Source organism: Haliscomenobacter sp. (genome assembly GCF_041740695.1).
Taxonomy (GTDB): domain Bacteria; phylum Bacteroidota; class Bacteroidia; order Chitinophagales; family Saprospiraceae; genus Haliscomenobacter.
The window spans coordinates 1-49,309 of sequence record NZ_JBGSLK010000115.1 but is presented as its reverse complement, the minus strand read 5'-3'; the positions used below and the strand labels follow the sequence as shown (position 1 = coordinate 49,309).

Genomic DNA, 49,309 nt, shown 5'->3' with positions numbered 1-49,309 from the left:
CTGGATGTACTATATTTTTTTGCCGCTTTCATCCAGCAAAAAAATACATTTTTGTTTTGCTTACATTACATTACCTCAATGAACTTCTTGGTTCTTTAACCACAATTCCTGATTTGTCGGTTTTGTGGGTAATTGACAGGTCTAAGGTGGTGAAAGGTACCCCTGCCCTGCTCAGCAGGGCTTTTTTTCTTTTTCACCACCTCAGGCACTTAAGAGCACCTTAGTGCGTCACCTTAGAAAGTTAAACAGGATAGTTTAAATTAGTAAAAAATTGCCAGCGTCGTCACGGGCTACCCTACCCTGCTCCAGACTAGGGTCATGTTCAAAATACAAATCAAAAGCGCCATCGGCAGCTTCCTCTAACAAACGCGCCTTCTCTTTCATGGTCTCCAATGGCCGCACATCGTAAGCCATGATGTATGGCATCCGCACATGCCAACGCGAAGGAATCAAATCGGCACAATACACCACCGTACCTTTCGGCGTATCAATGATCGGCAACATCATCGCTTCGGTATGGCCATACACAAAGCGCAGGCGAATTCCGGGCAACCATTCCACATCTTTGTCGCTGGGGTCAATCAGCTCCAGCATGCCCCAATCACGCAGGGGTAGGATGTTTTCTTTGAGGAAAGAGGCGGCTTCCCGGGCATTGGGGTTTAGTGCCCAAGCGAGGTGAACAGGATTCGACCAATAACGCGCTGCGGGGAAAGTGGGTTCAGGGTTGCCTTTGGCATCCAGTTGAATGGCACCACCCACGTGGTCAAAATGCAAGTGGGTGAGCAAAACATCGGTGATGTCTTCGGGGCGATAACCTGCTGCGACCAGGTTTTGTAAAAAGGTTTCCTGCCCCCAGGGTGTGAAATGAGAGCGAAAGCGGGCATCCTGTTTGTCCCCAATCCCGGTGTCTACCAAAATTTTGCGCTCTCCCGTATCGATCAACAAACACCGCATGGCCCAGGTACAGAGGTTGTTTTCGTCGGGCTCGTTCATTTTTTGCCACATGCGTTTGGGCACTACGCCAAACATGGCGCCTCCATCAAGTTTTAAAAAGCCGGAATTGATCGGAATGAGTTTCATCTGGATTCGAATTGTATTTTCAAGGTGTAAATAAAAAGGGAATTATGGTACGCTTTACTGATTTTTATTCAAATTTGAGCCCAAAGCCACGCCATGCCCAAGATCAAGTTGCCTGTTTTTTTACCCCCTGCCATTTTGTTGCTTGCCTCTACGCTGTATAGCCTTTACGATCCTGCCGATTTTTTGGTCAAAGTTAAAGCGGCCAATGACTGGATTTTGTACCATTTTGGCTGGCTGTTTTCCAGTGGCACCTTGTTCTTTTTTTTGCTCTGCATCTGGATTTATTTTTCGCCTTTGGCCAAAGTAAAAATTGGGGGCAAAGACGCCGTGCCCATGCTCACGCGCTGGCAGTGGTTCAGCATTACCTTGTGTACCACCATTGCGATCGGCATCCTGTTTTGGGCGACAGCCGAACCCTTGTATCATTTGCATACTCCTCCGGGAGGAATTGGAGTAAAGGCCGAAAGCCCGGAAGCAGCGCGTTTTGCCCTCTCAACGATGTTCTTGCATTGGACTTTCACACCTTACAGCATTTACACGGTGGCTGGCTTGATGTTTGCCATTGCGTATTATAACCTGAAGCAACCCTTTAGTTTGGGTTCCATGCTTTATCCACTCATCGGCGCACGCAAGCCAGGGGCCTGGAGCCATACCATCGATGCGGTTTGTTTGTACAGTCTGGTGGCGGGTATGGCTGCGTCCCTAGGTGCGGGTATCCTGACGGTGGCGGGTGGTTTGGAGCGTTTTTTTGGCATTCAGCATAGCCCGGAATTGTTGTTTGTGATCGCACTCGTGATTGTATTTTCCTTCATCCTATCGGCCATTACTGGCCTGTTCAATGGGATTCGCATTTTGTCCAACATCAATACTTATGCGTTTTTTGTATTGGCTTTGTTTGTACTGTTTTTTGGGCCTACCCGGTTTTTGTTTTCCTATGGTGCGGAAAGTATGGCCGATTATGCTCAAACTTTTTTCCCGCGCAGTCTGAGTCTGGGGGTCGACAAATCCTGGGCGGATAGTTGGACGGTGTTTTATTGGGCCAACTGGTTGGCCTGGACGCCCGTTACCGCGCTGTTCCTGGGGCGGGTAGCAATCGGCTATACGGTGCGGGAGTTCATCAATTACAACCTGATTCTCCCCTCCTTGTTCTCCATCGTGTGGATGCTCATATTTAGTGGGAGTGCAGTGTACATGGACTTTGTGGGGCATACGGCCAACTTATACGGCACCCTACAAAAACAGGGCCCGGAGGGGGTAATTTACGCCGTGTTGGATCAATTGCCCCTGGCGCAACTCACGGGATTGGCCTTTTTGGGCACCGCCTTTTTATCCTATGTAGCCGGGGCAGATGCCAATACCTCGGCCATGAGCAGCTTATCGAGTACGGGCATCTCACCAGAAAGTCCGGAGGCACCCATTTGGATCAAAATTGTGTGGGGTAGCCTGGTCGGCCTGATCGCCTGGGTCATGGTAGCCAATGCGGGGATTGATGGGATAAAAATGGCTTCTACCTTGGGGGGATTTCCAGCGCTGTTTTTGGTATTGGCGGTGGGGCTGGGGCTGGTCAAGATTTTGTTGAAGCCGGGGAAGTATTTGGGGGAAAGTTAACTTGGTTTCAAATTCCTGCCACATTATTGCGTAAAATGGCCTATTTTTGAAAAAACAACTGATCACCAACCTAAGCAAATAACCACCTGCATCATGGATCAACGCATCATCAAACTTTACGACGAATACACCCACAAGCCGCTTACCCGCAAGGAATTCATGCAACAATTGGTGATGCTGACGGGTAGCACGGCGGCAGCCATGTCCATTTTGCCCTTCCTGGAGTCGGATTACCAAACGGCGAAGGTCACCACCGAAGGGGAACTTTTTACCGAATACATCACCTATCCTGGTGCACAGGGTCAAATGAAAGCCTATGTGGCCCGGCCGGAAAAGAAAAAAAAATACGCCGCCATCATCGTCATCCACGAAAACCGTGGACTCAATGCCCATATTGAAGACGTGGCCCGGCGGGCTGCGCTGGCGGGTTATTTGGCCATTGCGCCCAATGCCCTGGCGCCGCTTCTGACCAAACCCGAGATCACTGAAGACGAAGCCCGGCAACTTTTCACCACCCTCAAAGCCGAAGACAACCTCGAAAATTTCATGCGTTGCCTCGATTCCCTACCCTCACGTGAAGATTGGAATGGCAAAATTGGCTGCGTTGGATTTTGTTGGGGTGGGGCCATGGCGAATACCCTCGCGACCAAGGTACCCGCGCTGGGCGCAGCCGTCGCCTTTTATGGCCGTCAGCCCGAAGCCCCTGAAGTGCCCAAAATCAAGGCTGCGGTGCAATTGCACTATGGCGGTTTGGATGAAAGGGTGAATGCCGGGATGGCTGCTTATGAAGAAGCCCTAAAAGCCAATAAAATTGTATACGAACAATACGTGTATGAGGGCGCAAACCACGCTTTCCACAACGATACTTCTACTGCTCGCTACAATGCCGAGGCAGCTAAGTTGGCATGGAGCCGGACTTTGGCGTTTTTTGAGAAACATTTAAAGTAAATGAAATAACCAAACTTACTTAAGGCTAAAATTCATCAATCACTTAATAACTTACATTACGCAGTTAAATAGAATAAAACTATACACTTTAGCTGCACCTTATCAGAATCAAACTTGCGTAATGTGAGTTAATAATCAACTCGCCTCAAGTCCAATAAACAAAGTTATCCAATAAACCGTCTCTCAAAATAAAGTTCTTCGAGCGCTTTCCTTTCCTCCACTGACAAAAATCACTCCCACCCCTGACCCCTGTCATCCTGCCCAGGATTGACGGCTGCCTACCTTGCACGAACAAATTGACAAAGGTATGACAGTCATTTTTTTGCTCATTCTGATTAGCCTCATCCTAGCCCTGGGCTTTTTAGGCGCTTTTTTCTGGGCCGTCAAAGGTGGACAATACGATGACGATTATACTCCGTCGATTCGCATGCTTCTCGACGACGACAAACCAACTGACACAAAACTTTAAAAATCACTAACCTGATGGCACAAGTAGAGACATTTTACTACGACAATGCTATCGTGCGCAAATTTGCGTACGCGACCATGCTCTGGGCGGTTGTCGGGATGCTGGTGGGCCTTATTGCAGCTTTTGAACTGATCTGGCCTGAATTAAACCTTGGCATCCCGTATATCACCTTTGGTAGAATCCGCCCATTGCACACCAATGCAGCAATCTTTGCTTTTGTTGGGAACGGCATTTTCATGGGGGTTTATTATTCCCTGCAACGTTTGCTCAAAACCCGCATGTTCAGCAATGCGCTGAGTAACATCCACTTTTGGGGTTGGCAGTCCATCATCGTGATGGCTGCGGTAACCCTACCATTGGGGATTACCAGTTCCAAAGAATACGCTGAACTAGAATGGCCAATCGACATCGCGATTGCGCTGGTATGGGTAGTCTTTGGGATCAACATGTTTGGGACAATTATCAAACGCCGTGAAAACCACATGTACGTAGCCATCTGGTTTTACATTGCTACCTGGATTACGGTTACGGTGTTGCACATTGGCAACAACATCGAAATCCCGGTTTCAGCGACCAAGAGTTACGGCATCTTCGCAGGGGTGCAAGACGCTTTGGTGCAGTGGTGGTATGGCCACAACGCGGTGGCATTTTTCTTGACCACTCCCTACCTGGGTTTGATGTATTACTTCTTACCTAAAGCGGCCAACCGCCCGGTGTATTCGTATCGCTTGTCGATCATCCACTTCTGGGCACTGATCTTCATCTACATCTGGGCTGGTCCGCACCACTTGTTGTATACTTCTTTGCCCGATTGGGCACAGTCTTTGGGTACGGTATTCTCCATCATGCTGATTGCACCGTCCTGGGGCGGTATGCTGAATGGCTTGTTGACCTTGCGTGGTGCCTGGGACCGGGTACGCCAAGATCCGGTTTTGAAATTCATGGTCGTAGCCATTACGGCCTACGGTATGGCAACCTTTGAAGGGCCCATGCTGTCCATCAAGTCGGTCAACGCCATCAGCCACTTTACGGACTGGACGATTGGTCACGTACACATTGGCACCCTGGGCTGGAACGGCTTCCTGACCTTTGGTATCCTGTACTGGTTAATCCCACGTTTGTTCAATACGCAGATTTATTCTGGAAAATTGGCCAACGCTCACTTCTGGATTGGTACGCTGGGTATCGCTTTCTACGCCATCCCACTGTATTGGGCGGGTTGGGCACAAAGCCTGATGTGGAAAGAATTTACGCCCGATGGCTTCCTGAAATACGGCAACTTTCTCGAAACGGTAACCCAAATCATGCCGATGTACTACATCCGCGCTTTGGGTGGTACCTTATACTTCGCCGGTACGCTGGTGATGGTTTACAACCTGATTGCCACCATCCGCCAGGGATCATTCATTGGTGATGAAGCAGCCGAAGCTCCTGCCAGAGTAGCTACCGATGGCGCGCACAAAGGGGAACACTGGCACCGCTGGATTGAGCGTCGGCCTATGCAAATGCTGATTGGTAGTGCAATTGCGATTTTGATCGGTGGGATCATCGAGATTTCCCCAATGGTGATGATCGAGTCCAATGTACCCAAAATTGCTTCGGTAAAACCCTATACACCGCTGGAATTACACGGTCGCGATTTGTACATCCGCGAAGGCTGTGTAGGTTGTCACTCCCAGATGGTGCGCCCATTCCGCTCCGAAACTGAACGGTATGGGGAATATTCCAAATCGGGTGAGTTCATCTACGATCGGCCATTCCTCTGGGGTTCCAAACGGACTGGACCAGATTTGCACCGCGAAGGTGGGAAATATCCCGATAGTTGGCACTACAACCACATGGTGGATCCACAAAGTATGTCACCAGGTTCGATTATGCCTGCTTATCCCTGGTTGTTGCGCGATGAGATGGATTTGGGCACCCTGCCTAAAAAAATCAAGGTACTGACCATGTTGGGCACTCCTTATCCTGAAGGGTACGAAGATCAAGCAGTGGCTGATGTGAAAAAACAAGCCAGTGAAATAGCCAAACGACTGCGCGCTGATGGAGTAGAAGACGAAAAACTAGAAAAACGCGACATCGTGGCTATGATCGCCTACCTGCAACGATTGGGTACGGATATCAAACCAAAACCGCAGGCAACCAATTAACCAAAGTTGAAGAGTTTGGGGTTGAAATGTTGAAAAGAAGTTCAACAGTCAGTTGGTAGAATAGACTCTCCTGCTGCTACACTTTAAAACTTCATTTCAACTACAAACTCTTCAATATTTCAACTATTAGCCATGTACAAATACATCCTCGAAAGCGCTGGAAGCATCAACTGGATGGCCATCTCTGCCCTACTCACCTTTGTTACCGTTTTTTTGGTGAGTGCAATTATGGCTTTCCGTAGCCCCCTCGCATACCTCAATAAAATGTCGAATCTTCCTCTGGAGGATTCCATTCTTCAAACATCGGAAACTGACATTCGCCATGAAGAAAAATAAGCTCAAAAAACAATTGGTCATCACCCTCCTGGCTTTGCTTTCCTCCTCCCTGGTATTTGCACAAGGGGCAGGGGCAGCAGGGGCGGTTACTCCGGCCAGCAATGAGACCTTTAACTCACTTTTGGCCAACGGCTTGATCTTTTTTGCTGGCCTGACCATGTTGGGGGCAGTTTTGGCCCTGTTTCACCTGCTCAGCATGATGATCAAGGTGCAGCAGATCAAAATTTACCAGGAACAAGGTATCGAGTCCTATCTGGAAGAGGTTGAAAAAACCACCAAAGAACCTTTGTGGAAGCGCCAATACAAAGCCTGGACCAATGTGGTGCCCGTAGAAAAAGAAGACAGCGTAATGCTGGATCACAACTACGATGGCATCAAGGAATTGGACAATAGCCTTCCGCCTTGGTGGGTAGCCATGTTTTACATCACCATTATCCTCGGTGTGGTCTTCTTCACTTATTATCACCTATTGGGTGGCCAAAGCCAGACTGAAGAATACAATGCCGAAATGAAAGTGGCAGAACAAGCCAAAGCTGCTTTTGCTGCTACACAAGCCAATACCATTGATGAAGACAACCTGGAGGCCAGCGTTGATGCCAAAGATTTGTCCATTGGCAAAACCATTTTCAGCACCAACTGCGTGGCTTGTCACGGCGCAAATGGAGAAGGTGGAGTAGGTCCAAACCTGACCGACGAATTTTGGATCAACGGCGGAGGCATCACCAATGTATTCAAAACCGTAAAAAACGGGGTGCCTGAAAAAGGCATGATCGCCTGGAGTGCACAGCTCAAACCTACGGATATGCTGAAAGTGAGCAGTTATATTTTGTCCATTCAAGGTACAAATCCACCGAATGGCAAAGCTCCACAGGGCGACAAGTATGTTCCAGAAACGGAGGAAGCTGAAAATTAAAGAGCTTCTGGGTTCCAGCGTTCCAAGGTAATCGGTCACCGAGCGAAGTCGAGCTGCTCGATTACCTTGGAACTTTGGAACGCTGGAACCTTAGAACAATAAATTGTTTACCATGAGCGAAATCACCCCTTTTGAAGATTACGAAGAATACCGCGATCACCTTGCCACTGTGGATGATAAAGGCAAGCGGATCTGGGTATACCCCAAAAAACCGAAAGGAAAATTCACCTCAGCTCGTACCTATCTGAGCTGGGTCTTTTTGATCTTTTTATTTGGCGTTCCTTTTATCAAAGTGAACGGTGAACCTTTGATGCTTTTTAACATCCTCAAACGCCATTTCATCGTTTTTGGCATAAGTTTTGCTCCTCAGGATTTTCATTTGTTTGTATTGGCCATGTTGACCTTTGTGGTTTTCATCATCCTGTTTACCGTGATTTATGGCCGATTATTTTGTGGTTGGGTATGCCCCCAAACCGTGTTCATGGAAATGGTTTACCGCAAAATCGAATACCTCATTGAAGGCGACGCCAACGCCCAACGCCGCCTGAACAATAGCCCCTGGACGAGCGACAAAATCATCAAAAAACTAGGCAAGCAGGTGATCTTTTTCGCCATTGCCGTTTTGATCTCCAATACCTTCCTCGCCTACATCATCGGGATCGACGAGGTGTACCAAATTGCCACCGAACCCGTGTCCCAAAACCTGACAGGCTTCATTGCCATGTTGGTCTTTTCCTTCGCTTTTTATTTCGTTTTCGCCTGGATGCGGGAACAAATTTGTATTGCCATTTGTCCTTACGGCCGTTTGCAAGGGGTACTTTTGGACAAAAACTCGATTGTTGTTCACTACGACCAGGTAAGAGGCGAACCAAGGGGAAAAATCAAACGAGAAACGGGCAACAAACCCATTTCTCCCATTTCAAGCATCCAGGCTTCGGTATTACAAAGTGAAAAAGCGGTAGCCCTGGAAATGGTCGAAGCCCTTCCCCCTGCTGCCAACCCTATTGAGGCCGTACAAAAAAGCCTGGGCGATTGTATCGACTGCAAATTGTGCGTCCACGTTTGCCCTACTGGCATCGACATCCGCAACGGCACCCAACTCGAATGTGTAAACTGCACCGCCTGTATGGATGCCTGTGATGAGGTGATGGATAAGGTGAGTCGCCCTCGTGGGTTGATCCGCTACGCCAGCGCGACCAGCATTGAAACCAAGACCCAAAAGGTATTTACCACTCGGGTGAAGGCGTATAGCGTAGTTTTGGCCTTGATGGTCATTTTGAACATAGTACTGTTTTCGATGCGTACGGATGTGGAGGTTTTACTGTTGCGCACCCCTGGAATGCTGTTCCAGAAGGTGGGGGAAGACAAAATCAGCAACTTGTACAACTACGAAATCATCAACAAAACCAGGGATACGTTTCCCATTGAATTCCGTATGGTGAAGCCTCAGGGTGCCATCAAACTGGTGGGAAAAACACCTTTCACCAAAGCTTCTGAAGTCACTGAAGGTGCCCTGTTTGTTGAGATCGAGCGCAAAAACCTGGATAGCCGAAAAACCCGCATCGAAGTGGATGTATACTCCAATGGCAAAAAAATCGATCGAGTCAAGACCAACTTTTTAGGACCTATTTAATTTTTTCACCCTAAAATAACAACACCATGAAAATCAATTGGGGCAGTGGCATTGCCATTTTTTACAGCCTGTTTGTCATCACGATGGTGTACGCAGTAGTCCGCTCGACGCAGTTTGACAATAGCCTGGTTTCTGATCATTACTATGCTGATGACCTCAAGTACCAGGAAAAATTTGACAAACTGAGCAATGCACAAGGTTTGAAGCAAGACCTGGAAATTCAGACTACTGAATCTGGCTCGCAGGTAGAATTGTTTTTTCCCTCAGAACTTGGGAAAGTACACGGCGAAATTTACTTTTTCTGCCCTTCTGACCAGAGCCGGGACTTCAAGGTCAACATCGCCCCCAATCTCAATCACCGCCAGGTCATCTCCACCACTGGCCTAAAAACCGGTTTGTGGCGGGTAAAAGTGGACTGGAGCGACGGCAGCAAAGCGTATTACAAAGAAGAAGTTATTCAACTATAACATCATTCAACTATAACATCATTCAACTATAAGATCATGCTGTTCTCTGCTTTTTTGCTGGGTTTTTTGGGGAGTTTGCACTGCGTAGGCATGTGTGGCCCCATTGCACTGGCACTCCCCAAAGCCGCCCATGGCTGGGGTGCAGCAGCAGGCGCATTGCTTTACAACCTTGGCCGAATCCTCACCTATCTGTTTTTGGGACTAATCATCGGGGCATTTGGCCGAGGTTTGTTTTTGGCCGGGGTGCAGTCCTGGTTCTCCGTGCTCATTGGTGCTTTATTGATCCTTGTAGCACTCTTGTCTTTGAATGTAGAATCGTACATCAAACGATTTCCTGCAGTGCAAGTGCTGCAAAACTGGGTGTCTCGCAACATGGCGACATTACTGCGCCGCGAAGGTTTGTCGACTCATTTCCTGATTGGTGCACTCAATGGTTTGTTGCCTTGCGGGTTGGTTTATGTAGCCATCGCCGGGGCTGTGCTGAGCGATTCCTGGATACAAAGTGCCTTGTACATGGGGGGATTTGGGGCAGGTACACTACCACTAATGTTGGGTACGGCGCTGGCAGGTCAATTCATCAGTTTGAATTGGCGGCAACGGTTGCGGCATTTGAGTCCCATTTTGTTAGGCTTATTCGGGCTATATTTTATGGCCAGAGGCATCAATTTCCATTTACCGGAGACGATGCGGTTTTGGGAGATTGGGCAGGAGGTACCGATGTGTAATTGAGGGTCCTAAAAACTCTCAATTGGCTCAAAAAAATTGGAAAAGCAAAAGATTTGTGGTATATTTTATTCCCTCTAACTGTGATTTTTTTCTCTCCGCTGCGAATTATCTATCAAACCATTTCACACCAATCATTCGCAGCATGCACACACCCAAGTTTTTTCTAAGCATCTTTATCCTTCTTCTGGATGTGTTGAGCAATGTGCAACCACAGAGCCTGCTCAATTTTTGTAAAAATTATCCAGCGCTCATCCAGGATGAAGTACACCAATTGATTCGAACGCCAGTACTGAAAGCAATGGGCTTGCTGGCTGAGATTCGCGAGTTTAGAAGTGAAGATCTTGAGGAGGAATATGTTTGACGACGTAAATATTTAAGAGGGGCGATTTCGCCGCTCTTAAATATTTTATCAAAAACAATAAACGAAATTTATTTTATAAATAATTATTTATCAGATACTTAAATAAATTCTAAACTTTCATCTCAAAAAAAATCCACCTATATCCAATCCAATTTCCAACCCGCCTCGTAATTACTCTCGAACCTTTGTACCAACAACCAACACCAACATGAAACTATCATTACTCAGCACCCTTTTTCTACTTGTATTTAAACCAGCAGCCCACAATGGAACTATTGAAGGCATTGTAACCAGGTACTCCCCGTAACCTGAAGGTTTACTTCACCAACCAATTTTTGACAGTTATCAATGATCAGCGGACTTTTGAGCGCTTACTGTTTATTGACCATTGTTAACTGATCACTGATCATTGTCACCTGTTCCAGGGCACATGCACCCCATGCTGCTACTAGCCACTGCTTTGTCCAGGAAAATCGAATTAGAGTTTTTCATTTAATCATAACCTATTATGCGACGTTATTCCATTTTATCACTTCTATTCGTTTTGGCGTCGTGGTTCGCACAGGCTTCCAGCCACCGCGAAGCACCACTGATCGCCAACGATCCATTGGCCGATAACACGGATGTGTACGCTTTCCGGAGCCCGGACAAGCAAAATACCATCACGATTATCGCCAATTACATTCCGGCGGAATTGCCTCAAGGTGGTCCCAACTACAACACCTTTGGCGAAAACATCCGCTACGAAATCCACATTGACAACGACGCCTCCAAACCTGGCGACGAGATCGTGTACCGCTTTACCTTTAAGCGAGTGAATGAGGATCCCACTACCTTTTTCAACATTCGTTTGGGTAAACAAAACCTCAAAACCACCTATACGATGGAACGAAGCATCGACGGTGGGAAGACTTTCCAGGTAGTATTGAGTGACGGTTATGTGCCACCGAACAACATCGGCCCACGCTCCATTGGCAGCGGGGTTGGTTTGAACAGCAGTTACGCGGATTTGATGCGAAAAGGCATCATGAACAGCAGTTCAGGCGAAGCGGTTTTCTGTGGCCCCGTAGACGATCCGTTCTTCGTGGATTTGGGCGGCATTTTTGACTTGGGCAATTCGCCACGTCAAGGCGGCCAAAAAATCCGCGACGGCGTCGGCATGACCAATGTACACAGCATTGCGATCCAGATTCCAATTGCTATTTTGCTCAAGGCAGGTGCTCCTGCCCAGCCACGCAACATTCTAGATGCGGATTACGTGATTGGTGTTTGGGCTTCTGCAAGTCGCCGCACCCTGCGCACCCTGAAGGTAGATGGCTCTGCCCCTGCTGAAGATGGTGAATGGATTCAGGTATCTCGTTTAGGTATGCCGCTGACCAACGAAGCGGTGATTCCAATCGGCATGAAAGATTACTGGAACGCTTTGACTCCTTATGAAGAATTGGCTGATGTAACCCTGGATAATAACTTTTACAATCCAGAATTGGCCTTGTACATGGATGATTCTCGCTTTGGCGGAGCCGTTCCTGCTTTCAAAAAACTGCGCATACAACGCAAATCACTAGGCTCTTTTGACTTCGGATTTGGTCGCGATGGTCTTTTTGGCCTGAAAGGTAATGCAGCTCTTGCTGGTACTGCGCTTGATGATGCAGTGTTTGGTACCTTGTTGTTGCCTGGCCCAGGGAAAGCGCGCTCGGTCGACCTTTGGCCAATTTTTCACACAGGCGTACCTAACCTGGCGCCTTACCAATTGGCAACAGGTAAAAACGGCAATCCATTAGCTGTTGGTAAACCTTTCATTCACAACTTCCTGCCCAACGGTGGCGATATGTTGCGCTTGAACATGGCGGTACCAGTGACCAGCCGAAGCCTTGCTTCATTCAGCTCATTAGGCTTGGTACAAGCTGCGGTATTGGGTTTGACCGATCCTGAATACAATTCCAATACCGAGTTGCAGGTCATTCCCAACATGGACGGTTTCCCCAACGGTCGCCGCCTGGAAGATGACGTAACGCGCATCGAATTGCAAGCCGTTTCTGGGGTTGTACTTGCTGCCGTTGGTTTGTGGTACGACGATTTTAAAGCGGGTGGCAGTCCAGTAACTCCTCACTTGCTGAACGTACTGACTTACACCACTGGAGTGGAGAAAAACGATAAGGAATTCCAATCGGTATTCCCGTACCTAGCGGCTCCTTGGTCTGGCACCGAAGTAAATTAAGCAACCCATGGGAATCCCACGATTTAAATCGTGGGTTATATCCGTGGGAGGCAACACAAAGTCCCAACTCACGAATTCATTCGTGGGCATCATCATCATCATCAAGCTACAACCATGTAGCACAAAGCACAACCATGAAAAACTTTTTTAAATCCATACTTTGTCTAACCCTGCTGGCCTTCAGCGCATCGCTGTTTGCCTCCAGTCACCGGGAAGCGCCGCTGATTGCGGACGACCCCTTGGCGGACAATACCGATTTGTACGCCTTCCGCAGCCCGGACCAACCGGGGATGATCACCATCATCGCCAACTTCATTCCATTTCAATTGCCACAAGGTGGCCCCAACTATTACAACTTTGGTGAAAACATCCGCTACGAAATCCACATCGACAACGATGCCTCAAAACCTGGCGATGAAATCACTTTCCGTTTTACATTCAAACTGGTGAATGAAGATCCTACTACTTTCTTCAACATCCGTTTGGGCAAACAAAACCTGAAAGCCACTTACACCCTCGAGCGCAGCATCGATGGGGGCAAAAGCTTCCAGGCAATTATCACAAATGGTGTCGTACCACCTACCAATGTCGGTACCCGTTCGATTACCAGCGGAGTAGGTTTGGATACCCGCTATGCAGATTTGGTAAAAAATGCCATCACGACTTCTTCTACTGGTGAAAAGGTATTCTGCGGCCCTGCCGACGATCCTTTCTTTGTAGACTTGGGTGGTATTTTTGACCTGGGTGACTCGCCCCGCCAAGGTGGCAAAGCTCGTGATGGCGTCAAGTGTTTGAATGTAAGTACAATTGCCATTCAGGTGCCTATTCGCACTTTGTTGAAAAAAGGAGCATTCTATTTGCCCAAAACCATTTTGGACCCAGATTACGTGATTGGAGTATGGGCTTCTTCTAGCCGCCGTTCCATCCGTACTTTGTCCAAAGGCAAAGAAACCCACTCTGGCGATTGGGTTCAGGTATCTCGCTTGGGTATGCCACTGACCAACGAAGCCGTGATTCCAATCGGTTTCAAGGACTATTGGAACGCGCTCAGCCCTTATGCAGAAATCAGCGACACCATTTTGGACAACTTCTTCTACAATCCAGAATTGGCTCTGTACATGGATGATTCTCAATTTGGCGGAGCCGTTCCTGCTTTCAAGCAGTTGCGGATCCAGCGCAAGTCTTTGGGTTCATTCGACTTCGGTTATGGCAAAGACGGTCTGTTTCCACTTAAAGGGAATCCTGCGCTGAATGGAACGGCGCTTGATGATAAGGTGTTTGGTACATTACTGCTTCCTGGCCCAGGGAAGGCTCGCTCTGTAGATCTTTGGCCGATCTTTCACACGGGTGCCCCGAACCTTCCCCCTTACCAATTGGCAACGGGCAAAGGTGGAAATCCCCTGGCGCCAGGTAAGCCTTTCATCCACAACTTCCTCCCCAACGGTGGCGACATGTTGCGTTTGAACATGGCCGTACCTGTTACTCGCCGTAGCGATCCAAACTTCAGTTCACTGGGCTTGGTACAAGCAGCAGTATTGGGCTTGACAGGGACAAAGTACAAAGGCAACCGCAGTCTGGAGTTCATCCCGAATATGGATGGTTTCCCAAATGGTCGCCGCTTGGAAGATGACGTTACCCGGATCGAATTACAAGCAGTAGCTGGTGTAGTTTTGGCCGCCGTTGGGTTGTGGTATGACGATTTTGATGGTAAAAATCCAGTCAGCACTGACTTGATTGACGTATTGACTTACACCACTGGTGTAGAGAAAAACGACGCAAAATTTGGCCTGACCTTCCCTTATGTGGCTTTGGCTTGGGCTGGCGACGGCAAATGTGGCGGTGTAGAAGTGAGCAGCCCAGCTACGGCAGCTGTTGCTAATGCCGCAGCTGAAAGCAGCTTGTTGAAAGCGCCAAAAGTTGTTGCAGCCGTTTACCCAAACCCAGTACGGGATGAGGTCAACTTCAATGTACTGTCTCAAGGTGAAAACCAAATTCAGATCGACCTGTACGACTTGAATGGCCGCAAACTGAACAGCATCATTTCCACCACTGTATACGAAGGCGAAAACGCCATTCAGGCGAAACTTCCAGTAGGCCTGGCCAAAGGCAACTACTTCGCACGTATCATTGACAAAAATGGTGCCGTATTGCAGAATGTGAAAATTGTAAAAGTCAATTAAACGTAGTTGAGAAAGTTTAGGAAGGTTTAGGGAGGTTTAGTCTACCACAGCAACTCAGACGCAGCCCAGTCTCAACCTTCTCAACCTTCCTAAACTTTCTCAACCTACCTCAACTTCTCAACTAAAAATAGCCATGCACCGCATTTCCATCCTTATCCTTATCCTTGCTTTCACTTTTGCTTGTGCCAAGAAGCAAACTGAGTCAGCTACCCTGACGGTCAAAGAGATTCCATTGCTGCTTGACCGCAACGAAGCCATCCAAAACGGCCAGGAATGGTCGGACGTCCAAAGTTATTACGGTACTTCGCGCCAGGCGCTCCTGAACGACCCCAAAGACTACGAAGCAGCCCTCAAACTGGTATACGTGTTTGTCAACGAAGCCCGCATCACCGGAGAACATGGGCATTACTACCCTGCTGCACTCAAAATGAGCGATTACATTTTGCAAAAGCCCGAACTGGAGAAAGACCTCAAGTTCCGTGCCCTGGCGGCCAAAGCAGGGGTACAACTATCGCTGCACGACTTCAAAAACGCCCTCAAAACGGGCACTGAAGCCAAGAATCTCAATCCGTACAACGCCCAAAATTATGGGGTATTGGTAGACGCCAACGTTGAGCTGGGCAATTATGATGAGGCCGTCAAGATGGCGGATAAAATGGTTTCGATTCGCCCCGACTTGCGTTCTTACGCACGGGTATCCTACTTGCGTGAAATCCACGGAGATGTGGATGGTTCCATTGAAGCCATGAAAATGGCGGTAGACGCCGGTTTTCCTGGTCAGGAACAAACCTGCTGGGCCAGACTTACCCTCGGTAATTTGTACAAACAATACGGTAACCTCGATGCTGCCGAAGGCGAATACAACACCATTTTAAAAGAACGCCCTAAATATCCATTTGCGGTTGCCGCACTAGCTGAAATTGCGGTTGAACGCAAAAAATATGCAGAAGCTGAAAAGTTATTTAAAGATGCTGCCAACATCATTCCTGAAGTAGGATTTTATGAAGAACTGGCCAGATTGTACAAAACTCAAGGCAAAGAAGAGGCTTGTAAAAAAACCCTGGATGAAATTTGGCCCATGCTCGCCGACGACGAAGCACACGGCCACAACATGAACCTGGAATACTCCAGCATCTACGCCGACATCGTTGGTGACTTGAATAAAGCGCTGAAATACGCGCTCAAAGAATACGAAATTCGCCCTGAGAATATTGATGTTAACCGCAAATTGGCCCTGATCTATCAGGACATGGGCAATAGCTCCAAAGCACTTGAACACATGACCAAAGCGGTCAAAACCAATTCCAAACACCCGGAATTGAAACAATTGGCCATTAAAGGATAGCGTATGTTTTTTGAATGGTAAAAAGCAGTTGGGTGGTTTTCGCTCAACTGCTTTTTTTATTATCATCACAAAGGTTTACATTTGGGGCAATGGGGCGATAAAAAAATAAGTGTTCATTTTGCCCTACTACTACATGTAATACCCAGCAAATGGAATTGAACGATCTTGATTTTTTATTGGAAGCCGTAAAAGCTTCACCCGACAACCTGCCACTGCGCAAACTACTGGCTTCGGCGCTATTGAAAAATCGCCGTTTTGAAGAAGCGGAAGTAGAGTACAAAGCTGCCCTGCGCATGGCGCCGGAAGATTTGAACTTACAAATGGGTCTGGCCACCGCTTTTTTGGAACAAGGCAAAACTGCAATGGCCATGGTCATCATGGAAGACATCCTGTCGCAAGATATGCCGCCGCCGCAGGCTTGGATCATCCAAGCTCGGTTGTTGTTGACCGCCGGGCAAGCCCAACAAGCCCAGGAGGCCTACGAGAATGCCATCACCTTCGATCCCAATTTGGCCGATGCCTACCTCAACAATGAAATCAGCCAAAAACTGGACCAGTCACCCGAGCCCAGTAAAGTACGACTAGGCGGATTTGGCGAAGAAGAGGAGGAAGAACGTACCCTTGAGTTTGAGCGACCCAAAGTGAGTTTCAACGATGTAGGTGGCATGGAAAAAGTGAAGGAGGAAATTCGCATGAAAATCATCCACCCGCTGGAACATCCCGAAATTTACAAGGCTTATGGGAAAAAAATCGGTGGCGGAATCCTGCTTTACGGCCCTCCGGGTTGTGGAAAAACCCATTTAGCCCGGGCTACCGCTGGCCAGATCAAGAGCAATTTTATGGCGGTGGGCATCAACGAAATCCTGGACATGTGGCTGGGGCAAAGTGAAAAAAACCTGCACGCCATTTTTCAAAAAGCCCGGCAAATCAAACCTTGTGTGCTTTTTTTTGACGAAGTTGACGCCCTGGGTGCCAACCGCAGCGACATGCGCATGAGTGCAGGGCGGCACCTGATCAACCAATTCCTCAACGAACTAGACGGCATTGAACAGTCCAATGATGGAGTATTGGTTCTGGCCGCCACCAATGCGCCCTGGCACCTTGATCCGGCTTTTCGCCGCCCTGGTCGTTTTGACCGCATCATTTTTGTGCCACCACCAGACGAGGCAGGCCGAGCCGCCATTTTGGAAATTCACTTGCGCGACAAACCAATTTCAAGCATAGACTATGCCAAAATCGCCCAAAAAACCAATGGTTTCTCCGGGGCCGATTTGGAAGCGGTAATCGACATTGCCATTGAAAACAAGTTGGAGGAAAGTATGCGCAAAGGCATCCCCATTCCTCTTGATACCAATGACTTGCTCAAAGCCTTGAACCAGCACCGGGCGACCACCACCGAGTGGTTTAGCACCGCCAAAAATTACGCCCTGTTTTCGAATGAAAGTGGGCAGTACGATGAAATTTTGAAGTACCTGAATGTAAAAAAATAGTTGAAGAGTTTAGGAAGGTTGAGAAGGTTTAGGCTACCGCAGCGATTTTGACAATGTCCTTGTCCAAGCCGCTGCGGTAGCCTAAACCTTCCTAAACCTTCTCAACCTTCCTAAACCTTCCTCAACGCAACTTATCTCCATGTCACGCCACCTTGAACGCGCCCAACTCCTCATGGAACAAAGGCGCATCGCCGATGCTGAAAAAGAACTGGCGCTTGCGCTGCAAGAATCTCCAGACAATGGAGCCGCTTTTCGTTTGTTGGCATTGTGTAAAGTGATCAGCAGAAACTACCCTGCCGCATTGTCCCCTGCACAACAAGCGCTGGCACTCGAACCTGAAGATCCCGGCAATCACTACATTCTAGCTGTAGCCAATTTTTACAACAACCAAAATCAACAGGCCAAGGATTTGATCCGCAGTGGGTTGAACCTCAATCCCTACATGCCCTCCATGTTTGAATTGGCTGGAGAGATCGCCATGCACGAAGACCAGTGGGAAGAGGCGCTCTATCAGTCCGAAAAAGGATTGGAGATCGACCCTGAAGATACCGAATTGGTCAACCTGCGCGCTCGAGCATTGCTCAAACTCAATCGTACTGCCGAAGCCGAGGCTACGATGGATTATGCCCTGTATACTGACCCGCACAATTCCATGTCACATGCCAATCAGGGTTGGGTGGCTGTACATCAGAACAATTTTGAACCCGCCATTGCTGCCTTTAAAGAAGCACTACGCCTCAATCCTCAAAATGCGCATGCTCGGGCGGGCTTAAAGGAGGCCATCAAGGCCAAAAATCCCCTTTACCGCTGGATTTTGAATTATTTCCTGTGGATGAGCAAATTGCAAAGTGACAAACAGTGGTGGTTCATCATCGGCTTGTATTTTGTGTACCGCATCGTGTTGAGTTTGAACAAAAATTTTCCAGCTTTGAGCTTTTTGCTCACTCCACTGATTGTGCTGTATGTCCTTTTTGCTTATTCTACCTGGATTGGACAACCCGTTTCCAATTTTTTCCTGCGCTTTCATCCGCTAGGTAAACACGCCTTGAGTACGGATGAAAACCGCGCGGCCAATTGGGTGGGCATTCAATTGTTGGCGCTATTGGGGGTAGCTGTTTTGTATTGGCTGGCCCCGGAAGAGGGCTGGCTGGGCTGGACCAAAGATCGTTTGTTCTTTGCAGTATTGGTGGTAGGCACCATGCTGATTCCAGTGAGTGGTTCCTTTTTGGCCCCCGAGGGAAGTCAAGCCCGTAAACAATTGGCCTGGTATGCCATTATTTTAGGCGCCTTCGGCTTGGTTCCGGTATTTTTTCCAGTAGCATTTGTACTGATCTTTGTATATGGCATTGGGATTTTCTTGTATGCTTTTGTCGCAAATTACATCTTGCATCGTGCGGCCCGACGGTTTTAAGCCAACATTTTAACATTCTCATCCAGTCAAATAAAAAAGTAACTGAAGAAAATTTATCTTTGATCGTAAAGTTTGTTGACAATGAATAAAAAAGAAATTCGAAACCTCATTGGAGAGGGTCGCTTGAGTGAGGCCATTAAGGGCTTGTCCGACCTGCTCCCCTCCTACCAACACAACGATATTATCTTATTACAAAGCCGCTTAAACGGATTAGAAAGACAAGAACGATTAGGCACCATTGATAATGGAAGCGCCGGGGTTGAACGGGCAAGAATTCTCTCAGCGGTTTTGAGCTTATTAGGCAATGACCACGATTCATCGGGCAATAGCTCAAGTACTGCGTCGGATCACAATGGCGCAAGTTCAAGTCAATCGGAACAATTGAATAAAAACACTGCTAAAAGTATCCTTTTTGCTGCGGCCAATCCTACCACTTATGCGAGCTTACAAACCGATCTTGAGCACCGCACCATTCGGGAGGAGATGCAAAAAGGAGAACACCGCAGTGCTTTCCTATTTTTACCCATTCAAACTGCCGTAAGGATTACAGAATTGATGCGCGCCTTCAATAGCAAGCCCAAAATTGTGCACTTCTCCGGGCATGGGGAAGAGAAAGGAATTGTCATCAGCAATGATCAAAATGGGGCACTGGTGTTGAACGAAGCTACGCTCAAACGTTTGTTCAAACCATTGATCGGTAATACCGAACTGGTACTGCTCAACGCCTGTTACTCTGCACATCAAGCCGAGATGATTTCCAAGATGGGCATGATCGTCATTGGTCACAATTTGCCCGTTGGTGATGATGCAGCAATCAGTTTTGCCAAAGGATTTTACCTTGGTTTGAGCGAAGGCATGTCTTATGAAGACGCCTACAATGCTGGCTTGACCACCATTTTAGCAGAAAATGCGGAGTACGCCGAAGATGTCACGGCCTGGCAAAATGGGGTAAAAATGGATTGGTAGCAAGCACGGTTTTCCTCCTCATAAATGGGGAGATTTTACAAATCCCCCACAAGGATGAAGCATTAGAATCTAGAAACCCTGATCTTTGAGTCATTAATTTGATTGTTCACGCACAACACTCAAAACCATGAAGACGCACAAGATTATGGCACTTTTTACCGCAATGGCACTTCTTCAAACCCTCAGTGGGCAAAGCAGCAGCGAAGACCACTACGTGGGTACTTTCAGCAATAGCCAATCGGGCCTGGTTTTGTCGATGGATAAGGCCGCTAATGGCACTTATCAAGGCTTCTTCCAATTGCAGGAGCAAAAATACTCCTTCAGCAATGGGACCAAACTCCTGGGCATGATCAATGCCGAGTACCAGTACAATGGGCAGGCTTTTGCGTTCTCCCTCTCCCGTTTGTTGGGTGAATATTACGTAAGCAGCGAAGGGGTAAGTATACCTGTGGTGAAAACGGCGAATCAACCGGTGGCAGCCACTAAATCGAATAAAGAAACTGGTAATACTTCTAAAACCAGTACCGCTACCAGTCCAACTCCTTCCAACGGGGCGGGTGCCAAAGCGACTACTACCGCTCCTGTCGCCACAGGTGCCCGGATTGCTGATCCTACCAGTGGCTATTCCTTCCAAATGCCCAGTGCCTGGAAAAGCCAGGAACAAGGGGGTGGTTTTGTGTTGAATAAAGTGGGTAGCGAGGTGGCTATGAGTGTAAGTCCGCATGAATACAAGACCCTGGCTGAAATGCGCGCCCAAGTACTCGATGCCAACGACCCCGCCAGCAATACCTACCTCAAAGCACAAACCCAGGCTTATGGCAGCAATGGCCTATTGATCCGCTTTGATGGAACCGCGCAAGGCAAAGCAGTCGTAATCGAAATGATCAGTTTGTTGTCGCCAAACGGCGGCGGCGTGACCGTAGCAGCTACGGGTGCAAAAGATCAATACGGTGCAGAATATACTTCCCTGGTCAAATCCATTGCCAATAGTGTCCAATTCAGCAAGCCGCAAACTTCAAGTTTGGCGGAGCAATGGAAACAAAAGATCAAAGGAAAAAGACTGGATTATTACTACACGGGCAATGGAATGGCTGATCACTACATCATCCACGTTTGTTCGGAAGGTACCTTTGTGTATAAAAACGACAACTCGTATAGTTCCAATAATGCCTATACCGATTTTTCGTATGCAAGTGCAGGGGCGGATGCGGGCAAATGGCAGGTAGTGGCGAGAGGTATTCAGCCAACATTGATTCTACGCTTTAACGATGGGCGGGTATGGGAATTCCCAATGAGCCCGGGGAAGGCTGGGAATGAAATTTTGTTGAATGGGAAACGGTATTTTGTGCAGGCGGGGACGATGTGTCAGTAGGGCAATTGGTTTTTGAGTGACGAGTTAAGAGTACATGACTTACGAATTTAGAAGTGAGCTACCGCAGCGACTTAGACCAAGGCTATGTCTGAGTCGCTGCGGTAGCTCACTTCTAAACTCGTAAGTCATGTATTCGTCACTCTTAACTCAAAAAGCCTTATGTCAAAATTATTAGACATTATATCAATTGCTTGATAATCAACTTGCCTCAAGTCAAATAGAGGTCATTCCTCAAAAAAACAAATATTCCCCCCTACCCAATCAAAATTCTTATTAAAGCGTACCCCGATCATTTCCCCCTTACTCATGCGCGAAAGGTTGGTGATCAGGTTGGGCCGAGCTTCCCCTTGATGCCACACATACATCAAACGGATTTCCAATTTCACCCCACCCGTGGGAGATTCCACTACGGGTTCGTAGTTGACTTTGCGCTGCAAGAGGAAATTCTCTTTGTCGGAAATGGCATCGAGATCATCCACGGTAATGTGCAATTTCACGCCAGAACCTGCGAAGGAAAACAAGGGCTTCAGTACATAATTTTCCAAATCAGCTGGGTACTCTGGCAATTCGTGCAAGAAATAACTTTTGGGCACAAAAGGGCTATCCAACAATGGCAAGGTGAATTTGCTGGCGCGATAAAACCAGTTGGGATGGGCAATCCATTCCACGTCTACATCATCGGTGAGTTTGAATTCGGTTACCAGATCGGGGTAATTTTGTAAATCATCAAAAATTACCCGATTGTAAATACGCTGGATGTCGATGCGGCGGCCATCTTTTTCATAGTATAACTTCCGGCCATCCTTGCGTACTTTGGTCAGGCAAACGGGTTCGATGCCCAGGATGTCTTTGGTTACCGCAAAATCAATTCTGGTCTTTTGAATCTCGGGATAAATCTCCAACAAGATGGTATTTTCAGCATTGCCATCGCCAATGAATAAGCGGTGTAGCTCCGCAATGTACCCCTCCCGATCCAAACCGTGAAAGTATTCAGTGAATCCCTCCGGGCAATAAAAAAAACGTTTGTACAGGCCCCCGATGTACGCCTGATAGCCATACAAAGTCGCAAAACCCTGCATTTCAATCAATTGCGGTGTATATTCACCCTGATCATCCTTACAAACTGCAAAATCCAGGGTCAAGAGCGTACAAATATCCGGTTCGTTGGGCACCCGCTGATCGGCGGGGATGGCCCGTTCGGTTTTGGCTTTGAAATCGGGTTGGATCATCACATCGATGATGTCCTCTCCAGCCTGAACCAATTTTTGCGTCAACGCTTTAGGAATAAAAGCGGGGGTTTCCGCAACGCGAAATTCCAGGGTATTGGGAAAATCCTCATTGATTTGTGCTACAAAAGCCTGGTAGTTCGCTTCGGTAAAAGAGGCATTGTAACGTTGGCGTATTTCTGGTAACATAAGTCCATGATCAAGCCACCATCACTCCCTGGAGCTGTTCGGCAGCGTGGTGTAAAAATGAAGGAATGATCACCGCTTCGGTCAACAAGATTTTATCGGGATCATCAAGTCGATCAATCATTTCAAAGTATTTGGCTTCGCCGTGGGTTTCGATCACCCATTTGCGTTTGTCGTCCATCAGGTAGTAGCGCAGCATCCCCCTCGAATCGGCTTCAGGGTGAAACTGGGTGCCAAAAACTTCGGGTGAAAACCGAATCGCCATTACCGCACGTTCCAGGGGAATGTGGGGGCGTTCTTTTTCCAGACACAATGCCTGAGCCCCAAGTTCACGCATTTTGGCTTCATGTACTTGGGTGACCTGATAATCGCGTGAATCAACGGCGTAAAAGGGTTCGGGTAAACCACGAAACAGGAATTCAGCATAGCCATCACCCCTGCGGTGGATGGGCATTACCCCGAAGGAAGTAGACTGTCTTCTGGTCACTTCAGCCAATCCCAAATGGCGGCAAACCATTTGAAAAGAATGACAGATGAGGAACATAAACTTCTTGCGGGCATGACGGCGATTGTAGGCAAAAAGGGCATCTACAAAAGCAAAATAATCCGTTTCCCATTGGGTATTGGCCGCAAGAGGACTTCCTGGGCCACCGCTGGAAATAAAAATATCGAATGCTTCCAGATCGGGAATTTCATTGTTTGCCCGCACATTGAACACTTCAAAACTGCCCTCAATGCCATCCTGCTCAAGGAAGCGGGTTGCTATCTGTCGAATACAACGCATGCCTTCATTGGCCCAGTTGTCGTACATGTCCAGTATCGCAATCTTAATCGTTTCATCCGTTTTCATCACAGTAATAAATTATAGACCATGCTTTGATTAAAAAAGCATTAAAATTAGTCAATGTGGCCCAATTTACCAAAGTCCGTACGCAGTTTCACCAATGATAAAGTCTACAACGGCCTTGAAATCATTGGTTTCGTTGTACACTTTGAGTTGGCGGTCAGCGCCGGTACCGTTTTCCATCATTTTGATGATGAACTCTACTTCTTCACGGCTACCCAATTGATCTACTACATCATCAACAAAATCAAGCAGCTCTAAGATCAATGCTTTGGTGGGAACTTCTTCCTGTTTTCCGAAATCAATCAACTTTCCATCAATACCATAGCGGGCCGCCCGCCATTTATTTTCGTTGATGAGCGGTTTGCCGTACATCCGGAAACTCAGGTTGCTGCTCATCAATTTGTACAATTTGACCACAACAGCTTGCATCACCGCAGCGAGGGCGATGGTTTCTTCAGCCCGCATTTGTACATCACAAATCCTGAATTCTACAGTTTCAAAAAATGGATGCAGGCGCATGTCCCACCAGATTTTTTTGCCATTGTCGATACAACCTGTTTTGATCAACAAATCCAAGTATTGCTCGTATTCGATGGCACTGGTGAAGGATTCTGGTAATCCGGTGCGGGGAAATTTGTCAAAAACTTTGGTGCGGAAAGACTTGTACCCAGTATTGCGGCCTTCCCAAAAAGGAGAATTGGTTGAGAGGGCAAAAATATGGGGCAAAAAATAACGCGCGACATTGATGATTTGCACCCCAACTTCCCGACTGGGAATACCTACGTGTACATGCAAGCCAAAAATGAGGTTGGAGCGGGCAGCCTCCTGCAATTCTTCTACAATCTGGTCATAACGCGGATTAGGTGTAATTGCTTGATCGGCCCAATGCGAAAAAGGGTGGGTGCCCGATGAAGCAATTTTCAAATCAACCTTGTCCGCAATTTCCATCACGTACCTGCGCAAATTGATCACGTCCTCGCGCGCTTCGTGGATGTTTTTACAAATGACCGTGCCGACCTCCACCACTGCCTGGTGCATTTCGGCTTTTACTTGTTCCTGGAGCTTTACTTGCCCCTCATCTACTATCCGCGACATGTGCGAACGCAATTCCCGGGTTACGGGGTCAATGGTTTGAAACTCTTCTTCTATACCAAGGGTGAAACCAGAAAGATCCATAAGTTAAAGGTTTTTAGGATTCCAGGGTTCCAAAGTTCCAAGGTTCATCCATCCCGCCCTTCGACTTCGCTCAGTGACCGGATGGATGAACTTTGGAACTTTGGAACCCTGGAACCTTACTTGGTTTTCGTTGTCTTTTTCGCTGCTGGTTTTTTCGCTGCGACTCCCGTCAAGGCCGCCATGTTGTCATTCACACCAGCGCCGACAAAAGTTCCCCAAGTGAGGTTCGTTTGCCCTGGTTTGGCGGCTTTGGCGCGCTCGATGGCCATGTTAGCAGCGGCTTCTACGACCCAGTCGAAGTTTTCCTGACCCACCGAATTGACATCGGCATCGGGCGCGGGATTGCAGAAATCGATGGCGATGGGAATACCGTCACGTACTGCAAATTCAACGGTGTTGAAGTCGTAGCCAAGCGCCAGGTTCAAACGCATCACGTAATCGTGAATCGTCTCCAGCAGTTTTTTCGCCGCAGGGCCCTGTGCTTTGATTTGAGAATCATAACGCAGGTGATGCGGATTGCGGGGCTCATACGGCATGATCCGCACATCTTTTTGCCCAATACAATAGCAGCGGAAATAGTCGTCAAAGACAATTTCCTCTTGCAGCATCATCACCAATTGCTCGGTTTCAGCGTGTTTTTTCCACAAATCCTCTGCATCATCCACCCGATATACACTTTTCCAACCACCACCCGCGTGCGGTTTCATGTAAGCGGGAAACTTGATGTAGTCGAAAATGGCATTCCAATCCAGGGGCATTTTGAGGTTGCGAAAAGACTCGCCACTGGTATCTGTTGGCAATTCAAAGGAAGGAATCAGGGCCGTATTGGGCACGGGCACTCCAACTTGTAAAGCCAAACAGTTGTTGAAAAATTTCTCGTCTGCGCTCCACCAAAAGGGATTGTTGACCACTGCTGTGCCACAAAGGGCCGCGTTTTTCAGAAATGCCCGGTAAAAAGGGACATCCTGTGAAATGCGGTCGATGATGACCGCGTAGCCACTGTCGCCACCTTGGGTCACTTTGTCAATCGAAACAGGCTCGGCGATGATGTCCTTGCCTTCTTTTTGATTGACACGTTCGATGAATGCCCAAGGGAAAGTGTTCTCTTTTCCGAATAAAATACCGATTTTTTTCATATGTAAACGTTTTCTTGTTCGTGAATTGAATTAGATTTTAGACAAATAATCAGGGAACATTTCCCGCCAGATTGGCCAGTCGTGGTTGGCAAAAGGGCGGATGTCCAGCCAATGGTTGATGCCCTTGCGCTGTAAAATTTGCGACATCCACTCGTTTTCTCCCTTGCAAAAATCGTGTTCGGAAGTACCGAGTACAATCTTCATGTCGTAGAAATGATCATTCTGTGAATCGGGAATAAAATCCGGTGGATTGTTAAAAAACACGTTGTCGTCGTAGTAGCCACCCAAATGTTGTTTGATGTCAAAAGCGCCACCCATGCTGAACATATAGGCCACTTTATCGGGGTGTTTGAACGCAAAATTCAAAGCGTGGTACCCGCCAAAGCTGCAACCAGCTACTCCAATTTTGTCCACATTACACTCTTGTCGAATAGACGGAACCAATTCGTCATTCAACATCCGATCGTAGCAGGTGTGATTGTACAGGCGGGTGGCGGGGTGCAAATGTTTGGCGTACCAACTATCGCTGTCGATGCTATCGATGCAGTAGATTTTGATTTTTCCCGACTCAATGAACCCACGAGCAGATTCAATGAGTTTGAAATCCTTGTTTTCGTAGTACCGCCCCATGGAGGTGGGAAAAAGCAGGATTGGATAGCCCCAATTCCCAAAAGTCAACATTTCGATGTCTCTTCCCAAACTATGTGACCAGAATTTGTGGTAAGTCTCTTGCAAGTTTGTTTGGTTTTAGTGGATTGAATCAGAGCTTGTCTAAATTTTGGGGCTAAAATGGGCCGTTTGCAGCCCGATCCCAAAAATTTAGACAAGCGCTCAGGGTAATATCGCAAAATAATTACTTTTGCCTGCGACTAAAATAACAATATTCTTAAAATGCACAAAAAAGAACTCGTTTTATCCTCCATTCATTTGGGACGTAAAGTCAATGTGACGCTTATTTTGCCCCCACATTACGCATTTAGCTTTAGGCATTATCCCGTTTTGTACCTCAACGATGGCCAGGATTTACCGAGTTTGCGCATGGAAGAAACCTTGCATGCTTTGTTTACCGAACATCACCTTCGCCCTTTTATTGTAGTGGGCATTCATGCCAATGAGCAACGCATTCAGGAATACGGCACTGCAAATCAGGCGGATTATGCTGGCAGAGGCAGTAAGGCAAGGCACTTCACCCACTTTGTAATCGACGAACTCAAGCCCTACATCGAGCGGCATTACCGCGCCAAAATTCAAGCTCAATACAATTTTTATGCAGGATTTTCACTGGGCGGCTTATCTGCCCTAGACATCGTGTGGCACCATGCCGATGTTTTTTCCAAAGTGGGCGTTTTTTCTGGATCCTTTTGGTGGCGGTCCAAGGCATTGGATCAAGGCTACAACGAAGCAACCGACCGCATCATGCACGCCCTGGTGCGCGAAACGCCGGATAAACCCACTATCAAATTCTGGCTCCAAACGGGTGCCGAAGACGAAGTATCCGACCGAAACAACAATGGCATCATCGATTCCATCGACGATACCCTCGGCTTGATTGAAGAATTGAAACTAAAAGGCTATCGCCTCAATGAAGATATTGTGTACCGTGAAGTGGAAGGTGGCCGCCATGATCAGACGACCTGGGGAAAGGTGATGGGGGAGTTTTTGGAGTGGGCGTTTAAAGAGTGAAGAGTGAAGAGTGAAGAGTGAAAAGTGAAAAGTGAAAAAATATACCAAACGGTGAAATCCAGCTGGTATATTTGCTTTTCACTTTTCACTCTTCACTTTTCACTATTTTACCGCATTCTAATGTTCATCTGATTCGCTGGATTGGCTTTCTGGAAGCCTTTCATGGAATAGATGAAGCTAAACATGAAGTAACGCGCCAGAGAGTTCACATCCTGATCCTGGAAGTAGTTCAATTGAACAGTACGGCTGATGCCCTGGTTTTGATTCAATAAATCGTAAACCCCGAACTTCAACTGGCCTTTGTTGCCTTTGAGGAAGAAGGCGGAAACCGCTGCATTCCAGATAGGAATATCCTGATCAAATTCTTCACCCAAGCCACGGAATTGGCTGTAATCCAGATCGGTTTCGATGTTTAATTTATCCTTGAAGAAGAATTTTCTCAAGCCAGCTGAATACGTATAGGTGTTGTAATCCTGGTTGCGCTCGCTATTGAGGGAGTAAGCAGTGTTGGAATAATTCAGGGTGTAGCCCAGGTTCCAGTCCCACTTCTCTTTTTTCTGGTTTTCAAAAGTGATCCCTGCCGTTGGGTTTGTCGTATTCGTGAAGTTGCGCGCAGCGTTCACAAAGGTGATTCCACGGTTGTAATTGAAGCCCCCCGATAAGCTATACCGCATTTTTAAACCTTTAAAGCGACCGCCATAGTTCAAGCGGCTAATGAAACGGTAATCATCGGGTACGTTGATGGGCGTACGCTCGGTGACCAAGGTTTCTTCGTTGATGGTTTGTGCGGTTTGAATGCGGTTGTGGGTATACGTAAAGTTGGTGAAGGCAAAGAAGTTGGTAAAATTGAACTGGTTGAAGTGGTTGTAACGCATCGTGAAACGATTGCTATACTCTGGCTTCAGGTTCGGGTTACCAGTGTAAATGCTCAGGGGGTTGCTCAAGTCACGAACCGGTTGCAATTGGGTAATTGAAGGCTCGTTGATGTCTGTGCTGTAGTCAAAATTGAAGCTACGCATTTGGGTAAAATTGTAACGCAGGCGCAGACTTGGCAAATAATTTAAAAAATCCTGCCGAATCTTTTGTTCACTAGAGCGAATGTCACCCTCCAGCACTGCTTGTTGTACTGCCAGACCCGTAGAGAAGTTCAACTTAGGATTAGAAATCCGGAAATTGAAGCCCCCGTTGTGGAAGTTAAAATCGCTGAGGGTACGGTTGGTTAGTTGTGAGTTGAGTACCAGCTGTCCCGTTGGCAATACGTCATACACCTCGCGGTTGTTGTCGTTGCCCCGATGGTTGTAAGAGTAATTGAGTTCCAAAAACTTACCTCTTGACAATGGTTCAGTATAGGACAAACGAGCATTGTAGCTCATCCGGTCACTGAGGTTATTGGTCTGTTGATCGTAGTTTTGGGTATTGGTAATGGAACCGTCGGTGCCAAAAAATAAGTTTTGAGACAGGTTTGTTCCATCGGTATTGCCGCCCACATTGTTCAGCGTGAAGGTAGTGCTCAAACTACGGCCGCGGCGGCTGAAACGTTTGCGGTACAACAAAGTGGTATTCAAGTTGGCATTATCGCCATCCGAAGCAGTGGTTTGGCTGCTGGAGTTTCGCGGAACCAGCAATTCATTGGTTGAAAATGAATTGGACAAAGCATCGTTGCCATTGGCACTCAAAGACAAACGGCCTACCACCCGAATGGATTGGGTAGAATCCAGATTGTGATCCACGGTAAAATTCAGACGGTGGACATTGCTGCGTTCGTCTTGCTCGGAAGTATCACTTTTAATGAAAGCAGAATTTTGCAGGAAATTTTCCGTACGGCTCTTTTGGTCGGTTTCCTTTTTGAAACCACTGTACAGGTAACTTCCGTTAATCTTGGTTTTTTTACCAAAATCTTTGCTGAAGTTCAAACCCGAAGAATAGAAGGTAGTGAATCCGTAGTTGCGGCCAAAGTTGATCGGAATATCACCGCCACCGCCGCCGCCAAAACCACCGCCACCTCCACCAAAGCCGCCGCCACCGCCGCCGGAAAAGTCGAGGTATTCATTCATGGAGAAACCGTTGCGGTTGACGTTATTGGCCGAGCCGATGAAGGACAATTGGCCAGTTTTGGAAAAACGGTTGACGTTACCGCCCAGGTCAAATTGTTCTGGGCCACCACCGCCTACGCGGAAATTGCCAAAGACGCCGTTCTGCCGGTCTGGGCGCAAAGTCAAGTTGATGGTTTTTTCGCGTTGACCATCGTCTACACCGGTGAACTCAGCTACATCGGTCATTTTATCAAACACCTGTATCTTGTCAATTGCATCGGCAGGTAGGTTGCGGGTTGCGGTCTTGGGGTCACGGCCAAAAAACTCTTTGCCATTGACCAATACCCGGGTTACACTCTCCCCTTGGGCTTTGACGTTGCCATCTTTTTCTACTTCTACGCCAGGCAGGCGCTTAAGTAATTCTTCAACGGTAGCGTTGGGTTGTACCTTAAAGGCGGCAGCATTGAATTCCACCGTGTCCTTTTTGATGGTCATGGGGGATCTTTCCCCTTCCACCACGTACACATTCAACATTTCGGATTGCTCCTTCATGATGATTTTGCCCAGGTCTTTTTCTTTTTCACCACTCAGGGTAATTGGAATTTTTTTGACGCCGTAGCCCAAAAAGCTCAATTGTACGATGTAATCACCAGGTTTAACCCCGACAACTTCAAAGGCACCTTTGGGATCAACGAGTGCAAAACCACTTAAGAGTGAATCTTTAGCTTGCAAGACCATCACCGTTGCGCCAGTGAGCGTTTGCCCTGTCGTATCTGCGACGGTACCAAAAACTTTCGTTTGTGCTTGTGAACTTGCGTAGGTCAGGAAGAGCGCACATACGAGGGTAAAAATATGCTTCATAAAAAAAAATTGATCGGGTTATTTCTTGCTACAAAGATACCAGCGCATTTTTTGGAAAGAGGTTAATCTGTCTTGATATAAGGTTAAAAATTGTTAACAAAGCTATTTTAACACAAACGGGGCTCGCAGCAAACGCTCCGAGCCCCATTTTTTACTACAAATTTATCCTCTAATGCCCTGCCGACATCTGCGCAGGCGCCTCATCATTCCCTTTAACCTCCTTCACCAGGAAACAGGAAGCAGCAGCACAAAGCATACAAAAGCCAGCCAAAACCAGGGCATTGCGGGGGTCATCGCCCAGCAACGACTTGTAGTACAACGGCACTGTGAGCATCCCGATGAACTGTGGCACACAGATGAAACCGTTAAAAATGCCCATGTATACCCCCATCCGAGCCGATGAAACCGCATTGGCCAACATCAAATAAGGCATAGACATGATTGAGCCCCAGGCCAGGCCGATCAAGGTCATACCCCCAAAATAAATCCATTTATCATTGCTTAGGATGACACTAAAGAAGCCTAGCGCACCAATCGTCAAAAACAAGGCATGGGTGGCTCTACGGCTACCCATCCGTCTAGCAATGCCAGGCAAAAAGATCGAAATCACAAAGCAGGAAATGCTGAACATGGCAAAACACAAACTGCCCCAGTTTTTCCCAGCTTCAAACCCCGCTGGGTTGGCATCTGGACTTGGGGCATTGAAGGCGTACTTTGCAACAGCAAGAGAAAGGTATTGCCACATCAGGGGCAGACCGTACCAGGTGAAAAATTTCACCCACCACAACTGGCGCATGACCAGTGGCATTTCGGACAGCGAAGCCAAAATCTCTTTAAACACTGGCAACATCAACACCAAATATAAACCCACGGCAATTCCTCCTGCCCAGATCAGGCCACTGGTCAGCCCGCCCAAACGAATGGCAAACATTCCACCAATCAAGGCAGCCCCGATGGTTAAAGACAAATGCCAGAAGGAGATGTTTTTCTTTTGCTCCGCACTAAAAGTTGGTTTGATTTTATAATCTTCATTTTCAGGTGGATATTCTTTGGTGGTGTACATGGTCCAAAATACCGTCAGCAAGATGGCCGCTGCCCCTATGTAAAATGGTATACGCACCGAGTCTGGAATGCCGTTGCTGAAGTCGCCCCCAATGGCCATGGACATGCCGATGATGGGTAAAATGAGTGGCATTAAATTCGAAAGGGTTTGGCCAAATCCCACCATAAAGGATTGTACTGCAAACCCGGTTGGGCGTTGTTTGGGATTCAACAAATCGCCTACAAAGGCGCGGAATGGTTCCATTGAAGAATTCAAACCCGCATCCAGCAGCCACATCAAGCAAGCAGCCATGAATACTGACTTGGAATTGGGCATCAAAATCATCGCAATACTGCCCACAATAGCACCGATAAAGATGTATGGACGGCGACGACCCCAGGTGTTTGACCAACTGCGGTCGGACAAAGTACCAATGATCGGTTGCAACAACAGCCCCGTCAACGGCCCAGCCAACCAAAGCCCTGGAATGCTACTCTCCTCAGCCCCCAAATACCGATAAATTGGACTCATGTTGGCTTGTTGCAAACCAAAGCCATATTGTATCCCCAAAAATCCGAAACTCATGTTCCAGATTTGCCAAAAAGAAAGATCCGGTTTGTTCTTCACAGTAATCGTTTTGAACACCTGCTGGCGTTTCCCAAACAAGCGTTATTTGCTAATCTAAGTGGTTTAAAAAATTTTTGTAATGATATTTATTTTTTTCCGAAAGAAAAAAATAGTTTAGATAAGAGCTCGTACAACGGCTTATGGGCAACCGCAAGGGTTGCCCCAACAAAAAAAAAGAGCGCAAGCACCACTGCTCCGCTCTTGTAAGAAATCACCCGACTGTTATTATGAAGGATCTAAAAAGCAATCTGTAAGTCGTTAATAAAATTAACAACTTTGTTAAGGAAACCTTAAATCTGAGGGCAATATAGGGCAATTTATGAATACTCACAAAATTTTACTAAAAATTTTAACGAAAGGGTAATTTTTTTGTTCTGTCCCCTTTCCACCAATTATAATTTGGTATGTTTTAACACTTCAAGTTGCGCTGACAATTGTGCTGTGGAGCAATGATCTTTTTTATCCCCTACATTTCTTATCGAAGTTGTACTTTTCGTGCACAAAACACAATCAATATGATCGAGGCATTAACTGAAAATCCGATTCTTTTGCTTTTCATCGTCGCGGGCTTGGGCTACGGGGTGGGCAGCATCAGCATCAAAGGCAATAGTTTGGGTGTTGCTGCGGTATTGTTTGTGGGTTTGTTCATTGGCAGTTTTAGCCCTGAATTGCGCATTCCCGAAATCATTACCTTTCTGGGCTTGTCCATTTTTGTGTATACGGTGGGTCTTGGCAGTGGACCCAGTTTTTTCAGTACCTTCAAACGCAGGGGTTGGCAGGACTTGATCTTTGTTTTTGTGATGCTCAGTTTTTCGGCGAGTATCGCGGTTGGACTACATTACTTGCTTGGATTTCAAGGCAGCATCACGGCGGGTTTGTTTGTGGGCAGTACCACCAACACGCCTGCCTTGGCGGGTTTGTTGGATCTGATTCGCAACATGGGTTTGGATGAAAACATCAGCAAGCTAGATGCCGAAAACAGCGTCATTGGGTACTCCCTCTCCTACCCTATGGGGATTTTAGGCCCGATGTTGGCGGTCATTTTGATGCAAAAATTGCTCAAAATTGATTTCCAAAAAGAAGAACGGGAACTCCGCAAGGACTACCCCGTACGCCAGGACATCCTCACGCTCACTGTTGAAGTCAATCACAAGGAGGTCATCAATAAAACCATCCGCGATTTGCGCAAGGAAAGGGCCTGGACGGTTTTGTTTGGGCGCTATGAACGGGGCGAAAACATGCACCTCAGTTCCTGGGATACCGAATTTCAGTTGGGCGACAAAGTAGCCCTGGTCGGAGACCGGGAAGAAGTAGAGCAAGTAGCCCAGGAAATTGGCGCCATTCTCCCGCAGCAGCTCTCCTACGATCAAACCGAATATGAGACCCGTCGCGTTTTTGTGTCCAACTCCAAAGTAGCCGGACTAAAACTCGCGGCCTTGAATTTGAGTGAAAACTACGCCGTGCTGATCTCCCGCGTCCGCCGAGGTGACGTTGACATGATGGCCAATGCGGATACTGTCCTGGAACTAGGCGATCGGGTACGGGTAATCGGCAGAAGAAAAGACATGGGCGAGATTGCCAAATTTTTTGGCGATTCCTACGAAGAATTGAGTCAAATCGATTTGTTGTCCTTCGGTTTGGGCATGGCGATGGGCATGATTTTGGGCATGGTGACTTTCCAGTTGCCGGGCGGTATTGATTTTAAGTTGGGTTTTGCCGGAGGGCCGATTATTGTGGGTTTGATCTTGGGCGGTTTGCGCCGCAGTGGCCCAATCAACTGGTCTTTGCCTTATAGTGCGAATCTGATTTTGAGGCAAATTGGTTTGATTTTTTTGCTCGCCGGAGTGGGTGTCAACTCGGGGCACCAATTTGTAAAAACAATCACTGGCGGTGGTATCGGCCTATGGGTGTTTACCAGCAGTGCGCTGATCAGCATCCTTACGGTATGTGCTACTTTATTGGTGGGTTATAAAATTTTGAAAATACCCTTCAGCATTTTGATCGGGTTGGTTTCGAATCACCCGGCAATATTGGATTTCAACATCCGCCGGAGCAAGAATAAGCTACCGAATGTGGGGTATTCCTTGATGACGCCGATGTCGATTGTGGTGAAGATTGTGTATGCGCAGTTGTTGTATTTGTTGCTGAAATGACAAATGGCTCGAATTCCTAAAAACACTAAGCGACATTTTATTAGCACAAAGGAAAAAAGAGGACACCAAGGGCACAAAGTTAGACGTTGACAGTGTCTAACTTTGTGTCCTTGGTGTCCTCTTTTTTCCTTTGTGCTAATGATAATTTGTGTTGACGAACTGTTCGCCATCACGCTATTCAGCTATTAGCACGCACTTATTCTTCTTCCCGTTTTCCACCATAACATACCGTCCATGCAATAGGTCTCCGACAGATACCATTGCTTCATGGGTAGTGATTTTCTCCTTATTCACCGTAATCGCATTGTTCTGAATCGCCTTGCGCACTTCACTTTTAGATGCCAGAATCTGAGTATGTTGTGCCAAAAGATCCGCGATATTGATTCCTTCTTCAAACAAGTCCTTTTTCACCTGAAAGGTCGGAATCTCGTTCGCCACAGTTTCCAATTCCCCAGCGCTCAAACTCAACAACATCTCCCGATCCGCATTGCGGCCAAACAACAACTCCGATACTTTGAGCACACTCTGATAGGCCTCTTCGCCGTGAATCCGTTTGGTCAGCTCCTCGGCCAGTAGGCGTTTGAGTTCGCGTGGGTCGCTGGCAAATTCCAACTCGCGAGCTTCGATTTCTTCCTTGGAATGCAAGGTGAAATAACGCGTAAACTTGGGAATGTCCGCATCGTCTGCATTGATCCAGAACTGGTAAAACTTATATGGCGAGGTCATTTTGGCATCCAGCCAAATGTTGCCCGCGGTAGATTTGCCAAACTTGGTGCCATCTGCTTTGGTCAACAAAGGGGTAGTGATGGCATAAGCCTTCTCACCGAGGTTGCGCCGAATGAACTCCGTACCCGAAAGGATGTTGCCCCACTGATCAGAGCCCCCCATTTGCAGGATACAAGCATATTTATTGAACAAACACTGGTAGTCGTAACCTTGCAGCAATTGGTAGCTGAACTCGGTGAAGGAAATCCCCGCTTCCAGGCGGTTTTGCACCGAGTCTTTTTGCAGCATGTAGTTCACCGTCAAAGTTTTGCCTACCACGCGCAAAAATTCCAACACATTCATGTCCTGGTAAAAATCCAGGTTATTGACCATGATGGCGGCATTTTCGCCTTCATCAAAGTTCAACAAGTGTTTGAACTGAGTCGTTTGATGGGCCAGATTCTCGTCCAGCTCATCGGTGGTTTTGAGTTCACGCTCTTTGTCTTTGCCTGAAGGGTCACCAATACGCCCGGTTGCGCCACCCATCAGAACAATCGGTTGGTGGCCGCTGAGTTGAAACAATTTGAGCAACATGATTTGCACATAGTTGCCAATGGTTATAGAGGGTGCCGTGGGGTCAAAGCCTATGTAGCCGGCCACTTTACCAGTATTCAGTTTCTCTTCTATCCCGTCAATCTTGGAATGCAGCATGCCGCGCCATTCCAGTTCTTCCAAAAAGTTCTTCATCGTGTTGGATTAAATCGGCGCAAAAATAGACGCTAGTCGCGTAGTGTGCAAAAGAATTGTGTCCTGAATCAAAAAAACCTTGTATATTGCGAAAAATTTAGCTGGGTTTTTCCAACCTCATTGCTGAATTTTATGTCATATATTGTAGCGGATAACCCACAAATGAATGAGTAGGTTCCGTAAGCTAAATGTGTTCTATTTTTGTCCCTCATTTCCTTCAGGTTCAAATGTCCTCCCGCCCGGTATCAGGCCATTTAATTAATCAGTAACCTAATCGAGTTATGCTCAATTCGACCCAACCGTCATTGCGTAGACGGAAAACCATTGATTTTAAGTATTACCTGTTTTTGGCGCTCTGCCTGGGCCAAATGTCTTCACTAAACGCCCAGGGCTATATGCCAGGATGGTGGCCCAAAATGCCGCCACCCAAAGTCCACAACTACGACATTTGTTTTCCTGCGGATGTATCCAGCAATACTTGCAAAGCGCCAAGCAATATCCCCGGCGTACAAGTGATCGAGTTGGGAGACGATAAACTGGCGGTCAATATTACCGACAAAATTTACCGCACCGATGCGGATGCCTGCTACAAAATTTACCGCACCTACACGGTTATGAACTGGGAGTTGTACAACGAAAGATGTCAACTCGACCCTATGTCCAACCCCGTGGTCATCGATCGGGACGCGCCCGATTTTGACTGGGTGTACGGAGAAGGGGTATGTGTCCTGGTGCGCAACAATACGGCATACCTTAGCCACGATCGGGTGATTTCCTCCGACGACCGCAAAATTGAACTTAGTCCGATTTGCTTGGACAATGGAGGCTTTCACTACCGCGCTTTTATGTACACCCAGATCATCAAAGTGTACGACGATGTTCGGCCAGTGGTGACCGTGCCCATTTTACCTAAATTCCAGACGGATTTGAACTCCTGTAAAGGTGCCATCGATATTACCTTCAAGGCCAGCGACAACTGCTCTGAAACCGTAAGTCTGGAAACCCAGTCCATCATGATTGCCCCTTTCCAAAGCCTCAGCAACATGCGGATGCCCGTCAATTACGACACCCGCTGGACCTGGAAAGACAATAAAAATGGGACTTTTACCATCAAAATTGCCAACCTACCCGAAGGCAAACACGATCTGATCGTTGTAGTCCGGGATCAGTGTGGCACTTTGTCCCTGCCTACGCGCATACCCTTCGAGGTACGTGATCTCAGTGCCCCTGCTCCAACTTGTAAACAGGGTCTGGCTATGGCGCTCATGTCCGACGGTCAAGGTGGCGCAATGAACAGCGTGTGGGCCAGCGATTATGTGGCGAGTCCAGCTTATGACTGCAATGGTCAAGGGCCCGAAGTAGATAAAAATGGATTGAAAAAAATCACCCGTTACTCCATCAACCGGGTGGGGCAAACGGCACATATCGACAGTACTTCTTTAACTTTCACCTGCGCGGAAGCCGGTCAAAAAGTAGACATTGAATTGCACGCCTGGGACAATCTGGGCAACCACGGCTATTGTGTTACTTACCTTTTGGTGCAAGACAATCGGCGAATTTGTCCGGTTTTACCTGGCATTACGGGTACCATTGCTACAGCGCAAGGAACTCGTATCCGCAATATTCCACTGGATGCCCTCCAGGATTTTGTTGCGCATCAAACCAAAACGGATAAGGACGGTTTCTACCGTTTCCAGGAATTGCCAGAAGGCGAAAGTTATGTGGTGCGCCCCAAAATGAAGGCTGGTGATGCCAACGGGGTCAATACCCGCGACTTGAACGTAATGCTGGAAATGTTGCAAAACAAACTGGACAACTTCAGCCCCTACCAAATCCTAGCCGCCGATATTGACCAAAATGGGGAGATCAATACGGAAGATTTTGCCAAATTGCGGCAAATCATTTTTCAACGGGATTCTTTCCCGCAGGGCAATTGCTGGCGTTTTGTGGATGCGCGTTATGCCGTACCTCGCTCCTTAAAACCAGGTAAATACCCTGATTCGGTGGCCATCGACAAGCTGGATAGTGGCGTAATTGCCGATTTTGTGGCCATCAAATTGGGTGATCTTGATGGAAGTTATCTTCCTACGGCAGGTCAATTCCAGGAAGATGGCCAGTTGGCGAACCTCAGCAGTTTAAATCTCAGTGGTGATCAACAGCTGAAAGCTGGCTTGGCTCTAGAACAAAACCAGCCCAACCCCTTCCACGAGGAAACGATCATCAACTTCTCGCTGCCCGCAGCTGGCGCGATCACCCTTAGCGTTTGGGACCTACAAGGCAAATTGATTTATAAACATTCCGCTACTTTGGCGGAAGGCAGTCATCAAATTTCACTTGATGCACAAGCTCTGGGAAATGTGAAAGGTATGTTCTACTACACGCTACAGACGGCGAGTGGTAGAGAAACGAAGAAGATGTTGAGATTTTAGAGTGAAGAGTGAAGAGTGAAGAGTGAAGAGTGAAAAACATACCAAATGGTGTACCCTGCTTTTCACTCTTCACTCTTCACTCTTCACTACTTACCTTTCCTGCCAAATCCAACACAAACGCCCACTCCCGTGCCGTTTCTTTCAAACGGGCAAAACGCCCCGAGGCACCGCCGTGTCCGGCTTCCATATTGGTATGCAACAGCAAGGGATTTTGGTCCGTTTTGAGCAAGCGGAGTTTGGCAACCCACTTGGCGGGCTCCCAGTATTGCACCTGCGAATCGTGTAAGCCCGTGGTCACCAACATTGCGGGATAATCTTTGGCCTCCACATTGTCGTAAGGAGAGTAAGATTTCATGTAGTGGTAATACTCCTCCTCATTGGGATTGCCCCATTCATCGTATTCAAAAGTGGTGAGTGGAATGGTGTCGTCAAGCATGGTGGTCACCACATCGACAAAAGGAACTGAGGCCACAATTGCTTTCCACAGATCGGGCCGAAAATTGACTACGGCACCCATCAACAATCCTCCGGCGCTGCCGCCCATGGCGTACAGATTGCCTGAATAGGTATAATGGTTGGCAATCAGCCATTCCGCGCAGTCGATAAAATCGTGGAAGGTGTTCTTTTTTTCCAACAACTTGCCTGTGTCGTACCAGTGCCGCCCCATTTCTTCGCCACCCCGAATATGGGCAATGGCGTAGGCAAAACCCCGATCCAACAAGCTTAGCCGCGCTGAACTGAAGTATGGCTCCATGCTATACCCGTAAGAACCATATGCATAAAGCAACAGCGGTTGTTTGCCATCTTTGACAAAATCGCGGTGATAAACGATCGACATGGGTACCTGCGCGCCATCACGGGCAGTGACAAAAACCCGCTCGGAACGGTAATTTTCCTTATTAAATCCACCCAGCACTGGTTCCTCTTTTAACAGTGCAAACGTCTTGGTCTGCATGTTGTAGTCGAAGGTGGAATTGGGGGTCGTGAGGGATTGATAGCCAATGCGTAATAGTTCAGTATCCGACTCTGGATTGATGCCCACATAAGCCAGATAGGCCTCTTCCTCAAAGGGAATGTAGTGCTCGTTTTGCCCCGACCAGGTGCGAATCCAGAGTTGGGTAATGCCTGCCTTGCGTTCTGAAATCACGTAGTAGTCCTGGAAGAACTCCATGTTTTCGAACAACACATCAGCTCGGTGTGGGATCAACTCCTGCCAGTGCTCCTGGGTAGTTTGGTCTTCCCCACAGTACATCAGACGGAAGTTCTTGGCATCCAGATTGGTGCGAACGTAAAAACGATCGCCAAAATGGTCGATGTCGTATTCCAAACCACGCACGCGAGGTGCAAAGATTGTAAATGCCTCTTCTGGAGTAGCCGCATCCAGATACAGGTACTCGCCAGTAATGGTTTGCTGAGAAGCAATGACGATGAATTTTTTGGACTTGCTGATGCCCACGCCCACATCAAAGGTTTCATCGGCTTCGTGAAAAACTTCTATGTCGGCTTCGGCGGAGGTGCCGAGTTTGTGACGGAAAATTTTGTATCCCCGCAGGGTTTGAGGGTCTTTGGCCGTATAAAAAAAGTGCTGATTGTCTTTGGCCCAAATCGCCGCACCCGTGGTGTTCGGGATTTCATCGGCCAAGAACTCGCCCGTTTCCAAATCCCGCAGCTTAATGGTGTAAATGCGCCGACTCACCGTGTCTTCCCCAAAGGCCAGATAACGGTTGTCAAAACTGACACTTTTGCTGCCAATGGCAAAATAACTGTGTGGCTTGGCCATTTCAGGCACGTTGAGGATGATTTCCTCGGCGGCGTCCTGAGTGCCTTTTTTGCGGGTATGAAAGGGGTATTCGGCACCTTCTTCAAAACGGTTTTGGTACCAGTAGCCATTTTCAAAATAGGGCACCGATTGGTCGTCCTGTTTGAATCGAGCCACCATTTCGGTGTACAAGGTTTCCCGAAACTCCTTCGTGTTGGCCATAACCGCCTCGGTATAGGCATTTTCGGCGTTGAGGTACGCCAAAACCTCGGGATCTTCGCGCTCTTTGAGCCAAAAATAATCGTCGATGCGTTGGTCGCCGTGGGTGACCAGTATTTTGGGATCGCGCTTCGCAATTGGTGCGCTGATGTTGCTTGTCTGCATGAGGTAAAATATCTCTTGTGGGCGGTAAAAATACGGTAAGGGAATGGATAGGGGGAGAATAAGTTTAAAAATTTCTGCGCTTTTATTTCCAAATCAACTGCGAATTCTAATTCAAAGCTTCCGAATACTCTTTTACACCCGCCATTTATAAACAAGCATGCATCTTTAATGCGTTAATCTATTGTAATAATTCATCTATAAAATTAAGCTAATCATGAAGAAAAGAGCCTGTATTTTGATGTTCCTCTGCCTGTGTAGCTTCTTGAAAGCTCAACCCCCCTTTTCCTTTGAAGATCCTCAAATGGATGCCTATTTTGCCAATCCAGCGAATATCCCAGTCATCAAAGGGCGCTTATTGAATTGTACACCTGGCGATTTGGATACTTTGTCGATCCGTTATGTGCTGGTGGTTCCCAACGCTGAGCGGCAATCTATGCGCTATGCAGACCTTAAAAAAGATGGTTCATTTGAAATCAAGTTGGATTATGCACTTCGCTATCAACAGGTTTTTTTGATGTTGCCCTATAGTTTTATAGAAGTTATTGCCCACAAAGGTTTGTATGTAGAAGCAGACTTGATCGAGTTAAGAAAAGTTTATTTGAAGTATAAGGATATCCCGGAATCCATGTCGCAAAACCAAACAATTAATTTTGGTGGGCCCGATTCATCACTTACTCAATTAAAACACTTGTACAACAGGTTTGAACTGGAAGTAAAAGAACAATTTTACACCTTACAACGTGCCGCTACAAACTACAAACTACCAACCAGTGAAAACCTCAAATTGTGGAACCAGGCATTCGATTTGATTGCAGAACACCAAAATCGCTTTTTAGAAAAATTCCCCTCCAAAGATGCCTGGCTACTTGAAAATGAGCGCTTGTCTGAGTATTATTCTCACCATTTTGTATTCCACTGGAATAAACCCATCCCCAAAGACAGAAGTTTAGACGCCGCACTGCGCCACCAACCGTTGCTGGTGTCCAATGATGGTATAGCCTACTATCGTTACCTGCAAACCATGTTGTCAGTTGCCTACAAAGGTGATCCCCTGAAAGGTTTTGAAGAAATCATTTTGCCCCCCCGAAAAGCTGATTTAGTAAAAATCATGGGTGGTCCAGAAGGGCTGTTCGAGCGAGAGGAATACATGGAAAAAATCCTTCCAACCCTACAATCCTCGTGGTGTAAACAGCTCATCCAAGAAGAGTTAAGCAGCAAAAAGAAACAAACCGAGGAAATCAACAATAACCTCAAAAACATGCCACTCAGCACCACCAAAACTACCTTGGGCAAGTTTGTGGGTTCTTTGCCCCAAGGTGCCAATTTGTACAGTGCCGAAGATAAACACATCGACAGTTTGGTGCAACGCATTCGTGCCCTTTACCCCAATCAAGCCATCATCCTGGATGTATGGGCAACCTGGTGTGGTCCTTGCATCGACGACATGAAAAACAGCAAAGAGACCAAGGAGCAACTGAAAAAACTGTCAGTTAAAGTGGTGTACCTCTGCGTAAATAGTAGCTCTGATGAGGAAAAATGGAAAAAGAAGGTGGCAGAGTTAGGGGTGGATGGGGATCATATTTGGTTGACTGGCAATTTGTCGACAAAAATCATGGAGCGGTATGGTTTGGCCGGGTATCCCAGTTACATTTTTATTGACGCCAAAGGTGAATACCACCCAAAATTCATCCACAGCATTCAACATTTGGACATCGAAGCATTAAAGAAAAAATTGTAACCCTCGTAGGGGCAACCCTTGCGGTTGCCCTGTCATCATTTGTCCACGTTAGGGCAACCGCAAGGGTTGCCCGTACCCGTCCCCCCGCGAACAATGCAACAACCAATTGTTCCCGTACCGATCCGTCAGCCCCCCAAACAACGCCCCCCAAAACGTATGTTCAATCGGATGCGTCGCCTGCCCGCCGATCGACAATTGTTGGTAAATCTCCTGAATTTCACCCTCATGCTGGCATTCGATCAGAATTGAAACCGCGTTCCCTTTGACCAAACCCTGCTCCCCTATCATGTCTGTGCCCATCAGCAGCATGGGGCCGCTGCGCAAGGTGGAGTGTAGCACATAGTCCTTAATATCTTCCGGCATTCGCTCCGCCATCGGGGATTCTCCGATGGTTTGGAACTCCAGTTCACCGCCCAAACAGCTTTTGTAAAAACTCATGGCTTCGCGGCAATTGCCATTAAAAGTAAGGTAGGTGATGAGTTGGTTCATAACATGGATTATTTATTCACAAAGATGCAGGGTCTTTTTTGTCGAAAAAGGGTGCAAAAACGCCTATTTGGGGGGTTGATCACGCCAAATGTATTGTTTACATTTGTAGCATGAAAAAGGTATCTATACTCGTTCCTGAATCAGCCGTTATGGAGGCAGTAGCCGATCCGCGCTACCTATTCTCTGCCGCCAATCAGTTTTTGCAAGCCGCAGGCAAAGCTCCGCTTTTTGAAGTGGAGTTGGTAGGCCAGCAACGGGTGGTGCTGCTGCACGATGGGGTTTTTGCGGTCCATACCGACAAAATCCTGGAAGAGGTCCAACAAACTGACCTGATCGTGATCCCTGCTCTTTTTGGTGACATGCAACGAGCCGTAGCTAAAAATCAGGAATCGATACCCTGGATCATCAAACATCACCACCGTGGAGCGGAGGTAGCCTCGCTTTGTGTAGGCGCTTTTTTGTTCGCCTCCACTGGTCTGTTGAAAGGTAAAAAATGCTCCACCCACTGGGCATTTTACAATGAATTCCGGGAAACCTTCCCCGATGTGGAAGTGGCTGATGGGAGCATCATCACCGACGAGCAAGGCCTGTACTCCAGTGGTGGGGCCAACTCGTATTGGAACTTGCTCTTGTATTTATTGGAAAAATACACCGACCGGGATACCGCCATTTTAGCGGCCAAATATTTTGCCATCGACATTGATCGCAGCAATCAGTCGGCGTTTGCAATGTTTACGGGGCAAAAGGACCATAAAGACAAGGAAATCCTCAAAGCCCAGGAATTCATCGAAATCAATTACGCTGAAAAAATTAGCGTGGATCAATTGGCCGATTCAGTGGTGGTGAGCCGCCGCAGCTTTGAGCGTCGCTTCAAACAGGCCACCGGCAATACCGTGGTGGAATACCTGCAAAGGGTAAAAATCGAAGCGGCCAAACGCAGCTTTGAGTCCAGCCGCAAAAACATCAATGAAGTGATGTACGATGTGGGTTATACCGATACCAAGGCTTTTCGAACCGTATTCAAAAAAATCACCGGGCTAACACCGATTGAATACCGCAACAAGTACAATAAAGAGGCGGTGCTGGTGGACTAAGTGGCTTTTCAATACCCATACTTTTTTTTCCACAATCCCCGCAACCAGCCTCTCGTCTTCTCCTCTGTCGGATTAGCCGCTGGTTCAAACAGCTTCGTACCGCTCAATTTTTCTGGCAGGTACTCCTGATCCACAAAATTGCCCGGAAAATCATGGGAATACTGGTAAGCCTTGCCGTAGTCCAGTTTTTTCATCAATTGAGTTGGGGCATTGCGCAAATGCAGCGGTACGGGTTGGTTGCCCTGCTGGTGTACCAATTCCTGCGCTTTGGCGATGGCCAGGTAAGCTGAGTTGCTTTTGGGCGAAGTGGCCAGGTAGATTACTGCTTGTGACAAAATGATCCGCGCCTCGGGCAATCCTACCGCTTGCACTGCCTGAAACGCAGTAGTCGCCATCAAGAGCCCATTAGGGTTTGCCAATCCGATGTCCTCCGCCGCCGCAATGACCATCCGACGGGCGATGAATTTGACTTCCTCGCCCCCCTCAATCATCCGGGCCAGCCAGTACACCGCAGCATTGGGATCGCTGCCTCGAATAGACTTGATAAAAGCCGAAGCCACGTCGTAGTGCTGCTCGCCGCCCTTGTCGTAACTCGTGATGTGTTGTTGCAAAATATTGGTGACAATTGCGTCATCCACCACAATTTCCTCATCCACATCAGGCGCCTGGCTGGTCACCAACTCCAAAATATTGTACAACTTGCGGGCATCGCCACCAGAGTAATGCAAAAGTGCATCGTAGCTGTCAAAGCGGACTTTTTTATGTTTCAGGTATTCATCCTTTTGCAGCGCATCCTGAATCAGTTTCATCAATTGATCAGTCTCTAGCAGCTTCAAAACATACACCTGGCAACGCGACAAGAGAGCGGGGATCACTTCAAAGGAGGGATTTTCCGTGGTGGCCCCAATCAGGGTCACTACCCCTTTTTCGACGGCACCTAACAAGGCATCTTGTTGAGATTTGCTAAAGCGGTGGATTTCGTCGATGAACAAAAGTGGATTGGGTTTGCCAAAAAAACGCTGCTGCTCGGCTTTTTGGATGGTGTCTCGCACATCTTTGACCCCGGCAGAGATGGCACTCAGGCTATGAAAGGGGCGACCAGTCTCTTTGGCCAGAATATTAGCTAAAGTGGTTTTGCCTACTCCCGGAGGTCCCCAAAGAATGATGGAAGGTAAAAAACCCGCAGCCAGCGCTTGGCGCAGTACCGAGCCCTCCCCTACCAAATGTTCCTGCCCCAGGTAATCTGCGAGGCGTGCTGGGCGCATTCTTTCCGCTAATGGCTGCATCTTTTTAATTGTATGTTTAGTGTCAAAATCTCAAAACACTGGGAAAAATATCACAAAAAACAGGAATTATAACAACTTTTGTTGTACTTTAGCACTTGCAATTCAGTTTTATGGTTTTACCCTTGGTAATTCCTTGTTCGCGAGAGCGTCTACCTATCTAAAATATCTACCCTTTTTTGGTTTCATTTTGACGAACGGCAATCACCGCTGAGTATATTTTTTTTTGTTATACACAAAAATCACAACTGTACTCAATCTGCCCCCCATCGGTGTGTTGCACAAACTATGGAGAAAACTATGGCTGCTAACATCAGTCAACTAAAAGTGATGGGGCAAAGCGCTGCTTTGACAGATGATGCTGTTTTGCGTTGGTTACCCAAGCAACAATTGTGGATTGACCCAACCCGTTTCAACCAATTAAGTGGAGAAAACGGACTGAGGATCAATCTTTTACCAGGTTCTTTTTGTGACGCTCAAGGCCGAATCATTACCGAACGGATTGTCCTGGAGCTGGTGGAAATTGTGCACAAAGCCGGAATGTTGCTGGCCGCGATGCCTAGTACTTCTCGTGATGGGGTTTTTGAATCCGCAGGTATGTTTAGCCTGCAAGCCAAAAAAGACGATCAAACCTTACAACTGATCAAACCCATCCAAATTGCTTGGCCAATTAACAACTTGCATACTAAACCCACCTCTTTACAAATTGTCACCTTATCGATGGCTTGCACGCGCCCCTTTAGCGCAATAACTGAGCAAGACTGGATTCCTTTTTTCAATAAACCTACTCCTGTGCTCAAATTGCAGGGGCAACGTTGGTTAAAGTTTGAACTCAATCAATTGGGTTGGTTCAGTGCCCATTTGCCCTTGGCCAAAGAAGGGCTCAAATCCATGTTGAGCATCCGCTACCATGACCTGGGTTTTGAGCACAAACAAGCTTTTTTGATTTTCCGCAACCATCAGTCGGTGGTCAAACTTTTTCCTTACGATCAAAAATTTTGCGCCTTCAATATTCCTCGCCGTGCCCCGGCCTGTGTGGTTATGTTGGCTTGCAAAAACGAGCGTTATTTTCTGGGACATACTTGTTTTGATGGGCATTACGCCAACAATTTGATGCTGCAACTTGAGGAAATTGAAAAGGGTTTATTGCCTCAACATTTGTTTGCCATCATCAACCGTTAAAGGCTATAAGTGGGTGGCCAATAAACGGTGAAAATGATGAACGCAAGCTTCACGTTTGGGTGAAAAACGTCCCGTTTGGTAAAAGCGGGACTGTAGCCCTTTTTGTACATTTTCGACTACAAATTCATCTTCCCGTTCCACTTTATCCAAATCCGCACCAGCGCCTTGGTCGAGCTTGTTTTCATCGTATACGTAAAGGATGAAGCGAACTTTGCATTGCTTGATGGACAGCGGTTTGACAATGTTGATACTCAAACCCCATGGGTAAAAATTGAACATCATGTTTGGGAAAACCCAAAAATAGTAAGCGGCAATCCGCTTACCGTAATCGACATGCCCGGCAGGCAGATCAAAACATTCCGTCGCAGCATCAGCAATCCCCACTTGTAGATTACAATGGTCGAATAATTCGCTGTAATAGGCCCCATAGTCCAAAACCTGGTTGAGCCCTGCGTGTACAAAAGGAATATGGAAACCTTCCAAATAATTGTCGCAGTACAAAGCCCAATGGGCATTGACCAAATAATCCCGGCTCAATTCTGGAGCATATCGGAACTGGGACAGCGGCATAAACCCGATCCGCTCTTGCATCACATCCAAGACTGGCTGAAAATCGAAACCCGGATCGAGAGAAACAAAGGGAAACTGGGCCCAAGTTTGGCAGGGAACCTCCGTCAAATGGTCACAAGCGCGCGGGAAGCCCTGCGCTTCCACAAACTCGGGCATGAACTCCATTTGCCCCTGGAGGTCAAAACGGCGACCGTGGTAATTGCAAGTTAGTTTTTTGTACTGCCCGGGGTTGTGTACCAGAATATTGCCCCGATGGGTACAGACGTTGCTGTAACACTTCAGTCCGCCAGCTTCTGTTTTGCTCAAAAACAGGGGTTCATTGACGAACCCGGGCAAGAATTGAAAAGGAAATACCGATCCGGTTTGAGTTAGATTTTCCCCGGTTTCAATCCATTGCCAACTGCGGGGGAATAATTTTTCCTGCATGGCTTCAAATACATGAGGGTTGCGATAAAACTCGGCTGGGAGGGTTTCGGCAAGGGTGATATCCGAGTGGATTTGGTAGTTAAAGGATGGGCCCATTTGAAATTTTTACATTTAAAACTCATTCCAAAGATACTTCTTCTTGAATCTGCTACCAAGGGGCGATAAATAAATTCATTGCACAGGCAACTCTTTTCAAATAAATGCAGTATTGGCAACATGAAACCAAAACCCAAAACGCTTATTTACTTCGTAAGCATAAATACATAACCAATCAACTAAAACTATGGATCGGAAAGAATTTTTGAGCCTACTGGGGCTTACCGTAGGTGGTGGCGTAGCTATTTCTTGTCTTGGCGGCTGTGCAAAAAGAAAGTGGAGTTAACCCAGGTGGCAACAATGGTGGCGGCGGTGGAAATGTAGATTTCACCCTAGACCTCAATGCCTCAGAAAACGCTGTTTTGAACAACAACGGCGGCTTTTTGGTCAAAAATGGCGTGATCGTGGCTAGAACTACTGGAGGCACCTACATTGCTGTGGCAGCAGCCTGCACCCACGAGGGCACCATCATCCAGTACCAGGGCAACAACTCCAGGTTCTTTTGCCCAAATCATAGCTCCACTTTTTCGGAATCAGGCGGAGTATTGAATGGTCCCGCAACTACCGCGTTGAAGCAGTACAAAACTGAACTGTCGGGAACGAATCTTCGGGTGACTGCTTAGTAATACATGTTTAGTGCCGAGTATCATAGATTCATAATCTGAGGTGAGTCTATGGTTTCTAAAGTTTCTTAGGTGGTAAAAAAGAAAAAAACCTGCGAAGCAGGGTATTCTTTCACCACCTAAGAAACCTAAGACACTCAAGGAATCACCTAAGGAAATCCATAATCCTTACGCCACCCAAGTCTGGGCACCAATGGCTACATTTTCCCCTTTAGCCACGCGAATCGCCCCATTGCTGTACTGCAAATCAATCCGGCCCATCAACAAACCACCCCAACCGGCGTGGTTGATCAGCACAGGTTTGCCGTCCAGGTTATTGACTACTACGGGTTCGGGTAAAAAAGTGTGGGTATGGCCACCAAGGATGAGGTCAATGTGACGCGACTGGGGCGCCAATTGTAAGTCAGAAACTTGTTCATCTTTATAATGATAGCCCAGGTGAGACAAACAAATCACCAGATTGCAGGCGTGTTTTTCTTTAAGTTCAGCGGCTATCTGGTTCGCTGTGACCAAGGGATCAGTATACACCAGGCCTTCTCTCAACAGCTGGGGAATCGAGCCTTGCGGGTTCACACCTAGGCCCATGATGCCGATGCGCTGCCCCGCCTTTTCAATGATATGATAAGGTTTAACTTGCACGGCCAGCGGCGTGTCAGCCAGCTGATAATTTGCAGCAAGGGCAGGGATTGGGTTTCGGCTAAGTTGATTGGATAAATCTTGCATTCCACGATCAAAGTCGTGATTGCCTAGGGCAAAAGCATCGTAACCCATGCCCTTCATCCAGGCCAGCTCCTCCCCTTTCGAGTGCGAAGGGTTCAACACATCTCCTGCGTCGAGCAGCAAGACATGGGCTTGTTCCTGCCTGATCTTTTCCACAAATAGCCTCGCTTGTTGGGCAAAAGCGTGATAAGTGTCTCCTTCAAAACGACCGTGCAAGTCGTTGGTATGCAGGATACTCAAGGAAAAATTACCGGAAAAATCCAACTGGGGAATTCCCGTACCCAAGGCAATGGCACCGAGGCCAAATTGATGGATGAAGGTACGTCTTTGCATAGTTGAGGGTTTTAGTTGAAGCAGTTGAGGAAAGTTGAGGAAGGTTGAGGAAGGTTGAGGCTACCGCAGCGACGTAGTCAATGTCGCT

Annotated in this window: 38 protein-coding genes; 24 read left to right on the top strand and 14 right to left on the bottom strand. The window is 47.4% G+C overall.

From position 1 onward, the window contains the following. Window positions 1–255: 255 nt before the first annotated feature. Window positions 256–1,080: an MBL fold metallo-hydrolase gene (locus tag ACEW9O_RS23870; protein WP_373552732.1), complete on the bottom strand. Its 825-nt coding sequence runs from the start codon at window positions 1,078–1,080 to the stop codon at window positions 256–258. A gap of 93 nt (window positions 1,081–1,173) precedes the next feature. On the opposite strand from ACEW9O_RS23870, the gene ACEW9O_RS23865 reads away from it, so the two are divergent. The 17 genes from ACEW9O_RS23865 (at window position 1,174) to ACEW9O_RS23785 (ending at window position 21,673) form a co-directional block, all read left to right on the top strand. After that, window positions 1,174–2,688 (top strand): BCCT family transporter, encoded by a 1,515-nt coding sequence (locus tag ACEW9O_RS23865; RefSeq protein ID WP_373552731.1) that lies wholly within the window; start codon window positions 1,174–1,176, stop codon window positions 2,686–2,688. A gap of 93 nt (window positions 2,689–2,781) precedes the next feature. Continuing rightward, window positions 2,782–3,636, top strand: a complete 855-nt coding sequence (locus ACEW9O_RS23860) for a dienelactone hydrolase family protein (RefSeq protein ID WP_373552730.1) — start codon at window positions 2,782–2,784, stop codon at window positions 3,634–3,636. A 307-nt stretch (window positions 3,637–3,943) separates the two neighbouring features. After that, window positions 3,944–4,105 carry a cbb3-type cytochrome oxidase assembly protein CcoS gene (gene ccoS / locus ACEW9O_RS23855; protein WP_320033081.1) on the top strand — a complete coding sequence of 54 codons (162 nt, stop codon included), beginning with the start codon at window positions 3,944–3,946 and terminating at the stop codon, window positions 4,103–4,105. 14 nt (window positions 4,106–4,119) lie between these two features. Next, complete coding sequence (ccoN, locus tag ACEW9O_RS23850) at window positions 4,120–6,255, top strand: cytochrome-c oxidase, cbb3-type subunit I (protein ID WP_373552729.1); 2,136 nt, start codon at window positions 4,120–4,122, stop codon at window positions 6,253–6,255. 132 nt (window positions 6,256–6,387) lie between these two features. Next, window positions 6,388–6,591: a hypothetical protein gene (locus ACEW9O_RS23845; protein ID WP_373552728.1), complete on the top strand. Its 204-nt coding sequence runs from the start codon at window positions 6,388–6,390 to the stop codon at window positions 6,589–6,591. Further along, on the top strand, window positions 6,578–7,504 hold the full coding sequence (locus ACEW9O_RS23840; protein ID WP_373552727.1) for a cbb3-type cytochrome c oxidase N-terminal domain-containing protein: 927 nt from the start codon (window positions 6,578–6,580) through the stop codon (window positions 7,502–7,504). The genes ACEW9O_RS23845 and ACEW9O_RS23840 overlap by 14 nt, the downstream gene beginning before the upstream one ends. A 112-nt stretch (window positions 7,505–7,616) precedes the next feature. Continuing rightward, window positions 7,617–9,137 (top strand): 4Fe-4S dicluster domain-containing protein, encoded by a 1,521-nt coding sequence (locus ACEW9O_RS23835; RefSeq protein ID WP_373552726.1) that lies wholly within the window; start codon window positions 7,617–7,619, stop codon window positions 9,135–9,137. A 26-nt stretch (window positions 9,138–9,163) separates the two neighbouring features. After that, window positions 9,164–9,604 carry a FixH family protein gene (locus ACEW9O_RS23830; RefSeq protein ID WP_373552725.1) on the top strand — a complete coding sequence of 147 codons (441 nt, stop codon included), beginning with the start codon at window positions 9,164–9,166 and terminating at the stop codon, window positions 9,602–9,604. Window positions 9,605–9,640: 36 nt separating this feature from the next. After that, a complete protein-coding gene (locus tag ACEW9O_RS23825) occupies window positions 9,641–10,333 on the top strand; it encodes a sulfite exporter TauE/SafE family protein (RefSeq protein WP_373552724.1) in 693 nt (230 codons plus the stop codon). A 139-nt stretch (window positions 10,334–10,472) separates the two neighbouring features. Beyond that, entirely contained in the window at window positions 10,473–10,691 is a 219-nt protein-coding gene (locus ACEW9O_RS23820) for a hypothetical protein (protein ID WP_373552723.1), read from the top strand. Window positions 10,692–11,199: 508 nt separating this feature from the next. Further along, window positions 11,200–12,909 carry a DUF4331 domain-containing protein gene (locus ACEW9O_RS23815; RefSeq protein ID WP_373552722.1) on the top strand — a complete coding sequence of 570 codons (1,710 nt, stop codon included), beginning with the start codon at window positions 11,200–11,202 and terminating at the stop codon, window positions 12,907–12,909. A gap of 134 nt (window positions 12,910–13,043) precedes the next feature. Further along, complete coding sequence (locus ACEW9O_RS23810) at window positions 13,044–15,089, top strand: DUF4331 family protein (RefSeq protein ID WP_373552721.1); 2,046 nt, start codon at window positions 13,044–13,046, stop codon at window positions 15,087–15,089. Window positions 15,090–15,222: 133 nt separating this feature from the next. Further along, complete coding sequence (locus tag ACEW9O_RS23805) at window positions 15,223–16,434, top strand: tetratricopeptide repeat protein (protein WP_373552720.1); 1,212 nt, start codon at window positions 15,223–15,225, stop codon at window positions 16,432–16,434. Between the two features lie 149 nt (window positions 16,435–16,583). Continuing rightward, entirely contained in the window at window positions 16,584–17,924 is a 1,341-nt protein-coding gene (locus ACEW9O_RS23800) for an AAA family ATPase (RefSeq protein ID WP_373552719.1), read from the top strand. Window positions 17,925–18,063: 139 nt separating this feature from the next. Beyond that, entirely contained in the window at window positions 18,064–19,335 is a 1,272-nt protein-coding gene (locus ACEW9O_RS23795) for a tetratricopeptide repeat protein (RefSeq protein ID WP_373552718.1), read from the top strand. An 81-nt stretch (window positions 19,336–19,416) separates the two neighbouring features. Then, a complete protein-coding gene (locus ACEW9O_RS23790; RefSeq protein ID WP_373552717.1) occupies window positions 19,417–20,301 on the top strand; it encodes a CHAT domain-containing protein in 885 nt (294 codons plus the stop codon). Window positions 20,302–20,428: 127 nt separating this feature from the next. Then, entirely contained in the window at window positions 20,429–21,673 is a 1,245-nt protein-coding gene (locus ACEW9O_RS23785; RefSeq protein WP_373552716.1) for a hypothetical protein, read from the top strand. A 224-nt stretch (window positions 21,674–21,897) separates the two neighbouring features. On the opposite strand, the gene ACEW9O_RS23780 is transcribed toward ACEW9O_RS23785, so the two are convergent. The 5 genes from ACEW9O_RS23780 to ACEW9O_RS23760 all read right to left on the bottom strand — a co-directional run bounded on the left by ACEW9O_RS23780 (window position 21,898) and on the right by ACEW9O_RS23760 (window position 26,979). Further along, window positions 21,898–23,088, bottom strand: coding sequence for a hypothetical protein (locus tag ACEW9O_RS23780; RefSeq protein WP_373552715.1), 1,191 nt, complete (start codon window positions 23,086–23,088; stop codon window positions 21,898–21,900). 10 nt (window positions 23,089–23,098) lie between these two features. Next, window positions 23,099–23,935 carry a type 1 glutamine amidotransferase gene (locus ACEW9O_RS23775; protein ID WP_373552714.1) on the bottom strand — a complete coding sequence of 279 codons (837 nt, stop codon included), beginning with the start codon at window positions 23,933–23,935 and terminating at the stop codon, window positions 23,099–23,101. Window positions 23,936–24,001: 66 nt separating this feature from the next. Beyond that, window positions 24,002–25,108, bottom strand: a complete 1,107-nt coding sequence (locus tag ACEW9O_RS23770) for a carboxylate-amine ligase (protein WP_373552713.1) — start codon at window positions 25,106–25,108, stop codon at window positions 24,002–24,004. A gap of 116 nt (window positions 25,109–25,224) precedes the next feature. Beyond that, window positions 25,225–26,244 carry a RimK family alpha-L-glutamate ligase gene (locus ACEW9O_RS23765; protein WP_373552712.1) on the bottom strand — a complete coding sequence of 340 codons (1,020 nt, stop codon included), beginning with the start codon at window positions 26,242–26,244 and terminating at the stop codon, window positions 25,225–25,227. 30 nt (window positions 26,245–26,274) lie between these two features. Then, the gene (locus ACEW9O_RS23760; protein ID WP_373552711.1) at window positions 26,275–26,979 is read right to left on the bottom strand and encodes an esterase family protein; all 705 of its coding nucleotides are present in this window, start codon (window positions 26,977–26,979) and stop codon (window positions 26,275–26,277) included. 156 nt (window positions 26,980–27,135) lie between these two features. Here ACEW9O_RS23760 and ACEW9O_RS23755 point away from each other — a divergent pair, with 156 nt between their 5' ends. Then, entirely contained in the window at window positions 27,136–27,927 is a 792-nt protein-coding gene (locus ACEW9O_RS23755) for an alpha/beta hydrolase (RefSeq protein WP_373552710.1), read from the top strand. A gap of 107 nt (window positions 27,928–28,034) precedes the next feature. Here the strand turns inward: ACEW9O_RS23755 and ACEW9O_RS23750 are convergent, their stop codons facing one another. Both ACEW9O_RS23750 and ACEW9O_RS23745 read right to left on the bottom strand, forming a co-directional pair. After that, window positions 28,035–30,821 carry an outer membrane beta-barrel protein gene (locus ACEW9O_RS23750; RefSeq protein ID WP_373552709.1) on the bottom strand — a complete coding sequence of 929 codons (2,787 nt, stop codon included), beginning with the start codon at window positions 30,819–30,821 and terminating at the stop codon, window positions 28,035–28,037. A 169-nt stretch (window positions 30,822–30,990) separates the two neighbouring features. Then, window positions 30,991–32,490 carry an MFS transporter gene (locus tag ACEW9O_RS23745; protein ID WP_373552708.1) on the bottom strand — a complete coding sequence of 500 codons (1,500 nt, stop codon included), beginning with the start codon at window positions 32,488–32,490 and terminating at the stop codon, window positions 30,991–30,993. 515 nt (window positions 32,491–33,005) lie between these two features. On the opposite strand from ACEW9O_RS23745, the gene ACEW9O_RS23740 reads away from it, so the two are divergent. Beyond that, window positions 33,006–34,643, top strand: coding sequence for an aspartate:alanine exchanger family transporter (locus ACEW9O_RS23740; protein WP_373552707.1), 1,638 nt, complete (start codon window positions 33,006–33,008; stop codon window positions 34,641–34,643). A 174-nt stretch (window positions 34,644–34,817) separates the two neighbouring features. Here ACEW9O_RS23740 and tyrS read toward each other — a convergent pair whose 3' ends face one another. Next, window positions 34,818–36,095, bottom strand: coding sequence for a tyrosine--tRNA ligase (gene tyrS / locus ACEW9O_RS23735; RefSeq protein WP_373552706.1), 1,278 nt, complete (start codon window positions 36,093–36,095; stop codon window positions 34,818–34,820). 281 nt (window positions 36,096–36,376) lie between these two features. Here tyrS and ACEW9O_RS23730 point away from each other — a divergent pair, with 281 nt between their 5' ends. Continuing rightward, the gene (locus ACEW9O_RS23730; protein ID WP_373552705.1) at window positions 36,377–38,524 is read left to right on the top strand and encodes a T9SS type A sorting domain-containing protein; all 2,148 of its coding nucleotides are present in this window, start codon (window positions 36,377–36,379) and stop codon (window positions 38,522–38,524) included. Window positions 38,525–38,600: 76 nt separating this feature from the next. Here ACEW9O_RS23730 and ACEW9O_RS23725 read toward each other — a convergent pair whose 3' ends face one another. Next, window positions 38,601–40,667, bottom strand: coding sequence for a S9 family peptidase (locus ACEW9O_RS23725; RefSeq protein ID WP_373552704.1), 2,067 nt, complete (start codon window positions 40,665–40,667; stop codon window positions 38,601–38,603). 214 nt (window positions 40,668–40,881) lie between these two features. Here ACEW9O_RS23725 and ACEW9O_RS23720 point away from each other — a divergent pair, with 214 nt between their 5' ends. Further along, window positions 40,882–42,405, top strand: coding sequence for a TlpA family protein disulfide reductase (locus ACEW9O_RS23720; protein ID WP_373552703.1), 1,524 nt, complete (start codon window positions 40,882–40,884; stop codon window positions 42,403–42,405). Between the two features lie 48 nt (window positions 42,406–42,453). Here ACEW9O_RS23720 and ACEW9O_RS23715 read toward each other — a convergent pair whose 3' ends face one another. Next, window positions 42,454–42,894 carry a VOC family protein gene (locus ACEW9O_RS23715; protein WP_373552702.1) on the bottom strand — a complete coding sequence of 147 codons (441 nt, stop codon included), beginning with the start codon at window positions 42,892–42,894 and terminating at the stop codon, window positions 42,454–42,456. A 110-nt stretch (window positions 42,895–43,004) separates the two neighbouring features. Between ACEW9O_RS23715 and ACEW9O_RS23710 the strand changes: the two genes are divergently transcribed. After that, window positions 43,005–43,988, top strand: coding sequence for a GlxA family transcriptional regulator (locus ACEW9O_RS23710; RefSeq protein ID WP_373552701.1), 984 nt, complete (start codon window positions 43,005–43,007; stop codon window positions 43,986–43,988). 8 nt (window positions 43,989–43,996) lie between these two features. Here ACEW9O_RS23710 and ACEW9O_RS23705 read toward each other — a convergent pair whose 3' ends face one another. Next, window positions 43,997–45,274: a replication-associated recombination protein A gene (locus ACEW9O_RS23705; protein WP_373552700.1), complete on the bottom strand. Its 1,278-nt coding sequence runs from the start codon at window positions 45,272–45,274 to the stop codon at window positions 43,997–43,999. Window positions 45,275–45,571: 297 nt separating this feature from the next. Between ACEW9O_RS23705 and ACEW9O_RS23700 the strand changes: the two genes are divergently transcribed. Continuing rightward, window positions 45,572–46,453: a hypothetical protein gene (locus tag ACEW9O_RS23700; protein ID WP_373552699.1), complete on the top strand. Its 882-nt coding sequence runs from the start codon at window positions 45,572–45,574 to the stop codon at window positions 46,451–46,453. Window positions 46,454–46,456: 3 nt separating this feature from the next. Here ACEW9O_RS23700 and ACEW9O_RS23695 read toward each other — a convergent pair whose 3' ends face one another. After that, window positions 46,457–47,545, bottom strand: a complete 1,089-nt coding sequence (locus ACEW9O_RS23695) for an SRPBCC family protein (protein WP_373552698.1) — start codon at window positions 47,543–47,545, stop codon at window positions 46,457–46,459. Window positions 47,546–47,808: 263 nt separating this feature from the next. On the opposite strand from ACEW9O_RS23695, the gene ACEW9O_RS23690 reads away from it, so the two are divergent. Continuing rightward, complete coding sequence (locus tag ACEW9O_RS23690; protein ID WP_373552733.1) at window positions 47,809–48,168, top strand: ubiquinol-cytochrome c reductase iron-sulfur subunit; 360 nt, start codon at window positions 47,809–47,811, stop codon at window positions 48,166–48,168. 168 nt (window positions 48,169–48,336) lie between these two features. On the opposite strand, the gene ACEW9O_RS23685 is transcribed toward ACEW9O_RS23690, so the two are convergent. Continuing rightward, entirely contained in the window at window positions 48,337–49,221 is an 885-nt protein-coding gene (locus tag ACEW9O_RS23685; protein ID WP_373552697.1) for a bifunctional UDP-sugar hydrolase/5'-nucleotidase, read from the bottom strand. Between the last annotated feature and the right edge of the window lie 88 nt (window positions 49,222–49,309).

Excerpts from the sequence above, each read along its gene's own strand:
- ACEW9O_RS23870 (WP_373552732.1), bottom strand. The coding sequence starts at position 1,080 with ATGAAACTCATTCCGATCAATTCCGGCTTTTTAAAACTTGATGGAGGC.
- ACEW9O_RS23865 (WP_373552731.1), top strand. The coding sequence starts at position 1,174 with ATGCCCAAGATCAAGTTGCCTGTTTTTTTACCCCCTGCCATTTTGTTG.
- ACEW9O_RS23860 (WP_373552730.1), top strand. The coding sequence starts at position 2,782 with ATGGATCAACGCATCATCAAACTTTACGACGAATACACCCACAAGCCG.
- ccoS (WP_320033081.1), top strand. The coding sequence starts at position 3,944 with ATGACAGTCATTTTTTTGCTCATTCTGATTAGCCTCATCCTAGCCCTG.
- ccoN (WP_373552729.1), top strand. The coding sequence starts at position 4,120 with ATGGCACAAGTAGAGACATTTTACTACGACAATGCTATCGTGCGCAAA.
- ACEW9O_RS23845 (WP_373552728.1), top strand. The coding sequence starts at position 6,388 with ATGTACAAATACATCCTCGAAAGCGCTGGAAGCATCAACTGGATGGCC.
- ACEW9O_RS23840 (WP_373552727.1), top strand. The coding sequence starts at position 6,578 with ATGAAGAAAAATAAGCTCAAAAAACAATTGGTCATCACCCTCCTGGCT.
- ACEW9O_RS23835 (WP_373552726.1), top strand. The coding sequence starts at position 7,617 with ATGAGCGAAATCACCCCTTTTGAAGATTACGAAGAATACCGCGATCAC.
- ACEW9O_RS23830 (WP_373552725.1), top strand. The coding sequence starts at position 9,164 with ATGAAAATCAATTGGGGCAGTGGCATTGCCATTTTTTACAGCCTGTTT.
- ACEW9O_RS23825 (WP_373552724.1), top strand. The coding sequence starts at position 9,641 with ATGCTGTTCTCTGCTTTTTTGCTGGGTTTTTTGGGGAGTTTGCACTGC.
- ACEW9O_RS23820 (WP_373552723.1), top strand. The coding sequence starts at position 10,473 with ATGCACACACCCAAGTTTTTTCTAAGCATCTTTATCCTTCTTCTGGAT.
- ACEW9O_RS23815 (WP_373552722.1), top strand. The coding sequence starts at position 11,200 with ATGCGACGTTATTCCATTTTATCACTTCTATTCGTTTTGGCGTCGTGG.
- ACEW9O_RS23810 (WP_373552721.1), top strand. The coding sequence starts at position 13,044 with ATGAAAAACTTTTTTAAATCCATACTTTGTCTAACCCTGCTGGCCTTC.
- ACEW9O_RS23805 (WP_373552720.1), top strand. The coding sequence starts at position 15,223 with ATGCACCGCATTTCCATCCTTATCCTTATCCTTGCTTTCACTTTTGCT.
- ACEW9O_RS23800 (WP_373552719.1), top strand. The coding sequence starts at position 16,584 with ATGGAATTGAACGATCTTGATTTTTTATTGGAAGCCGTAAAAGCTTCA.
- ACEW9O_RS23795 (WP_373552718.1), top strand. The coding sequence starts at position 18,064 with ATGTCACGCCACCTTGAACGCGCCCAACTCCTCATGGAACAAAGGCGC.
- ACEW9O_RS23790 (WP_373552717.1), top strand. The coding sequence starts at position 19,417 with ATGAATAAAAAAGAAATTCGAAACCTCATTGGAGAGGGTCGCTTGAGT.
- ACEW9O_RS23785 (WP_373552716.1), top strand. The coding sequence starts at position 20,429 with ATGAAGACGCACAAGATTATGGCACTTTTTACCGCAATGGCACTTCTT.
- ACEW9O_RS23780 (WP_373552715.1), bottom strand. The coding sequence starts at position 23,088 with ATGTTACCAGAAATACGCCAACGTTACAATGCCTCTTTTACCGAAGCG.
- ACEW9O_RS23775 (WP_373552714.1), bottom strand. The coding sequence starts at position 23,935 with ATGAAAACGGATGAAACGATTAAGATTGCGATACTGGACATGTACGAC.
- ACEW9O_RS23770 (WP_373552713.1), bottom strand. The coding sequence starts at position 25,108 with ATGGATCTTTCTGGTTTCACCCTTGGTATAGAAGAAGAGTTTCAAACC.
- ACEW9O_RS23765 (WP_373552712.1), bottom strand. The coding sequence starts at position 26,244 with ATGAAAAAAATCGGTATTTTATTCGGAAAAGAGAACACTTTCCCTTGG.
- ACEW9O_RS23755 (WP_373552710.1), top strand. The coding sequence starts at position 27,136 with ATGCACAAAAAAGAACTCGTTTTATCCTCCATTCATTTGGGACGTAAA.
- ACEW9O_RS23750 (WP_373552709.1), bottom strand. The coding sequence starts at position 30,821 with ATGAAGCATATTTTTACCCTCGTATGTGCGCTCTTCCTGACCTACGCA.
- ACEW9O_RS23740 (WP_373552707.1), top strand. The coding sequence starts at position 33,006 with ATGATCGAGGCATTAACTGAAAATCCGATTCTTTTGCTTTTCATCGTC.
- tyrS (WP_373552706.1), bottom strand. The coding sequence starts at position 36,095 with ATGAAGAACTTTTTGGAAGAACTGGAATGGCGCGGCATGCTGCATTCC.
- ACEW9O_RS23730 (WP_373552705.1), top strand. The coding sequence starts at position 36,377 with ATGCTCAATTCGACCCAACCGTCATTGCGTAGACGGAAAACCATTGAT.
- ACEW9O_RS23725 (WP_373552704.1), bottom strand. The coding sequence starts at position 40,667 with ATGCAGACAAGCAACATCAGCGCACCAATTGCGAAGCGCGATCCCAAA.
- ACEW9O_RS23720 (WP_373552703.1), top strand. The coding sequence starts at position 40,882 with ATGAAGAAAAGAGCCTGTATTTTGATGTTCCTCTGCCTGTGTAGCTTC.
- ACEW9O_RS23715 (WP_373552702.1), bottom strand. The coding sequence starts at position 42,894 with ATGAACCAACTCATCACCTACCTTACTTTTAATGGCAATTGCCGCGAA.
- ACEW9O_RS23710 (WP_373552701.1), top strand. The coding sequence starts at position 43,005 with ATGAAAAAGGTATCTATACTCGTTCCTGAATCAGCCGTTATGGAGGCA.
- ACEW9O_RS23705 (WP_373552700.1), bottom strand. The coding sequence starts at position 45,274 with ATGCAGCCATTAGCGGAAAGAATGCGCCCAGCACGCCTCGCAGATTAC.
- ACEW9O_RS23700 (WP_373552699.1), top strand. The coding sequence starts at position 45,572 with ATGGCTGCTAACATCAGTCAACTAAAAGTGATGGGGCAAAGCGCTGCT.
- ACEW9O_RS23695 (WP_373552698.1), bottom strand. The coding sequence starts at position 47,545 with ATGGGCCCATCCTTTAACTACCAAATCCACTCGGATATCACCCTTGCC.
- ACEW9O_RS23685 (WP_373552697.1), bottom strand. The coding sequence starts at position 49,221 with ATGCAAAGACGTACCTTCATCCATCAATTTGGCCTCGGTGCCATTGCC.